Below are 57671 nucleotides of genomic sequence, written 5' to 3'. Positions count from 1 at the left end.
GCGGAACGATTCGCCTACCGGCCACTACGCGGCGCACCACGCCTCGCCCCGCTCATCACCGCCATCGGCCTCTCCATCGCACTCCAGCAAGCCGTGTGGAAGTGGTACCCCGACGCCACCAAGGACCGCTCCTTCCCCCAGTTCAGCGGCGAATCCCTCTCGTTCCTCGGCGCCGACATCAAGTCGAACGACCTCTTCACGATCATCGCCGCCCCCATCTGCATGATCGCCCTGGGCCTCTTCGTCTCCCGCACCCGCGCCGGCCGCGGCATGCAGGCCACCTCCCAGGACCCCGACACCGCCAAGCTGATGGGCATCAACACCGACCGCATCATCGTCATGGCCTTCGCCATCGGCGCCGCCTTCGCCGCCGTCGCAGCCATCGCCTACGGACTGCACAACGGCCAAGTCAGCTTCCGCATGGGCTTCATCATGGGACTCAAAGCCTTCACCGCAGCCGTACTCGGCGGCATCGGCAACATCTACGGAGCCATGCTCGGCGGCCTCGTCCTCGGCGTCGCCGAAGCCCTCGCCACCGGCTACATGGGCGACGTCCCCGGAATGGAACTCTTCGGCGGCGGCGGCTGGAAGGACGTATGGGCCTTCGCCCTCCTCATCATCGTCCTCCTCGTCCGACCCCAAGGCCTACTCGGCGAACGCGTCGCGGATCGGGCGTGATCACCATGACCCACACCACCACCCAGAACACCAGCAACACCCAGGCCACCACCACGGCCCCCGCACTGCTCCCGCTGCCCACCACAGCAGCACGCGCCACCACCACCATCGGCGCCGCAGCAGCCCTCGCCGGCACCTTCCTCGCCTGGACCTGGACCGAGGAATTCCCCGGAAACCTCACCGTCACCGGCTACCCCGGCGGCCTCCAAGTCCTCACCCTCATCAGCGCCGCCCTCACCCTGCTCTTCGCCCTCTCCGGCTACGGCATCCGAGGACTGCGCTGGCTCACCCCCGGAGGCACCAACAGCCCCACCCGCCTCCTCGCCCTCGGCACCCTCGGCGTCGCCGGCTACACCCTCGGCGCCATCGCCACCCAACTCGGCGGCGTCGTCAACCTCGAACCCGGCGCCTGGGTCACCGGCATCGGCGCACTCATCGCCACCATCGGCGCATTCGGCCTCCCCGCCGACCTACCGGCCGACGAACACGACACCGGCCTCAGGCAACGCTTCCGCCACAGCCTCACCGCACCCCACCCCGAACGCGCCAAAACACTCCCCTCCTGGGCCGAAATCCTCATCATCGCCGTCGGCTTCGGCATCGCACTCAACGTCTTCACCTACGGCATCGACACCGAATACTCCGAAGCCTTCATCGGATACCTCATCACCGTCGGCTTCGCCTTCACCGGCATCTCCCGCGCCGGCCTCGTCAACCGCCTCACCGCACTCACCACCAAACACCGCAACGTCGCCCTGGCCGCAGCCTTCGTCGCAGCCTTCTGCTTCCCCTTCACCCAGGACAACGACACCTACGCCCTCATCGGCGCGAACATCCTCATCTTCGCGACCGTCGCACTCGGCCTCAACGTCGTCGTCGGCCTCGCCGGACTCCTCGACCTCGGATACGTCGCCTTCCTCGGCGTCGGCGCCTACACCGCCGCCCTCGTATCCGGATCCCCCCAGTCCGTCATCGGCGTCCAATTCCCCTTCTGGGCCGCAGTCCTCACCGGCGCCGCCGTCTCCCTCCTCTTCGGCGTCCTCATCGGCGCCCCCACCCTGCGACTGCGCGGCGACTACCTCGCCATCGTCACCCTCGGATTCGGTGAGATCTTCCGCCTCACCATGAACAACCTCAACGGGAGCAGCGGACCCGACCTCACCAACGGATCCCAAGGCATCCCCAACATCCCCGACCTCAACCTCTTCGGATTCGACTTCGGGCTCTCCCACGACATCGGCGGCTTCACCCTCGGCAGGTCCGCCAACTACTACCTGCTGATGCTCCTCTTCACCGTCTTCGTCGTCCTCGTCTTCCGCCGCTCCGGCGAATCCCGCATCGGACGCGCCTGGGTCGCCATCCGCGAAGACGAAACCGCAGCAACCGCCATGGGCATCAACGCCTTCCGGCTCAAGCTCCTCGCCTTCGCCCTCGGCGCCACACTCGCCGGACTCGCCGGAACCGTACAAGCACACGTCACCTACAGCGTGACCCCCGAGCAATACCTCTTCACCGGCACCACACCCCCCAACTCCGCCTTCCTCCTCGCCGCAGTCATCCTCGGCGGCATGGGCACCATCAGCGGACCCCTCATCGGCGCCGCCCTCCTCTACCTCATCCCCGCCAAACTCCAATTCCTCGAGGACTACCAACTCCTCCTCTTCGGCCTCGCCCTCGTCCTCCTCATGCGCTTCCGCCCCGAAGGACTCGTAGCCGACAGCAGGAAGAAACTCGAGTTCCACGAGACCGACCAACTCGCCGTACCAGAACAACAACTGCCCGACGACGCCGAAGGCGCCAAGAAGGCGGGGGCGTAACCACCATGACAACCACCAAAACCACCAGCCCCGTCCTCGACGCCAGCGGCGTCACCATGCGCTTCGGCGGACTCACCGCCGTAAGCTCCGTCGACCTCACCGTCTCCAGCGGAGAAATCGTCGGCCTCATCGGACCCAACGGCGCCGGCAAGACAACCTTCTTCAACTGCCTCACCGGGCTCTACATCCCCACCGAAGGCAAGGTCTCCTACAAAGGCAACGTCCTGCCCCCCAAGCCCCACCTCGTCACCAAAGCAGGCATCGCCAGAACCTTCCAGAACATCCGGCTCTTCTCCAACATGACCGTCCTGGAAAACGTCCTCGTAGGACGCCACACCCGCACCAAAGAAGGCCTCTTCTCCGCCCTCCTCCGCGGCCCCGGCTTCAAAAAAGCCGAAAAAGAATCCAGCGCACGCGCGATGGAACTCCTCGAATTCACCGGCCTCGCCCACAAAGCCGAACACCTCAGCCGCAACCTCCCCTACGGCGAACAACGAAAACTCGAAATCGCCCGAGCACTCGCCAGCGACCCCGGACTCCTCCTCCTCGACGAGCCCACCGCCGGCATGAACCCCCAAGAAACCCGCGCCACCGAAGAACTCGTCTTCGCCATCCGCGACCGCGGAATCGCCGTACTCGTCATCGAGCACGACATGCGATTCATCTTCAACCTCTGCGACCGCGTCGCCGTACTCGTCCAAGGACAAAAACTCGTCGAAGGCACCTCCGACGTCGTCCAAGCCGACGAACGCGTCGTCGCCGCCTACCTCGGCACCCCCTTCGAAGGCGCACCCGGCGACGAAGAACTCGCCGAAGTCGAAGCCGCCGAAGCAGCAGCACCCAGCACCAACGCCCGCACGGAGGAAGGCCAGTGACCGCACTGCTCGAGGTCGAAGACCTCAAGGTCGCCTACGGCAAGATCGAAGCCGTCAAAGGCATCTCCTTCACCGTCGGCGAAGGCGAAGTCGTCACCCTCATCGGCACCAACGGCGCCGGAAAAACCACCACCCTGCGCACCATCTCCGGACTACTCAAACCACTCTCCGGACGCATCACCTTCAACGGAGAACCACTCAACAAATACCGCGCAGACCAAATCGTCGCCCTCGGACTCGCACACTCCCCCGAAGGCCGGCACATCTTCCCCCGCATGACCATCGAGGACAACCTCCGCCTCGGCGCCTACCTCCGAAGCGACACCGACGGCATCAACAAAGACATCCAACGCGCATACGACCTCTTCCCCATCCTCGGAGAACGCCGCAGACAAGCAGCCGGCACCCTCTCCGGCGGCGAACAACAAATGCTCGCCATGGGCCGCGCCCTCATGTCCCAGCCCAAACTCCTGATGCTCGACGAACCCTCCATGGGCCTCTCCCCCATCATGATGCAGAAGATCATGGAGACCATCGTCGAACTCAAGAACCAAGGCACCACCATCCTGCTCGTCGAACAGAACGCCCAAGCCGCGCTCTCCCTCGCCGACCAAGGACACGTCATGGAGGTCGGCAACATCGTCCTCTCCGGCACCGGCACCAACCTCCTCACCGACGAATCCGTCCGCAAGGCCTACCTCGGCGAGGACTGAACCACCCCGCACCACACACGACTGAGGCCCGCACCCCGAAACGGGATGCGGGCCTCAGCCACACCTACGACCAACCACCACTCAAGCCTTCTTCTTCTCCTCCGAGTCCTCCACCACAGCCTCCGCCACCTGCTGCATCGACATCCGACGATCCATCGACGTCTTCTGAATCCACCGGAACGCCGCCGGCTCGGACAGCCCGTACTCAGTCTGCAGAACCGACTTCGCCCGGTCCACCAGCTTCCGCGTCTCCAGACGCTGCGAAAGATCCGCAACCTCCTTCTCCAACGCCTTCAGCTCCGTGTACCGCGACACCGCCATCTCGATCGCCGGCACCACATCGCCCTTGCTGAACGGCTTCACCAGATACGCCATCGCACCGGCGTCCCGCGCCCGCTCCACCAGATCCCGCTGCGAGAACGCGGTCAGCATCAACACCGGCGCGATGCTCTCCTCAGTGATCTTCTCCGCCGCCGAGATCCCGTCCAGGACGGGCATCTTCACGTCCAGGATCACCAGGTCGGGGTTGTGCTCACGCGCCAGCTCGATCGCCCGCTGACCGTCCCCCGCCTCACCGACGACGGAGTACCCCTCCTCCTCGAGCATCTCCTTCAGATCCAGCCGGATCAGCGCCTCGTCCTCCGCGATGACGACCCTGGTCGTCAGCGGAGGCACATGAGACTGTTCGTCATCAGCTACGGGCTGGGGTGACTCGGGGGTGGTCACGGGGGCTCCTAGTTCGGGCCGGGCAAGTGCTGCTGCTTTGCAGCCTACCTAGAGGCGGAGCCACGTACCGACCCGGTACACTTCCGTGCAGCGCACCAAGCCGGGTTGGTGGAACGGTATACACGGAGGTCTCAAACACCTCTGCCTGAGAAGGCTTGCGGGTTCGAATCCCGCACCCGGTACCCATCAGATAAAGCGGATGTCCACATTCTCGTGAACATCCGCATTTTCTTACCCAGAGTCCGGACATGTCGCAGAGAATTGCGACATGAACTTTCACGGTACAGAGGTTCGCCAGAAGGCCCTGACTCTCCTTCGGGGCGGCGCCAGGAACACCGATGTGGCCCGTCGACTGAATGTCCCCAAAGGGACAATTTCCTATTGGAAGCACATGGACCAGGCAAAACGTGGTGAATCCACGCAAGTTAGACCATCTCTACTCTGCCCCCGCTGCCACGGCCGCACGCTCGACGCCGCCGCGTATGCGTACCTGCTCGGTCTCTACTTGGGTGACGGACACATCAGCCATTACGCCAAGCACCGAGTACCGAGCCTCATGATCACTCTGGACGACGCCTGGCCGGGCATCCAGGATTGCGCCGAGCAGGCATTACACGCCGTGTTCCCGCACAACGCCACGTGCCGAGTGCGCACGGCTGGCGCACACAACATCAAGGTCTACTCCAAGCACCTGCCCTGCCTCTTCCCTCAGCACGGTCCAGGCAGGAAACACGACCGCAAGATCGCGCTCGAGCCCTGGCAGCAGGAGATCATCGACGCGCACCCGTGGGAGTTCGTCCGCGGGCTCATCCACTCCGACGGGTGTCGGATCACGAACTGGACGACGCGTGTCGTCGGCGGGGTGAGGAAGCGTTACGAGTATCCGCGGTACTTCTTCACCAACGTCTCCGACGACATCCGGGAGTTGTTCACCGGCACACTCGACCGGCTCGGGGTGACGTGGACGCACTGCACTCGTAACGGAAATCCGTACAACATATCCGTCGCCCGTAAGGCGTCGGTCACGTTGATGGACGCCCACGTAGGCCCCAAATACTGACGTCGGTGCGGCAGTTGGTCAGGTCGATCACCTGAGCACTCTTCCTGCCCTGCGGCGCCAGTTGGCTGTCCAGTAGTAGGCAGCGGTGAAGAGCGCGATGCCGGGGACGAGGAGGATGGGGCTGGCGACGTTGCCTTCGGGTTGGACGAGGGCCCGGAAGCCGGTGCCGGTGGTGAAGAAGGCTACGACGACGCAGGCGTAGATCAGGAACTGTTCGACGCGGAGCGCCGGGGATGGTTTCGCGGGGGTCCGGGCGTGTGGTTGTCCAGGGAGTGGTGTGGGGTGGGTGGTGCCGTAGGGGGCGCCTGCGTACCTGGTGGTGAAAACTCCGTCGAGGCCGGGGAGCACGATGTTGCGGCCGGCTGGCTCGGCGCGGAGTTCCTGGAGGAGTTCTTCTGCGTCCTCGGGTTCGAGTGCGGCGAGGTAGCGGGCGAGTGCTTGTCGGGCCGCCGTCTCGGACAGGTACGTCTCGCCGGTGCACAGGGGTTCCGAGTCCGGGTTCTCGTGTGAGTAGTGCGCCCAGGTCCATGCAGTGTTCACGTATTGCAATGTAGTCAGGCGCCCCCTTGGGCACGAGGGTGTTGGGCCTATTTCCGCAACTTCTCCTCGTGCCTGGCGGTTACTTGGGGGTGTCGTCCTCGCCGATGTGGTGGATGCGGACGAGGTTGGTGGAGCCGGGGATTCCGGGTGGGGAGCCGGCGGTGATGACGACGATGTCGCCTTGTTCGCAGCGGCCGATCTTGAGGAGTTGTTCGTCGACCTGGGCGACCATGGCGTCGGTGGAGTCGACTTCTGGTCCGAGGAAGGTTTCGACTCCCCAGGTGAGGTTGAGTTGGGAGTGGGTTGCCTGGTCGGGGGTGAAGGCGAGGAGGGGGATGGGTGAGCGGTAGCGGGAGAGTCGTCGGACGGTGTCTCCGGACTGGGTGAAGGCGACGAGGAATTTGGCGCCGAGGAAGTCGCCCATTTCGGCGGCTGCGCGGGCGACGGCGCCGCCTTGGGTGCGGGGTTTGTTGCGTTCGGTGAGGGGTGGGAGGCCCTTGGCGAGGATGTCTTCCTCGGCGGCTTCGACGATGCGGCTCATGGTGGCGACGGTTTCGATGGGGTATTTGCCGACGCTGGTTTCGCCGGAGAGCATGACGGCGTCGGTGCCGTCGATGACGGCGTTGGCGACGTCGGAGGCTTCTGCGCGGGTGGGGCGGGAGTTGTCGATCATCGAGTCGAGCATCTGGGTGGCGACGATGACCGGTTTGGCGTTGCGCTTGGCGAGTTTGATGGCGCGCTTTTGGACGATGGGGACTTGCTCGAGGGGCATTTCGACGCCGAGGTCTCCGCGGGCGACCATGATGCCGTCGAAGGCGGCGACGATGTCGTCGATGTTGTCGACTGCCTGTGGCTTTTCGACTTTGGCGATGACGGGGAGGCGGCGGCCTTCTTCGTTCATGATGCGGTGGACGTCTTCGATGTCGCGGCCGCTGCGGACGAAGGAGAGGGCGATGATGTCGGCGCCTGTGCGCAGGGCCCAGCGGAGGTCTTCGACGTCCTTTTCGGAGAGTGCGGGGACGGAGACGGCGACGCCGGGGAGGTTGAGGCCCTTGTGGTCGGAGATCATGCCGCCTTCGATGACGGTGGTGTGGACGCGGGGGCCGTCCACTCCGGTGACTTCGAGGGTGACTTTGCCGTCGTCGACGAGGATGCGTTCGCCGGTGGTGACGTCGGTGGCGAGTCCGTCGTAGGTGGTGCCGCAGGTTTGGCGGTCGCCTTGGATGCCGTTTTCGACGGTGATGGTGAAGTCGTCGCCGCGTTCAAGGAGTACGGGGCCTTCGGTGAATCTGCCGAGGCGGATCTTCGGGCCTTGAAGGTCGGCGAGGATGCCGACGCTGTGGCCGGTTTCTTGGGCGGCTTTTCGTACGCGCTGGTAGCGCTCCTCGTGTTCGGCGTAGGTGCCGTGGCTGAGGTTGAAGCGGGCTACGTCCATTCCGGCTTCGACCAGGGCTTTGATCTGGTCGTATGTGTCGGTGGCGGGGCCTAGGGTGCAGACGATTTTTGCTCGGCGCATGGTTCGAGCCTAGGCCTTACTGGCGGGTAGAGATTTGGCTGTGGGTGACTACTCAACATCCTTTGCATGAAGGGCTATTGACAAGTGTTGAATTGTGCGCGGGGTCGCTCCGATGAGCATTTCGAGTGGGGTTTTGTGTACGGGGTGTGGTGGGTGGTGGCTGTGGGTGTTGTGCGGGGTGGGGCGGGTTCCGAGGGTGGGTTCCGGGGTGGGTTCAGAGGGTGGGGGCGATCATGGTGAAGCGGGCGTTGACGGCGGCGTGGACGGTTTGGCGTTGGGGTTCGAGGTCGAGTGCGGGTGGGGTGTCGGTGGGGGCGCCGGCGAAGGCGGCGCGGGAGGTGGGGGCCATCTGCGGGTAGGCGGTGGTGGTTTCGGCGCCGATGTCGGCGAGTTCGAGGAGGGCGTGGAGTCGGGTGTCGAGGGCGGCGGCGTATTCGCGGGCGCGTTGGACGGCTTCGTGGACGGCGAGGCGGCGGGCTTCGCTGTGGGCGGGTGAGTCGGGTGTGAGTTCCCAGTACGGGCCGGTGATGCGGGTGAGGTCTTGGTCGGCGAGGCGGGTGGTGAGTTCGCCGAGTGCGGTGAAGTCGGTGAGGTGGGCGGTGAGGTGGACGCGGCCGTGGTAGGCGCGGATGCGTTCGCCGCGGCCTCGGTGGAGTTCGGGGGTGATGGAGAGGGTGCTGGTTTCGAGTTTGTGGAGGGCGTCGGGGTAGCTCTTGATGAGTTGAGTGGTGTGGGTGTTGCGGGTGGTGAGGTCGTCGAGTGCGGTGCGTCGGTCGGTGCCGCGGGCGAGGACGGTGATTTCGAGGCGGGCGGTTTCGGGGTCGACTTCGAGGTGGGCTTCGCCGCGTACGGCTAGGCGGGGTGCGTCGGGTGTGCCGTCGGGGGTGGGGTGTGTGGTCATGGCGTCACTGTGGCATGGCGGGGGTGGGGTGGGTCGGCTGTCGGTGGGGCGGGTCAGCCGTCGAGGTGGACGAGGGTGCTGGGTTGGTCGGTGTTGCTGGGTGCGGTGGGGGTGGTGAGGCCGAAGGTGGTGAAGGCGGTGCGTTCGGGGAGGGGGTAGGGGTTGGTGCCGGTGAGGTTGTTGAGGATGGTGGCGCTGCGGTGGGCGGCGAGGCCGAGGTCGGGGGCGCCGACTCCGTGGGTGTGGCGTTCGGCGTTCTGTACGTAGATGGCGCTGCCGGTGCGGGTGATGGCGGGGTCGAGGGTGAGGCGGTAGTTGTGGTCGATGTGGGGGCGGCCGTTGTCGTCGTGGCGGAGGTGGGGGGTGAGGCCGTCGAGGAGGGGGGCGAGGGGGCGTTCGCGGTAGCCGGTGGCGAGGATGACGGCGTCGGTGGTGAGGCGGGTGCGGGTGCCTTGTTCGGCATGTTCGAGGTGGAGTTCGACTTGGCTGCCCGCGACGCGGCCTGCGGTGCGGACGTGGACGCCGGGGGTGAGGGTGGTGTCGGGCCAGGTGCCGTCGAGGGTGCGCTGGTAGAGCTCGTTGTGGATGGCGGTGATGGTGTCGGTGTCGATGCCTTTGTGGAGTTGCCATTGGGTGGGGATGAGGCGGTCGCGGGTGGGTTGGGGGAGGTTGTGGAAGTAGCGGGTGTAGTCGGGGGTGAAGTGTTCGAGGCCGAGTTTGGAGTACTCCATGGGGGCGAAGGCGGGGGTGCGGGCGAGCCAGTGGAGGCGTTCTTGGCCGTGGGGGCGGTGTTTGAGGAGGTCGAGGTAGATTTCGGCGCCGGATTGTCCTGAGCCGATGACGGTGATGTGCCCGGCGGCGAGGAGGCGTTCGCGGTGGTCGAGGTAGTCGGCGGAGTGGATGACGGGGACGGTGGGGGCGTCGGCGAGGGGGCGCAGGGGTTCGGGGATGTGGGGGGCGGTGCCGATGCCGAGGACGATGTTGCGGGTGTGGTCGCGGCCGAGTGCTTCTGCTTCGCCGTCGGGGTCGAGTTGGGTGTAGTCGACTTCGAAGAGTTCGCGGTCGGTGTTCCAGCGGATGGCGTCGATCTGGTGGCCGTAGTGGAGGGTGGTGAGGTGGTTGCTGACCCAGCGGCAGTAGGCGTCGTACTCGGTGCGTTGGATGTGGAAGCGTTCGGCGAAGTAGAAGGGGTAGAGGCGGTTTTGGGCTTTGAGGTGGTTGAGGAAGGTCCAGGGGTTGGTGGGGTCGGCGAGGGTGACGAGGTCGGCGAGGAAGGGGACTTGGAGGGTGGCGCCGTCGATGAGGAGGCCGGGGTGCCAGTGGAAGGCGGGGCGTTGTTCGTAGAAGGCGAGGTCGAGGGGTTCGGGGAGTTGGTCGGCGAGGGCCGCCAGGGAGAGGTTGAAGGGGCCGATGCCGATGCCGACGAGGTCGCGTGGGGTGTCGGGGGTGGGGTTGGGGGTGTTCATGGTGCGGTGGTTCCTTCCGCGGGTGGTTCCACCGGCGGGTGTGGGGGGTTGCCTGTGGAGGTGATGGTGGTGAGGAGGGTGGTGAGGTGGTGGGGTGTGGTGTGGGGGTTGAGGAGGGTGGCTTTGAGCCAGAGGCGGCCGTCGAGGTGGGCGCGGCCGAGGACGGCTTGTCCGGTGTGGAGCAGGTGGCGGCGGATGTCGGCGAGTTGGGTGTCGGTGGTGTGGGTGGGGCGGAAGAGGACGGTGCTGATGGTGGGGCGGTCGTAGAGCTCGAGTGCGGGGTGTTTTTGTACGGCGTCGGCGAGTTGGTCGGCGAGGGTGCAGACGGTGTCGACGAGGGTGCCGAGTCCGGTGCGGCCGAGGGCGCGGAGGGTGACGGCGGTTTTGAGGATGTCGGGGCGGCGGGTGGTGCGTAGGGAGCGGCCGAGGAGGTCGGGGAGTCCGGCGTCGGTGTCGTCGTCGGCGTTGAGGTAGTCGGCGCTGTGGGTGAGGGGGGTGGCGTCCTGGGGGTTTTGTACGGCGAGGAGTCCGGCGGCGACGGGTTGCCAGCCGAGTTTGTGGAGGTCGAGGGTGACGGTGTGGGCGCGGTGGAGGCCGGTGAGGTGGTGGCGGCGGGTGGGGCTGAAGAGGAGGGGTGCGCCGTAGGCGGCGTCGATGTGGAGGCGGGTGTGGTGGCGTTCGCAGATGTCGGCGATTTCGGGGAGTGGGTCGATGAGGCCGGCGTCGGTGGTGCCTGCGGTGGCGGCGACGAGGTGGGGGCCTGGTAGGTCGGTGAGGGCGGCGTCGAGGGTGGCGGGGTCGAGGGTGCCGGCGGGTGCGGGGAGGGTGATGGGGTCGGGGAGGCCGAGGAGCCAGGCGGCGCGGTGGAGGGAGTGGTGGGCGTTGTCTGCGATCAACAGGCGTACGGGGCCGAGTTGTTCGCGGGCGAGGAGGAGGGCGAGTTGGTTGGCTTCGGTGCCGCCGGTGGTGACGAGGGCGTCGGCGGGTGCTTGGGGGTGTGTGCCGGTCGGGGGGTAGATCTCGGCGGCGAGGGCGCGGGTGATGAGGGTTTCGAGGGTGGAGGCGGCTGGGGCTTGGTCCCAGGAGTCCATGGAGGGGTTGAGGGCGGAGGCGGCGAGGTCGGCTGCGGTGGCGAGGGCGAGGGGTGGGCAGTGGAGGTGGGCGGCGCAGTGGGGGTCGGCGGGGTCGGCTGCGCCTTGGGTGATGAGGGTGGTGAGGGTGGTGAGGGCTTCTTCGGCGCCGGTGCCGTGGTCGGGCAGGGGGTTGCCGAGGGTGTGGGTGACGTGTGCGGTGACCGCTTCGGGGCCGCCTGCGGGGAGGGGGCCGGCGCGGTGGGTGGCGCCGGTGTGGAGGGCGTCGAGGACGGTGTGGAGCAGGGGGCGCAGTGCGGTGGGGCCTGCGGTGCCTCCGGAGAGGGGCGGGGTGCGCATGCGCGGTCCTTCGGGTTGTGCGTGGAGTGGCCGGGTCGTCTGCCTCGCGCGGGTGCGCGCGGGTCGGTGACCCGGTCAGCTCAACGAGTCAACCCGAATGGGGTAACTGACCCTCGGGGCATGGTGGCCGGATTCGGGGGTTGCCTGTGCCTTGCGGCGGGGGTGTCGCCTCGTGGCCCGGTCGGTCGCCGATGTTCTTGGACGCTGGAGGTGGCCGCTGTCGCGGCGTCTTCAACATCCGTGCGGGGTGGGCGAGTTGACGGGCGGCGCGGTGGCGGAGTCCGGCTGGCGGAGGGGGGGCGGGGGCGCGTCTCTCGGTCCTGTCGCCCGGTCTTCGCGTTCCGGCCTTCGCGTTCCGGCCTGGGCGTTCCGGCTCTTCGCGTTCCGGTCTTCGCGTTCCGGTCATCGCGTTCCGGCCCTTCGCGTTCCGGCCCGGGCGTTCCGGCTCTTCGCGTTCCGGCCCTTCGCGTTCCGGCCCGGGCGTTCCGGCTCTTCGCGTTCCGGCCCTTCGCGTTCCGGCCCTTCGCGTTCCGGCCCTTCGCGTTCCGGCCCTTCGCGTTCCGTATGGCCTCGGGTGAGTTGCCCAGGTGGCCTCGGCCGTTCAGACGACCTCGAAGTTGGCCATCATCGCCATGTCCTCGTGCTCGGCGTTGTGGCAGTGGAAGAGGAATCGACCCCGGTAGCCGTCGAAGCGGGCGATCACCTCGGTGGACTCGCCGGGCCGCAGGTGGACGGTGTCCTTGACGCCGGCGTCGTGGGGGCCGGGTCGACGGCCGTTGCCGCGGGCCAGGATCTGGAAGCCGACGAGGTGCAGGTGGACGGGATGGTGGGCATCGGCGACGAACCGCCACAGCTCCACCGCGCCGAGCTGTGGCCGGGCTTCGATCCGGTCCGGTGCGAACGGTCGGCGCCCGATCAACCAGCCGGGTCGGCCGTGCACTTGACCGGCTTGGAAGGCGAACTCGCGGGTGACGGTGGCCTGGGAGCGATGCAGTGGCTCGATTTCGGCGAGCCGTCGTGGCACGTGGCTGTCGTCCGCCGCCCGGCGGGTGACGCGGAAACGCATCACCTGGCGGGTGCCGCCGGAGCCGAGTCGGTTGACCAGGGTCACGGTGCTGCCCACGGGGTAGCGGCCGAAGTCGACGACGACGTCGTGGCGTTCGGCCGGTCCGGTGGGCAGTGTGTCGTGGTCGCGGGGCGCGGCGAGCAGCCCCTGGTCGGCCCCGATCTGGCGGAACGCGCCGCCGCCGGGGGGCGGTGGGTCGAGGGCCAGGTGGTAGCGGCGGGCGTTGGAGCCGTTGAGGATGCGCAGCCTGTGGCGGGTCGCCGTGACCTCGTGTTCGGGCCAGGGGGCGCCGTTGACGAGGATGACGTCGCCGAGGACGCCGCCGGTGAACTCCTCCCGTACGCCGGGTGTGGTGTGCAGCTCCGGGTCCAGGGACGGGTAGTCGAAGGAGCCGTCCGCTGCGAAGGCCCGGTCGGCGATCATGAGGGGTAGTTCACGCTCGCCGTGCGGCAGGGGCAGGGCGTCTTCGATGTCGTCGCGGACGAGGTGGAATCCGGCGAGGCCGCGGTAGATCGCCGGGGCGGTGAAGTCCATGCGGTGGTCGTGGTACCAGAGGGTGGCCGCTGGTTGGTCGAGGGGGAAGGTGTATTCGCGGGAGCCGCGAGTGAGGTGGGCGCGGGGGTCGGGCGCGTGCGGGCCCGTTCCCTGGCCGTGTCGGTTCGGCTCGCCGCCGTGGCCTGTCTTTTGTGGGGTGCGCCCGTGGTGTTGGGCATGGGGGTCCGTGCGGCGGTGCGCGGCGTCGGGTGCGGGTAGCAGCAGGTCGGTGGGGTAGCCGTCGGAGTCGGCCGGGGTGCGGCCGCCGTGCAGGTGGACGACGGTCGGGACGGGCAGTTCGTTGCGGTGGCGTACCACGGTGGTGCGGCCGCGCCGGGAGACGATGGTCGGGCCGGGGAAGATGCCGTCGTAGCCCCAGAGGGGTGTCGTGAGCCCGTCCGGGAGCAGTTCGGCGCGGGAGGCCCGCTGGGTGATCCGGTAGCGGTCGATGCCGCCCTCGGTGCTGGTCGGGCGGAGCACGGGTGGGATCGGCAGGGGTACTTGGAACGGTTTGGGCAGCGGTGCTCTGCTGTGCAGCACCCTCCCCGTCTCGGTGGGCCGGTCGAGCAGCGACGGGAGGGTGAAGCTGGTGGCGGCGCCGGCGCCGAGTGCCAGGGAGGCGGTGAGGAGGCGGCGGCGGGACGGGGTGGAGTCAGGCATCGAGGGGCCTCGTTTCCGCGGCGTCTGTGGGTCCGGCGGGTACCGCTTCCGCGGTTTTCGTGTCGTCGGGCGTCACTGCGGTGGCCGGTTGGGGTCGGCGGGCGCCGAGTGGCCGCCACCACACGGTGAGGAAGAGCAGGCCGGCGGCGCCGACGAGTGAGACGCCGAGCGGAATGTGCAGGGCCAACAGCCCTTCTGCCCCGGCGAGATACTGTCCCGTCTCTCCGGCGACGACCGTGGTGGTGGCGGCCAGCGGCCAGCGGACGCCGCCGAGCGCTGCGAGGGTCAGGGTGAGGAGCAGTTGCAGACCGGCGAGGTACGTCGTCGCGTCGGCGCCGAGCCGGTGCAGTCCGAGGGCGTCGTAGTCACCGCCCAGGTAGAGCCCGGCGAACAGTGGTTGGCCCAGGATGGCCACGGTGTGCAGTGAGACCACTGCGCGCACTGCTGCGCCGGTCCGCCGTAGTGCGCGCGGGTGCCGAGGTGGCGTTCCCCCGGTGTCGGCTCCTGTGCGGACGTTGCGGAGTTTCATCGCCCAACACTCCTTCGCAGGCTTCGTCTTGAGCATCGGGCGTCCGCAGGTAGGCGGTGCCGTGCACACGAAGGTATGGCTGCGAAGTGATCGGATTAAAGATCAATAGAGCTATGGAGGCATGACGCGGGAGGCAAACGACCTGGCCGCAGCGTCAGAAGAAGGACCCGGGGAGCACCGGTCCCGTGGCGATCGACTCGTGCAGGGCGTGGCCGGCGGGTGAGAGGTGGGCGCCCTCGCGCCAGGAGAGGCGGAGCACCCGTTCGCAGTCCGGTGCGTCTACGGACGCCCATGTCACCGGCGCCACGATGTCGCTGCCGGAGCGCCGGGACACCTCGGGGATGAGGCCGACGCCGAGCCCGGAGCTGATCAGGGCCTGCAGCGAGGCGGCTTCGTCGCTCTCGCAGACGATGTGCGCGGTCAGGCCGCGTGCGGCGAGCAGCCGGTCGAGCAGGATGCGCAGCCAGTGCCCGGGCCGCGCGGTGACGACCGGTTCCTGGGCGATCTCCTCGGGTGTGACCTTCTCCCGGCCTGCGAGCCGGTGTCCGGCGGGCACGGCGAGGAGTACGTCTTCGCGGAGGATCTCCTGCGACCGCAGCCCGTCGCCGGTCAGTGGCTGGGAGCTGACGCAGAGGTCGACTTCGCCGGCTTCGAGCAGCCGCGTCATCTCTGCGGCGGGTGACTGCAGGAGCCGGACGGTGACGTGCGGGTGGCTGTTGCGGAAGGCGGCTATGACGCCGGTGAGGGTGAGCAGTGTCTCGGAGGCGATGCTGACGCTGCCCACGCCCTGTTCACGCGCCTCGTCCAGGGCCCTTCGTGCCGCCTCCAGTTCGCCGAGTGCCCGGTCGGTGTGGCGTTGCAGGATCAGGCCGTAGTCGTTCAGGCGCAGCCGCCCGCCCCGGTGGAACAGCGGTGTGCCCAGCTCGTGTTCGAGGCGGGCGATCACGCGGCTCACCGAGGGCTGGGCGATCCGCAGCTCCTGGGCCGCGCGGCTCAGATGCTGGTGCCGGGCGACTGCCTGGAAGATCCGCAGTGCGTGGAGGTCCATCCCCGGTTCCTCATTCCACGGACGTGGCGGAAGCGTCCCGTCGTACCTTCAAGGCCCGCTCCAGGTCGTCGAGTTGGTCGGCGAGGCGGCGGCGGAAGCCGGCGGACAGGGCGGGGTTGTCGAGGGCTCGGTGGCCGAGGTGGAGGGTGTCTTGGGTGATGGCGTAGGCGGGGAAGGCGTAGCGGCCGGCGGCGTCGCCCATGGCGGGGCCGCGTCGTTCGGCGAGGGTGGCGGCGGCCTCGAAGTAGCGGGGTACGTAGTGGCGTACGAGGTCGGCTTGTTCGGGTTGCCAGAAGCCTTGGGCGGTGGCGGTGAAGAGGTAGTTGGAGAGGGTGTCGGCCTCGAAGAGGTCGTGCCAGGCCTGTCGTTTGGCCTCGGGGTCGGGGAGTGCGGCGCGGCAGCGGGCGGCGCCTTCCTGGCCGGTGGCGCTGGGGTCGTGGAGGAGTTCGGCTTCGATGACGTCGTCGTCGGTGGCGCCGAGTACGGCGAGTCGGCCGAGGATGCGCCAGCGCAGTTCGGGGTCGAGTTCGGGTCCGCCGGGGACGCTGCCGGAGTCGAACCAGTCGCGGATGGTGTCGGGTTGGGCGGCGGCGTTGATGAAGTGGCGTACGGCGGTGAGGCGCAGGCCGGGTTGGGTGCCGTCCTCGGTGCGGCGGATGAGGTCGCGGCAGAGGTCGGTGATGGTGGCGAGGGCGGCGGGCCGGTCTTCGGGGGCGGTGTAGCGGTCGGCGACCTGGGTGGTGGCGAAGGTGAGGACGCCTTGGACGAGGGCGAGGTCGCTCTCGTGCGGGAGGTGGGCGCGGGCGGCTTCGAGGTAGGCGGCGGGCGGGAGTTCGCCGTCGCGTACCGAGTCGCGCAGGGCGTTCCAGACGACGGCGCGGGTGAGGGGTTCGGGGAGGGCGGAGAGGCCGGTTTTGAGGGTGTTCCAGGACTCGGGGTCGAAGCGGATCTTGGCGTAGGTGAGGTCGCCGTCGTTGAGGACGATGAGGGCGGGGCGGCGGCCGAGGGGGTGGGGTGCGCTCTGTGGGAGGTCGAGTTCGATGCGGTCGCGCAGGACGAGGGTGTCGCCGGCGGCGAGGTCGTGGTCGTAGAAGCCGGCGGCGATGCGGTGGGGGCGGGTGCCGTGGCGTTCGACGGTGAGGGTGGCGGTGCCGTCGGGGGCCTGGTCGATGTGCGGGCGGAGGGTGTCGACTCCGGTGGTGCGCAGCCAGGTGTCGGCCCAGGCGGGGACGTCGCGTTCGGTGGCGGAGGCGAGGTTGTCGATGAAGTCGGCGAGGGTGGCGTTGGCGAATTTGTGCCGGGCGAAGTGGGTGTTGATGCCGGTGAGGAAGTCCTTCTCGCCGAGCCAGGCGACGAGTTGGCGTAGTGCGGAGGCGCCCTTGGCGTAGGAGATCCCGTCGAAGTTGAGCATCGCGGATGCGGTGTCGGGGACGAGTTCGGGTGCGGGGGCGACGGGGTGGGTGGAGGGGCGTTGGTCGGCGTCGTAGCCCCAGCCCTTGCGGACGACTCCGAAGTCGGTCCAGGTGTCGGTGAAGCGGGTGGCCTCGGAGCAGACCTGGTAGCCCATGTACTCGGCGAAGGACTCGTTGAGCCAGATGTCGTCCCACCAGGTGAGGGTGACGAGGTTGCCGAACCACATGTGGGCCATCTCGTGGGCGATGACCATGGCGCGGGTCTGGCGTTCGGTGTCGGTGACGGCGGAGCGGTAGACGAACTCGTCGCGGAAGGTGACGAGTCCGGGGTTCTCCATGGCGCCGGCGTTGAATTCGGGGACGAAGGCCTGGTCGTAGGAGTCGAAGGGGTAGGGCTCTTCGAACTTCTCGTGGTAGCGGTCGTAGCAGGCGAGGGTGGCGGTGAGGAGTTCGTCGGCGTCGGCGTCGAGGTGGGGGGCGAGCGAGCGGCGGCAGTGCAGGGCGAAGGGCAGTCCGCGGTGTTCGGTGCGGATGGTGTGCCAGGGGCCGGCGGCGATCGCGGCGAGGTAGGTGGAGATGCGGGGGGTTTCGGCGATGGTCCAGTGGCCGTCGCCGTCGGGGTGGGCGATGCCGTTGCCGAGGACGGTCCACGCGGGGGGTGCGGTGACGGTGAAGGCGAAGGTGGCCTTGAGGTCGGGCTGGTCGAAGTTGGCGAAGACGCGCTGGGCGTCGTCCATGCAGAGCTGGGTGTAGAGGTAGGTCTCGCCGTCGGTGGGGTCGGTGAAGCGGTGCATGCCTTCGCCGGTGCGGGAGTACCGCATCTCGGTGTCGATGTGGAGTTCGTGGGGGCCTGCGGTGAGGCCGGTGAGCGGCAGGCGGTTGCCGTCGAGTGCGGTGGGGTCGAGGGGGTGTCCGTCGAGGGTCGCGGTGCGCAGGGTGGCGGGCTTGAGCTCGACGAAGGTGTCGCCGTCCGCGCGGGCCGTGAAGTGGATCACGGTGCGGGAGTCGAAGGTCTCGTCGCCGCGGGTGAGGTCGAGGCCGACCTCGTAGCGCTGGACGTCGAGGAGCCGGGCACGGATCTGCGCTTCGTCGCGCGTCAGTACGGACATGGGGACATGCTGCCCGATGTGCGCAGGTGGGCACAGAGGGGGCCCGGGGTGTGGGGCGGATGGGGTGGGGGTGCGGGGCGGCGTGTGGGGTGGTGGAGGGTGTCGAGGTGCTGACTTGGTTGTCAGTCAGTGGGGTGGCACTGGGGGCTGTTCGTGGAGTGGGACGTTCTTCAACTTGCTTGCCATTAGCAGGTTTTGAGGTTCTTCAGGGTGCCGTCGGGGCATGCTCGGGGCCGGTGACGGTGGGGGTGACCGAGCCAGGTGCGTTGCGATTATCTCAATGCTTCCGTACGGTGTCGGGCCATGGAGCAGAAGCCGAACGGCGGTGCGGTAGCCGCTCGTGTGCGGGACGTGATCGCCCGTGCCGGGTGCAGTCAGCGGGAGTTCGCGCGGCGCATCGTGATGGACCCGTCGAAGCTGTCGCGCTCGCTGGGCGGGAGCCGCCGGTTCGCCGCGGCGGAGCTGGCGCGTATCGCGGACGTGGGTGGGGTCGATGCGGGGTGGCTGCTCGGCTCGGGGTCGGAGCAGGCCACGCGTAGGGCCCCTGCGGCGGCCGCTCCCCCGGCGCCCGTGCCCGCGGCCGGCCGGCCCCTGCAGATCGTGCGGGAGACGGTGCGGCTCATCGCGGAGCACGGCTTCCATGCGGTGCGCGTCGCCGATATCGCCGCGGCCTGCGGTGCCAGCAGCGCGGCCGTGCATTACCACTTCCCGGGGCGGGCCGAGCTCCTCGAGGCCGCCGTCCGCTGGTGCATGGACGAGGACACCGCGGCGCGTGCCGCGCACCTCGCCACGGAGCAGGGGTCGGCGCAGGAGTTGCGTGGCCTGATCGCTCTGCAGACGCCGACCACCGAGCAGCAGCGGCGGCAGTGGCGTGTGTGGCTGGACCTGTGGGCGGAGGCGGCGCGTTCGACGGCTGTCGGGCGGCTGCATGTGGAGTACTACCGGCAGTGGCGCACCACGGTTGCCGACGTGATCCGGCGCGGTGTGGCTTCGGGCGCCTTCCGCCCGGAGGTCGACCCGGAGTCTGCGGCGCTGCGTCTCACGGCGCTCATCGACGGTCTGGCCTCGCAGGTCCTGGCCACGTCTCCCGACGATGCGGACGGTACGAGCCCGGAGGCGATGCATGCAGCACTGCTCGCCCACGTCGAGTCCGAACTCCTTTCTTCATAGCGGGAGTCGGCCGCACCCGGCGTAGGGCCGGTGTGCGGGCCGTCCCCGCTGCTCACCACTACGGAGGTTGTCCATGACCATGAACGACAGCGTGATCATCACCTGCGCCCTTACCGGTGCGGGCGACACCACCCGGCGCAGCCCGCACGTTCCGGTCAGCCCGGAGCAGATCGCCCAGTCGGCCGTGGAGGCGGCGGACGCGGGGGCGGCGATCGTGCACATCCACGTACGGGATCCGGAGACCGGCGCCCCGTCGCGCGACCCGAAGCTGTATGCGGAGACCGTCGACCGGATCAAGCAGACCGGCACCGACGTGGTCATCAACCTGACCGCGGGAATGGGCGGCGATCTGGTCCTGGACGCCGACGAGCCGCTGGAGAAGGGTGCGCTGCCGGGCACCGATCTGGTGGGCGGTCTGGCCAGGCTCCCGCACGTCGAGGATCTGCTGCCGGACATCTGCACGCTCGACTGCGGGTCGCTCAACTTCGGGGACAACCTGTACATCTCCACCCCCGAGATGCTCCGCAAGGGTGCCCGCCGCATTCAGGAGCTCGGTGTGCGGCCGGAGTTGGAGATCTTCGACACCGGGCAGCTGTGGTTCGCGAAGCAGCTGTACGCCGAGGGGCTGCTGGACGATCCGTCGGTGTTCCAGTTGTGCATGGGCATCCCGTGGGGTGCGCCGGCCGAGCCCGAGGTGCTGCAGTCGATGGTCAACATGCTGCCCGAGGGGGCGCAGTGGGCCAGCTTCGCCCTGGGCCGGATGCAGATGCCGTGGGTCGCGCAGTCGATTCTGCTCGGCGGGAACGTACGGGTGGGGCTCGAGGACAACCTGTATCTCAAGCGCGGGGTGAAGGCGACGAACGCGCAGCTCACGGAGCGCGCCGTGACCGTCACCGAGGCGATCGGCGCGTCGGTCGCCACGCCGGCCGAGGCGAGGGAGCGGCTCGGCCTGCGCCGCTGAACCACCCCGGGTCCGCCCGCACTCCCCCACACACCATCAAGCCCGTACCTGAAGGAGCCCGCATGCCCCGCACCCACCCCACGGACGTGACCCGAGTGACCTGTGTCGGTGCCGGAGTCATCGGCGGCGGCTGGGTCGCCCACTTCCTGGCCCGCGGATACGACGTGACCGCCTGGGACCCGGCCCCCGACGCGGAGGCGAAGCTGCGCCGCCTGGTGGACGCCGCCTGGCCCGCGCTCACCCGGCTCGGCCTCGCCGACGGTGCGGACCGCGGCCGCCTCACCGTCGCACCGACCCTCGAAGAGGCCTGCGCCCAGGCGCAGTTCGTACAGGAGAGCGCACCGGAGGAGCTGGATCTGAAGCGTGATCTGCTGACTCGTATCGACGCTGCCACCCCCGCGGACGTCGTGGTCGCCTCGTCCACGTCCGGCTATCCGATGACGGACATGGCGACCGGCGCGGCGGATCCGTCCCGCCTGGTGGTCGGGCATCCGTTCAACCCGCCGTACCTGATTCCGCTGGTGGAGGTCGTCGGCGGCGAGCGCACCGCGAAGGAGGCGGTCGCGTGGGCGTCGCAGTTCTATGAGGCGGCCGGCAAGTCCGTGATCACTATGGAGCGCGAGCTGCCCGGGTTCATCGCCAACCGTCTCCAGGAGGCGCTGTGGCGCGAGGCGCTGCACATGGTGGCGAACGGCGAGGCGACGGTGCGGGAGATCGACGACTCGATCACCGAAGGTCCCGGTCTGCGCTGGGCGTTCATGGGTCCGTGCCTGACGTTCGCGCTCGCCGGCGGTGAGGGCGGGATGGCGCACATGCTGGACCATTTCGGTCCGTCCCTGAAGTCTCCGTGGACGCGACTCGAGGCGCCGGAGCTGGACGAGAAGCTGTACGACGGCATGGTGGGGGGCTGCGCGGAGGCGGCGGCCGGCCGGTCCATCGCCGATCTGGTGGCCGAGCGCGACCAGGGTGTCATCGATGTGCTGCGCGCCACCGGGCGGCTGCCGAAGCAGGGCGGGGCGGCCGAGTGACGTTCGCACTGCCCGAGTTCGCCGAGAGCGTCCGCCCGGAGTGGATCGACTACAACGGTCATCTGAGTGAGGCGTACTACGTACTGGTCTTCGGTCATGCCACGGACGCGATGATGGCCGCCACGGGCCTGACCGACGCGTACCGCGAGGTGACCGGCTGCTCGCTGTACACGGTCGAGTCGCATGTCCGGTACCTGCTCGAGGTGAAGGAGGGGGCCGAACTCCGTATCCGTACCCGGGTGTTGGGGGTGGACGCGAAGAAGGTGCGCTTCGCTCACGAGATGTATGCGGACGCGGGGGCCGCAGGTGAGACGGGTGCGGGCGACGGCGGCATCGAGCCGGTGGCGACGACGGAGCTGCTCGGCGTCCATGTGGGCGACGGCGGCGCGCTCCCGTTCCCGGCCGGGGTCCGTGCGCGGTTCGATGAGCTGACGGAGCCGGCGCCGTGGTGGGCGGGGCGGTCGATCGGTCCCGTGCCGCGCGCCTGACGCGCCGACGGCGCACATTCTGCTCCCGACCGGCACCTGCAGGGCTCTGGCCGTCCTACTGACTCGTCAGTACGGTTGGTCAACCCCCTTTGCCCACAGGAGAGTTGGGAGCGCCGATGAAATCGGCCGCACGCAGACGACCGGTGGCCGCGGGTGCTGTGCTCGCGCTCGCGGTACTCGGATTGCCCGGGTCCGCCGCCGCGCAGCAGGCATCCGCTCCGGCGGACTCGCCCGCCGCCGCCCCTTCGACGCAGTCCGCGCCGGCGACCGCCGGGACGGCCCGTGACGACACCGACCGACACAAGCCGGGGAAGGCAGGCAAGCCCGGCGAGCGGACCGGTCCGGGCGAACTGATCGCCTCGGAGCCGTCCTCGTTCCAGTACACGCCGGGTGCACCCACGCCCACCAAGGCCTGGAAGATCACCTACCGGTCCACCTCGGCCGGTGGCAGCAGCAACGCCGTCACCGGCACCGTGATCGTCCCCGACGACGGCCGCACCGGTCCCCGTCCGCTGATCACCTACGCGGTCGGGACGGTCGGCCTCGGCGACAAGTGCGCCCCGTCCGCGGGATTCCCGGACGGTACGACGACGGAGGCACCCCTGGTCAACGCGGCACTCGTACGCGGTTACGCGGTCGTGGTCACCGACTACGAGGGGCTCGGCACGCCGGGCGACCACACCTACATGGTGGCCGAGGCACAGGGCAGCGCCGTCCTGGACGCGGCGCGAGCCGCCCAGCACCTGCCGGAGGCCTCGGGCCACGGGGTCGTGCCGGAGTCGCCGGTGGGCATCATGGGCTACTCGCAGGGCGGCGGCGCGAGCGCGAAGGCCGCCGAGATGGCCGCGTCGTACGCGCCGGAGCTGAACGTCAAGGGCACCGCGAGCGGTGGCGTTCCCGCCGACCTGACGGCGGTGGCGGACTCCCTGGACGGCGGGGACAGCGCCGGATACCTGCTGATGGCCGCGGTCGGCCAGAACGCGGCGTACCCGTCCCTGGATCTCGACAAGTACCTGAACGACGAGGGGCGCGCGCTCGCCGAGGTCGTACGCAACGAGTGTGCCGGTGCGGCGCTCGAGGCGGGCCGCGGCAAGACGATCGCGGACGTGACGACCTCGGATCCCCTGGACCAACCGGACTGGAAGTTCGCGATCTCGGCCCAACTGATCGGCACGGAACGCCCGTCGGCGCCGGTGTTCCTGTACCACGGGGACGCGGACGAGCAGATCCCGTATCCGGTCGGGCAGAAGCTGCGGGCCGACTGGTGCGCGGCGGGGCATTCCGTCGAGTGGCTGTCGCTGCCCGGTCAGTCGCATGTGGGCGCGGCGATCCAGGGCAATGGTCCGGCGCTCGAATGGCTCGGTGCGCGTTTCGCGGATCAGCCGGCCGCGGGTAACTGCGGCAGTTAGGGCGTCATCCTGTTCCCGGGGCGATCCGGGCCCCGGGAACAGGCGGGTGGCCGACGCGTGCGGACCGGTCCTGCTATTGGTCTAGGCCAGGCGCCGTCGTCCCGCTATCCTCAGCTGTGGCCAGTGGCACCATCCCCCCACCCCGGTTACCTGCCGGCTCGGGCGACGCCCACGCACCTCGGCGCCGAGCGCGGCCGGATGACCCCTCACCGCCTCCAGGAGGCCACGGTGACACTTCGCACCAGAAGCACGGCCATCATCGGCAGTATCTGCCTCGTAGCGTCCTTCGCCGTAGCCACGGCATCCGCCGACGAATCCGCCGCCCCAGGGCCTGCAGCCGCGGAGGTCGCCCTGACGGAAGTGGCCACGGCGCAGAATCCGACGGCCGGTACGGCGGGGCCCGACGACACGGTCTGGATCGCCGAACGGGCCGGGACCGTAAGGGTCCTGGACGATTCCGGGCTCGGCGAACCCGTCCTCGACATCTCCGACGAGACCACCGTCGACGGCGAACGCGGACTGCTCGGCATCGCCTTCGACCCCGACCACACGCATTTCTACATCTCGTTCACGGACCTCGAAGGCACCAGCACCGTCGACGAGTTCGCGGTGCAGGACGGCAAGCCCGACCCGGACAGCCGGCGCACCGTCCTCACCCAGACCCAGCCGTACGAGAACCACAACGGCGGCGACATCAAGTTCGGCCCCGACGGCTACCTGTACATCGGCCTCGGCGACGGCGGCGCGGGCGGCGACCCGCACGGCAACGGCCAGAAGCTCGACACCCTGCTCGGCAAGATCCTGCGTATCGACCCCGCGGGCGGCGACCCGTACGCGATCCCGTCCGACAACCCCTTCGTGGACGACCCGGAGGCGAAGGACGAGATCTGGGCGTACGGGCTGCGCAATCCGTGGCGGTTCTCCTTCGACTCGGGCACCGGCGACCTGCTGATCGGTGACGTCGGCCAGAACGCGTGGGAGGAGATCGACTGGGCCCCGGCGAGCAGCAAGGGCGGCGAGAACTACGGCTGGTCCCAGATGGAGGGCACCCACCCCTTCGAGGAGGGCACGGAGCCGGAGAACCATGTGCCGCCGGTCCACGAGTACGACCGCAGCGGCCTCGCCTGCTCCGTGACGGGCGGGTACGTCTATCGCGGCGAGGCGATCCCGGATCTCGTCGGGACCTATGTGTACAGCGACTACTGCGACGGAACGCTGCGTACGCTGCAGATCGAGAACGGTGAGGTGACCGGCGAGGGCGACCTCGGGGTCGAGGGCGGCGAGGTCGTGTCCTTCGCCGAGTCCTCCTCGGGCGACCTGTACGTCCTCGCCATCGGCGGGGCCGTCTCCCGTATCGACCCGGCGTGACCGCCTGACCGCACCGCCCGTACCACCGGCCACCGGCGGGCCGGCCGGCGCTCGGGGCCCCACCACCACGGGGCCCCGGGTTGCCGGCCGGTCCGCCGGTGGTGCGTGGTCAGGTGCGTCCGGGTGCCGTTGCGCCGTCGGCAGCGGGCTGGTCCGCGATCTGCTCGTGGTGGCGGATGACTTCCGCGATGACGAAGTTGAGGAGCTTCTCCGCGAACGCGGGGTCGAGTTTGGCGTTCTCGGCGAGGCTGCGGAGCCGGGCGATCTGCTGGGTCTCGCGGGCCGGGTCGGCCGGCGGCAGGCGGTGTTCGGCCTTGAGGTGGCCGACCTGCTGGGTGCACTTGAAGCGCTCCGCGAGCATGTGGACGACGGCGGCGTCGATGTTGTCGATGCTGTCGCGCAGGCGGGACAACTCGGCGCGCACGGCCGGGTCGACGCCGGACGCTGCGGTGCCGGGGGCGGCTGCGGTGCCGCCGGCTTCGGTGTCGCGGGAAGTCATGACGGCGAGCTTAAAGCGTGTCCCGGCAGGCGTCGCGCCCGGTCCGCGCGTGTGCCCCGCACGGGCTTGGGCGACGCGCCTCAGGGGTCCGGGGCGTCCGGTGCGGGCAGCATCGGCGGATCGTCGGGGTCGGGGACCTGCTGCGACCAGCCGCCCGGCACGGCACGGCCCTGCTGGTCACGGAAGCGGACCGGGGCGGTGCCCACGCGCCGGGTGAACAGGCGGGAGAAGTAGGCGGGATCGTCGTAGCCGACACGGCGGGCGACCGCGGCGACCGGCAGTTCGGTGGCGGCGAGGAGCTCCTTGGCGCGGCCCAGGCGGATGCCGAGCAGGTAGTCCTTCGGGCTGCAGCCGGCGCCGCGGCGGACCGCGGTGCGCAGTGCGGCAGGTGTCATACCGCCCCGGGCCGCGTGCTCGGCGACGGACAGTGGCTTGAACGCGTCCCGGGCCAGCGCCTGCAGGACGGGGTCACCGTCGGGGGTGGTGTCGGCGCGGGCCCGCCGCAGGGCGACCAGGAGTTCGTGCACGGCGGCCGCGGTCTCCACCTCGAGCAGCGGGTTGTCGCGGCGTGCGGCCCGGGCGATTCGGCTGACGGCCGCGCGGGGGCCGCCGGCGTCGGAGAGCGGCACCACCGGACGGTCCGGCTCGATGTAGCCGAGTTCGGTGTACGTGGTGGTCGCGGGGCCGGTGAAGTCGACGAAGCATTCGTCCCAGCCGGTGCCCGGGTCGGCGGCGTAGTGGTGGCTGGTGCCGGGGGTGAGCCAGATCAGGGCGGGGGCACGCACCGCCACGCGCCGCCCGTCCGCGCCGCGGAACCAGCCGCTGCCCGCGCCGATGACGACCGCGACGTGGTGGTCGAGGGTGCGGGGGCCGACGGTGGGCAGCGCACCGTGCTGCAGGCCCACGCCGAGACAGACCAGGCCGAGCCGGTGATGGACGGGGCTCGGCGTGAAGTAGCGCATCCAGGTGTGGTACATGCCCCGCTCCGCCCCTTTCGTTCCGTGCCCGGTGCCCGCGGGTGCCGGTGCCGGCCGCCTGCACCCGGCGTGCCGCGGCGGCCGCCGTTCCGTCGCCGAGCGTTGTGTCCAAACAAGGTCGATCTTTGTCCATGGACCCGTCGATGAGAAGAGGGTGAGGGTGGGCGTGCAGGTCAGGCACGAGAGAGGCGGGGACGTGGGCGAGTTCCGGATCGGCGAGGACGACTTCGAACTGGACGGGCGGCCGGTGCGGCTGCTGTCCGGTGCGCTGCACTACTTCCGGGTGCACGAGGGCCAGTGGGAGCACCGGCTCGCGATGCTGCGCGCGATGGGCCTCAACTGCGTGGAGACGTACGTCCCGTGGAATCTGCACGAGCCGCAGCCCGGCCACTACGAGGACGTGGCGGCGCTCGGCCGTTTCCTGGACGCGGCACGCGCGGCCGGACTGTGGGCGATCGTCCGGCCCGGCCCGTACATCTGCGCGGAGTGGGAGAACGGCGGTCTGCCGTACTGGCTGACCGGCCGGCTGGGACGGCGCGTCCGCACCCGTGATCCGGAGTATCTGGCCGAGGTGGAGCGCTGGTTCCGGGTGTTGCTGCCGCAGGTGGCGGCCAGGGGTTACGACCGGGGCGGTCCCGTGATCATGGTGCAGGCCGAGAACGAGTACGGCTCCTACGGCTCCGACCAGGTGTATCTGGAGCGGCTGACCGGGCTGATCCGGGAGTGCGGGATCACCGTGCCGCTGTTCACGTCGGACGGGCCCGAGGACCACATGCTGACGGGCGGCGCGATTCCCGGTGTGCTCGCCACCGTCAATTTCGGCTCGGCGGCCCGCGCCGGTTTCGAGACCCTGCGCCGGCACCGGGCCACGGGGCCGCTGATGTGTATGGAGTTCTGGTGCGGCTGGTTCGAGCACTGGGGTGCGGAGCCGGTCGTCCGGGACGCGGCGGACGCGGCCGGAGCGCTGCGGGAGATCCTCGAGTGCGGGGCGTCGGTGAATGTGTACATGGCGCACGGCGGGACGAACTTCGGGGGCTGGTCGGGGGCGAACCGGGCGGGCGAGCTGCACGAGGGCCCACTGCTCGCGGACGTCACGTCCTACGACTACGACGCACCGATCGACGAGTACGGGCGGCCGACGGACAAGTTCTGGGCCTTCCGCGAGGTCCTTGCGGCGTACGCGGACGGGCCGCTGCCCGAACTCCCGCAACAGCCACAGCAGTTGGGCGCGGTGGCCGAGACGGCGCTCGACGAGTGGGCGCCACTGGATACCGTGCTCGAGGTACTCGGTGACGCGGAGCGCGTGTGCGGGGCGCCGCCGTCGTTCGAGGAACTGGGCGTCGACCGGGGCCTCGTGCGGTACCGGTTCGAGGTGCCCGGTCCCCGGACGCCGTATGCGCTGACTGCGCGGGGGCTGCGGGACCGGGCGGTGGTGTACGTCGACGGGGCGCGGGCCGGGGTGCTGACCGAGGACGCGCCCGTACTGCCGGAGCCCGTGGCGGGACCGGCGGTCGTGGAGCTGTGGGTGGAGTCGCTCGGGCGGGTCAACTACGGGCCGCGGACGGGCGAGCACAAGGGGATCACCGAAGGGGTGCTGCATGAGCGGCAGTACCTGCACGGGGTGGCGGCCCAGGGCCTGCGGCTCGCGGCGTTCTCCGCGGAGACGGTGGGACGGGTGCCGTTCGGCTCGGCTTCAGCCGCGCCGGGTGCCGGGCTGTACCGGGGTTCCATGGCCGTGGAGCAGCCCGGGGACACGTCGCTGTCCCTGACGGGGGTCACGCGGGGGTTCGTGTGGGTGAACGGCTTCAACCTCGGGCGGTACTGGGCGGTCGGGCCGCAGCTGTCCCTGTACGTGCCGGGGCCGGTGCTACGGGACGGGGTCAACGAGGTGTGGGTGCTCGAGGTGGAGGGGGCGCAGGCAGAGGTGCGGGTGCGCCTCGGTTGAGCGGGGTTGAGCGGGCCCCCGGCCCCGCCCTCGCACCGAATCCTCCTCGAGCGCCGCACCGTTGACGCGCCCCCGGCGATCGAGGAGGCCTGTGCGCAGAAGTTTCGGGAAAGGGCGGGACCGGGCCGTCACACCTCCCGGACCTCGAACGCGTCGAGGACGAACTCCGCCTTGGGATCGTCGGCGATCTTCCGCAGGCCGACCCAGGCCTCACCCTCGGCCGGAGCGGTGAACGAATAGGACCATTCCGTCGGCGCCACGGCCACCGGCACCGGCTCGCGGGACAACTCCCGCACCTCACCGCCCTGGTCGACGGCCGTCACCCACGCGTACTGCCCCGCGGTCTCGCACTCGTAGCGGAAGGAGACCCGGTACCGCTTCCCCGCGGTGAACCGCACCGTGTGCGGCACGGTCCGGTGGACGAGGCCCTCGTTCTCGCCGCGTGACTTCAGGGACTGGGAACCGTCGATGACGTCGTCGACGGCCTTGCCGTTCCAGCCTCGCTGAGTGAACGGGGCGTGCCGCTGGGCGATATGGGTGCGCGGGTCGGTCACCCCGCCGGCGTCGCCCTTGACGAACGGGCCCCAGCCCTGGGGGACGTGTTCGAAGTCCTCGAAGACGAGTGCGCGCTTCTTGGTGGACCGCTTCGCGGGAACGACGCGCAGGTTGTCGAAGCGGACCCGCGCGTCCCCGGCCTCCGCTCGCAGCGTGAGATGCACCGCGCCGCCGCCCGACGGCACGGTGAACCAGGTGAACATCCGCTGGAACCGGGTGCCGTGCTTGCGGTCGGCGGCGACATGGTTGCCTGCGGTGGAGGTGGCCGTCCAGTTGGTGGCGGTGACGCCGTCGGCGGTGCGGATCTCGAGCGCGGACCGGCGCTCCTGGCCGGCCTTGGCGCCGACCTCGACCTGGACGGACGCGGCGTACGTGCCGGGCTTGAGGCGGGTGAGGCGGCGGCCCACCGAGGCGGCGGCGCCCGCACCGATGACCAGTTCGTGGTCGCCGAGGGCGCTGCGCTCGACCGAGGCCGGTCCGGACACCTCCCAGCCGTCCAGAGACCCGGAGTTGAAGCCGGGGTCGGTCACCGGCGTGCCCCGGCCCCAGCCGGGGTCCTCGGCCGTGCGGCGGGTGCGGTGCAGGACGTAGGGCTGTCCGGCCTCGGCGTCGAGGGTGACCTCGCCGTCGCGTACGGGCACCCAGGCGGTGAACTCCCGGCCCTGGTCGGTGAGTCGGTGGACGGCGACGCGGGTCAGGCGGGCCCAGCCGCGCGGCAGCCGCCAGGTGCTGGTGCCGCCCTTGGCCGCGTAGTGGTAGAGCTTGGCCGGGTCGGTGGCCTCGCGCGGCTCCCACGGCAGGAGGTAGCGGTCGCCGTCGTGGACGACCCGCCCGTCGGTGGTGATGACCCGCTTGCCGTCCGCGTCGGAGACGGTGGTGGCGGTGGGGCCGAGGAAGGTGATCTCGTGCTCGCGCCAGGTCTTGATCGGGTACGCCTGGAGGTACTTGGCGGGCAGCGACTCGGTCCAGATCAGTGCGTGGAACTCGTTCCAGTCGGTCTTGCCGACCCAGCCCTCGTAGTTCCCGGTGCGTGGGATGGGCAGCAGGCCGGGCCACTTGTCGGCGAAGACGTCCTTCTGGTGGTTGCGGATGAACCTGATCAGGCGGGAGTTGATACCGCGTGAGGTGTCCGCGCCGTAGTCGGTCTCGGTGGCCCAGTGCGACCAGACGGCGGAGCGCTCCAGGCCGTGGCCCCATTCGGTGGTGACGGTCCAGCCCATGTCGCGCAGGGCGCGCTGCAGTCGGTCGGAGGTCCAGCCGGACTCGCGGAACACGTCGATGTAGAGGGTGTTGAGGGCCGGGTGGGTCTCGGCGCGCAGGTCCTCGAAGCGTTTGACGATGTCGCCGGAGACGAGGTCGCGGCGGGCGTCGATGCGGTACGACTGGTCGAGCCAGTCCCACTGTTCGTCTTCCTTGTCGACGAGGGTCTCGGAGAAGGAGTCGGCGACGGGGTAGGACTCGGTGGCGTTGACGTGCACGCCGAAGTCGCTGTTCCACTCGGCTCCTTCGCGGAGCAGGGTGTTGAGGTCGTCGAGGCCGCCGGCGCCGGTGTTGTAGTTGCCGGCGTAGTCGGGGTGCGCGGAGTCGTGGCCCTCCGACTGGTAGCCCTTGAGCAGGGTGTACTGCCGGAGTCCGTCGGTGGCCAGGGAGATCCGCTTGACCTCGTCGAGGGTGGCGAGGAACGGATTGGTGGCCTGCGAGGCGAAGTTGAAGGGGATGTGCGGGACGACCCGCAGGTGCTGCTCGTCCGCGCCGAGCGGGTCGACCATGATCTCGCGGAAGGCGACGGCGGCGTCCTGCCAGTCGACCTTGCCGTCGCCGCCCCGGTCCCGGGTGGCGATCACCGTGACGTACGGCAGGGGTTCGGTGGCGTCGACGGGGGAGGTGGCTGCGCGGTGGGTCCACTGGCCGCAGGACAGGCGGGCCTCGGTGCGGTCGCCGGACTTGGTGACGGTGTGCCACAGGCGGCCGTTCTCCCAGGTGGTGCCGTCGTCCGAAGTGGGCTTGTCGTAGACGGTGTTGGTCTCCAGGGCGCCGCCCAGCCGGTCGTGGGCGACGACGGCGTAGGCGCAGCCGGTCCGAGCGGCGGCCGGGGTGTCCTGGGTGAGTTCGATCAGGGTGTCGCCGCTCTTGTCCTGGTCGATGTCGACGCGGGCGGCGAGCAGCGCGGCGCCGGGCTGGTCGCTGCGGACGGTGAGGAAGTCGAGTCCGGGGATCTCCAGGGTGCCGACGCGCAGGGCTTCGGTGTCGTCGACGGCGGTGACGCGCCAGTGGACTGCGTAGTCCTCGACCTGGATCTCGGCGTCGATGGTGGTGCCGCCGGGCAGGCCGAGGCGGTAGGCGATCCGGTCCGGGGCCGCCTCGGAGGTGACCTCGGGGGTGTGGGGTGTGCCGTCGACGAGCAGTTCCGTGACCGGTTCGCCGGAGCCGTGCAGGACGGCGCCGCCGTCAAGGTCGGTGTAGTCGATGATGCGCGGGAAGTCGGTGGCGACCCGTACCTCGAGGCTGCCGGAACGCAGCGTGGCCACGGCGTCGCCCGCGCGTGCGTGAGGCGCGGCGGCCGCGGGCTCCTGGAGGCCGAGTGCGGCGGCCGCGCCGGCTGCGGCTCCGGCGGCGACCACGGTTCGACGGCTCGGGCCTGTGACGGGTGACGGCTGCACGGCGTACGCCTCCTCGGGACGGTGACTCGTGCGAGTCACCCTGGGCATACGGGGCACGTGGGGCCATGGACAAAGCGGGGGGCGGGGTTGGACTTACTGATCGTTCCCGCGGGGCGTGAGGTTCTGCGGTGGTCCGGTCACTCCTCCGCGTCGCGGACCAGGAGGGCGAGTTGAACCCGGTTGTCCACGCCCGTCTTGGCGAGCAGGCGGCCGGTGTGGGCCTTGACGGTCGCGACGCTGATGTTCAGCCGCCGGGCGATCTCCGGGTTGCCCAGTCCGTCCGCGACGGCCTGCGCCGTCTGGCGTTCGCGTTCGGTCAGTGCGGACAGCCGCTCCCGGGCGGCGTCGCGGGACGAGTTGCGTGCGTGCGAGGACTCGGGCCCGGTCGCCGCGGCGATCACCCGGGCCGCGGCCGCCGCCGACAGCGCGGGTTCGCCGTCCGCGACGGTCCGTACCGCGTCGAGGATCTGGGGTGGCGGGGTGTCCTTGAGGACGAAGCCGAGTGCGCCGGTGCGCAGGGCGCCGAGCACCAGGTCGTCGGAGTCGAAGGTGGTCAGTATCAGAACCCGCGGCGGCGCGGGCCGGGCGAGCAGTTCCCGGGTCGCGCTGAGACCGTCACGGCCGGGCATCCGTACGTCCATCAGGACGACGTCCGGCCGGTGCTCGTCCACGGCGGTGATCGCGGCGTCCCCGTCGGCGGCCTCCGCGACGACGGTCAGGTCCGGTTCGTCGTCGATGACCAGCCGCAGGGCCATCCGCACCAGATGTTCGTCGTCGACGATGACGACGCGTACCGGTTCCCGCTCGCTGTCCACTCACGTTCTCCTTTCGTGGCCGGGGTTCGGCCAGGGCAATTGTGCCGTGAGCAGGTATCCGCCGTCGGGTGTGCGGTGATGGTCGAGTTGTCCGCCCGCGAGATCGACTCGTTCGGTGAGGCCGAGCAGGCCGAATCCCGAGGACGGGGGTCTCACCGCGGGTGCGGCGGCCGACGAGCTGTGGACGCGGACGTCGAGGGTGCGGCCTGATTCGCCTCCGAGGGTGATGTGCACCTGTGCGCCGGGGGCGTGTTTGGCGGCGTTGGTGAGTCCTTCCTGGACGACCCGGTAGCAGGTGCGTCCGACCACGTCGGGCGGTGTTCCGGTCACCGTGTCGGTGAGCGTGACGTCGAGGCCGGAAGCGCGGGCGTCGGCCACCAGGTCGGGGACGCGCTCGAGGGAGGCCTGGGCCTCGGGCGGTTCCGTGCGGTGCTGGTCGGCGCGGAGGATGCCGAGCACGTCGCGCAGTTCTTCCAGGGCCTGGTGGGAGCCCTCGGCGATGCCGCGGACCAGGAGGCGGGACTCCTCGGCGCGGAGGTCGCTGCGGTGGTCGAGCACTCCGGCCTGCATGGCGACCAGGGAGATGCGGTGCGCGAGCACGTCGTGCATCTCGTGGGCGATCCGGTTGCGTTCCAGGGCGCGTGCCTGGGCCGCTCGTGCGGTCTGTTCGCGTTCCGCGCTCTCGGCCCTGTCCCGCAGGGACCGCACCTCGACGCGCCGCGCACCGACGGCCATGCCCACGGCCACCGCGATACCCGCGATCAGCGCCGGTACCAGGAGCTGGAACCACAGCAGGCCGCTCGTCTCCTGCACCGGATAGAAGCCGACGGCGACCTGCGACGCGGCCACGTAGGCCAGGACGACGGCCGCGATCTCCACCGGCCGGCGGCGGGTGGCGATGGAAGCGAACGCCACGAGTACGGTGCCGCCGGCGAAGGCGGACCAGCCGGAGGCGATCGCCACGATCAGGGCGACCGCGAGCGGGAAGCGGCGCCGCCACAGCAGCGCCGTCAGGCAGCCGAGCGCCACCAGCGGATCGCCGACGAGGAACCAGGTGCCCGGGCCGTCGCCGGGCCCCTTCGACATCAGCACGCCGGAGGAGAGCCAGGCCAACAGGCCGATGGCGGCGGCGGCCGTGAGGCGCCAGGCCTGCTGCCACCACGTCAGCCGCGGCGATGCGTCCATGTCCACCTGGCCAGTATCCCGGGGCTCGGCGGCCGGTGGGTCAGACCACAGGGGGATGGCCCTTGGACCGAAGTCGAACCGCTGCCTCGCCCGCGGGCGCAGCCGTATCGGACCGGCAGGGCGATGTGCCGGCCGCGCCGCGCGGCCAGACTCGACGTGTTCCTGCCCGGCTCCCGCACCCCCCACGGCACACACCCGAGGCGCGTACGGCGCGGCCTTCCGCGCCGCGTCCCGGCGTCGTGTGCCCCACAAGGAGGACACCCGATGCGCAGATCCCTGTCTCTCGCCCTCGCCACCACCGCTGTCGCGGCGACCTTGATCCCGGGTACCACGGCCGCCGCGAAACCGGACACCGTGCGATGGGGCGCGTGCCCCGAGGACGTCGCCTCACCCGGTCTGCAGTGCTCGACGCTCGAGGTCCCGCTCGACTACCGGGACCCGGACGGCCGCCAGATCGAGATCTCGGTCTCCCGGCTCGCGAGCAAGGACCCGTCGCAGCGCCGCGGCGTACTCCTGACCAATCCGGGCGGGCCCGGCGCCGGCGGACTCGACTACCCGGCGATCCTGGCGAAATCCGGGCTGCCGAAGAAGGTCCTCGACTCCTACGACGTGATCGGCTTCGACCCGCGCGGAGTCGGCCGCAGCTCGCCGGTGACCTGCGATCTGACGCCCGAGCAGCAGGCCCGCGGCAACTTCCCGCCGTACGCGCACACCCCGGGTGACGTCGCACGGGAGGCGGGCAACGCGCGGACCGTCGCCGAGCAGTGCGCCGGCTCACGGACCGGCTGGATGCTGCCGCACACCACCACCGCCAACACCGCGCGCGACATGGACCGGATCCGCACGGCCCTCGGCGAGCCGAAGCTGTCGTATCTCGGTGCGTCGTACGGCAGTTACCTCGGTGCGGTGTACACGACGCTGTTCCCGGAGCGCAGCGACCGGATCGTGCTCGACAGCAATCTGGGCCCCGGCGGCTACGACGTGTCGGCGATGCGGTTGTTCGCCCGTGGACTCGAGGACCGCTTCCCGGACTTCGCGGCGTACGCGGCGAAGCATCCCGAGTACGGCCTGGGCACCACACCGAAGCAGGTGACCGCGAAGTTCTACGAGCTGGTGCAGCGGCTGGACGCGAAGCCGGCGCAGGGGGTCGACGGGACGATGTTCCGCGGGCTGACGTTCGAGTACCTCTACAGCGACGCGATGATTCCGCTGCTGGCCAAGAGCTGGCAGGCCCTCGATACGGACAGTGCGCTGCCGCCCGGCCCGCCGGCGGGGAACCTGGAGAAGCTCATGTCCGGCCGGTTCGCCGTGGTGTGCGGGGACTCGCGCTGGCCGGGGACGGTCCGGGACTACCAGCGCAACGTCGCGGTCGACCGGCTGAAGTACCCGATGCTCGGCGGAACCACGGCGAACATCGGCCCCTGCGCGTACTGGCCGGACGAGCGGGTCGAGCCGCCGGTGCGCATCACGGACCGGGGCCCGTCGAACGTCCTCCTGGCGCAGAACGAGCGCGACCCGGGCACCCCGCTGGCCGGCGCCCGCGAGCTGCGTCGGGCGCTGGGCGACCGGGCCAGGATGGTGACGGCCGACCAGGGTGGCCACGGTGTCTACCCGTTCGGCCCCAACACCTGCGCGAACGACACGGTGACGTCCTTCCTGACCACCGGGCAGCGCCCGCGGCAGGACCTCGCCTGCGCGGCACAGCCGGGCAAGTGACACGGACGGGAAGGGCGACGGGGACATGATCAAGGAGTGGCGGCGTCGACGGGCCGTGCAGCGGGTCAAGCCCGGGGACGGGCGGGAGTTGAGGCGGTTCCGCTGGTGGCAGATGACGTTCCGGTCCCTGTTCTACCTGCGGCTGACGAACGACGACGGCCGGCAGTCGGTCTACGCCGTCGACGTCAGGCACGGGCAGGACGCGTCGTCCGGCGGGGTCACGGCCGACCTGTATCTGGACGGCAGGCAGCACGCCGTGTGCAGGCTCCCTGCAGCCTTTCCCGTCCCCGGCGGCATCGTCGAAGTGGGCAGGAGCGGCTTCGGGCTGAAGCGCTGTCACTACGTCACCGACAAGGGTGCCGAGTACCCGCTGGTCCCGGACCGGTACTCCGGCGAGGGGCGCCGCGCGCACTTCGACCGTGCGCATCCCGCCACGAGCCGCTGCATCAGCTCCCTGTCGGTGGTCGTGCTGGTCGTCGCGCTCGCGCTGCTGGTCTACCAGGTCTTCGGTGCGGTTTCCGAAGTGCCGCCCGTTGTCGAGCACTTCGGTGACGTCGATCTGCCCGTGCGTCCGCCGTCCTGGTTCAACATCGCGGTCGGGGCGTGCGCCGCGGCGGCCAGCGTGGAGCGGGCGATGCGGTTGCGTTTCAGCCGACTGCTCGACGGCAGCGCAGGGTGAGGCACGGCAGGCCGCAGGGCCGGAGCGTGGTGCGTGCTCCGGCCCTGCGGCGAGAGGGGTCGGGCGGTGGCCTCAGAGCTCGGCGGCCGCCTTGGAGATGTCGTCGGCGAAGGCCGACACCTCGGTGTAGACGCCGGGGTAGCCGGGCTGCGCGCAGCCCTGGCCCCAGCTGACGATGCCGACCTGGACCCACTGGTCGGAGTCGTCCTTGCGGAACATGGGTCCGCCGGAGTCGCCCTGGCAGGAGTCGGTGCCGCCCTCCTCGAGACCGGCGCAGATCTCTTCACCGGGGACGAGGTTGCTGTACGCCTCGCCGCACTTGGCGTCGTCGACGAACGGGACGGTGGCCTTGAGGAGGTAGCGCTGCTGGTCGCCGCCCTCCTTGTCGGCACCCCAGCCGGCGACGGTGAAGTCGCCCTCGTTGTAGGCGTCGGTGTCCGCGATGTTCAGGGTGGGGATGTCGAGGGCCTTGTCGAGCTTGATCAGCGCCCAGTCCTTGCCGGTGCCGTCGTAGCCGGGGGCCTGCAGGACCTCGGTGGACTTGGCCGTGACGACGTCGGGGCTCTCCAGGTCCACGGAGCCGGCGGTCGCCGTGATCGAGGTGTCGGAACCCGAGCCGTCCACACAGTGTGCGGCGGTCAGGACGACGTCCTCGGCGTACATGGAACCGCCACAGCCCATGGACAGGCGGACCATGAACGGGAATTCGCCCTCTTCGGCGGGGGTGCCGCCGACGATGGCCGGCGAAGGCGTGGGGTCCTGCGCGACGGCGGTGGAGACGGGCTGCAGGCTGACGGCGGCCAACGTGACGGCGCCGAGTGCGGCTGCTCTTTTGACGGAACCGAACGGGTTCTTCAACGGTCTTCCTCTCGTGGGGGGTTGAACGCGCGCGGCGAACCCACAACCTGGCACTGTCATGCGCCCGCCAAACGTTCGCCCTGGATTATGAAGAGCCGAACGCTCGGTCGGCAAGGGTCGGTTTCCGGCCAGTTGAATTCGCCCCGTGGCGCGGCCCGTCTCCCAACACCTCGCGGGGCAGCCTGTGTCGGGACCGCCTCGGAGGCATCGCACCGGACCCGTCACGCGGAGGAAGCCGCTGTCACCGGAGGACTCCGCGGTCACCGCCTACAGTGAGGTGCGGCGATCCTTCTGGGGGTGCGGAAGTGGCTGACGGCGGACCGGTCGAGCACGGATATCCGCATCTGCAGACGGTGCGGGAGTCGATCACGGCGCTGTACAAGCGCCTCTCGTACGACACGATCCACAGCTTCGACACCAGCGTGCTGCCCGCGGACGTGGCCTTCGCGGACGACGACGACCTCCACCTGGGCGTGCAGCGGGTGGCGCGCACGATGGTCCAGCACCTGCGGCTCCCGGAGGCCCGGATCATCGTCAGCTTCCGGACGATGCAGCATGCCGCGAGCGTCGAACTCGCCGCCGGACCCGAGTACTTCATCGAACTCAACGACCGTTTCCGCAGCCACCGCCGCGACATCGGCGCCGCCCTGGCGCACGAGGTGATGCACGTCTACCTGCACCGCCTCGGCCTGGCCTTCGACGGCACCCGGGACAACGAGATCCTCACCGACACCGCCGCGGTCTACCTCGGCGCGGGCTGGCTGCTTCTGGACGCCTTCCGCGAGGACGGCGCCTCCTCGCAGAAGCTGGGCTATCTCACGCCCGAGGAGTTCGGGTACGTCCTGGCCAAGCGCGCGGCCGAGTTCGGCGAGGACCCTGCGGTGTGGTTCACGAGCGCTCAGGCGTACACCGCGTACACCGAGGGCCGGTCGGTGGCACGCCTGGACGAGCAGCAGCCGCCGCTCACCGCGGCGGGCTGGAGCGGGCGCCGGCGGTACGCGAAGGACCGCAAGCAGTCGCAGGAGCAGCACAGGGCGGGTCCCGGCACCGGGCCGTACGCCTTCGACGGCGGCTCGCCGCTGCGGGTCATGTTCGACTGCCCGACCTGCCGTCAGCGGATCCGGGTACCGGTGCGGGGGCGGGTCCGGGTCCGGTGCGGTCTGTGCAGGAGCGTCCTGGAGTGCGACACCTGAGCTTCGATGCCCCGGCGCTCCCCCGGTACGACGTAACGGCTATTTCCCCACCTCTCCCCCACTGTCCGACATAAGGGTTTGCGTCGGGCCGTCCCTCGGGGCGAGGCTCGAAGGATGAGCACGGAGCCGGTGGGTGAACTGTTCGCGGCGGTCTACGGAGGTGACGAGGACGCGGTCGTACGGCTGTTGCGGTCGGGCGTCGACGGCGCAGCGGCCGGGGACGACGGCGAGACCGCCCTGTACGTCGCGTCGGTGACCGACCGAGCCGGCATCGTGCGCCTGCTGCTCGCGGCAGGTGCGGAGCCCGACCGGCTGAGTTCCGGCACCGATCTGCCGCTGTGCGGGGCCGCGTGCGGCGGCCACACCGACGTCGTCGGGGCGCTGCTCGCGGCAGGCGCCGGGGTGGACCGGCCGGAGGCCTTCGGGTTCACGGCGCTGTCCTGGGCCACTCAGCTCGGTCATGCGGCTGTCGCCGAGCGGCTGTTGGGCGGCGGCGCGGATCCCGGGCGGCCCGGGCCCGACGGCCTGCTGCCGCTGGTCGCCGCGGCACGGCGCGGTTCGCTCGACACGGTGCGCACGCTGCTGCGGCACGGGGCTGCGGGGCAGCGGGCCGCCCTGGACGAGGCGCGGCGGTGGCCGGCCGTCGGGGTGGCGGCGCGTCTGCGGGAGCAGGTCGGTGAGCGGGACGTGCCGGTCGAGTCGTACGCCCTGCCGGAAGGTTCCGGCGTGGTCGTGGTGGCGGAGGCCGTACGCCCCGACGGGTCGGCCGCCGGCGCGGAGCGGCAGACCGGGCACGGGGCGATCGCGACGCTCCTGGAACAGGCGCTCGGCATCCGGTCGCCGTTCGGTGAACTCCTGGACCGGGCAAGGCCGTTCAAGGATCCGGAGAACGAGAACTGGACGGAGTCGATCGCCGAACTGCGTGGCAGGAACGACGAGATCACCTACCGGGCCGCCGCTGCGCTGAGCCGCTCCCCGGACCCATGGCGCAGGGTCTTCGCGGTGGACGTCCTGGGAGGTCTCGACGACTCCTTCGCGCCGCGCGTACGGCCGCTGCTGCGCGCGCTCGCGGAGGAGCCGGATGTACCGGCACCGGTGTCGGGCGGCCCGGAAGAGCCCTTCGGCGGAGGGCACGGCGGGCACGGCGTGGACGGCGGGGACTCGCGCCCGCCCGGTGTCGGCGCGGGCTCGCGGGAGGACGTCGTACCGCTCGCCGGGCCCGGCCGGGACGCCCCCACGGAACTCGTGCGCTCCCTCGTACTGGCCCTGGCCGGGCAGGGCGGGCCGAGCGCGGTCGAGGACGTGCTGCGGTTCGCGGGACATCCCGATGCCGCGGTCCGGCGGGCGGTCGCCTTCGCCCTGCACGAGCACCTGGCCGGCGGCGAGTCCCCCGGGATCCCTGCCCTGGTGCGCCTGACCACCGACCCGGACACCGAGGTGCGGGAGTGGTCCGTCACCGCGCTCGGGAGGCTCGGCGGCGACGGGCCCGGCGTACGGACCGCGCTCGCCGCCCGACGCGCGGACGCCGATCCGGCGACCGCCGCCGAGGCCGCGCACGGCCTTGCCCTGCGCGGGGACCCGCGGGCGGCGGACGCGTTGCTGCGCCTGCTGAGCACCGAGGCCCCCGGCGGCTACGCGCACACGACAGCGCGCGCGGCTGCCGCACAGATCGCGGACGAACAACTGCGCCGCCGCCTCCTGCACACGGTGTCCCGCCACCGGGGTTGATCCGAAGGGCCGCTCGGTCCGGGGCCAGATACGGCCGGTCCGGATGATGATTCCGGACACGAGGATCGTTTCGATCGCATGCGATCGATAGGGTGATCGGGACAGTGCCCGGGCGCGGTCACGGCCCGTGCGGCGCCGTCCCCGGCGACGTACGGCAGATCTGGGGGCAGCATGCGAGTCCATGTGGACCAGAGGCACGAGCAGTTGCTCGCACTCGTCCGGCAGCACGGCAGTGTGCGGGTCGCCGAACTGGCGGAGGCGCTCGGCGTCTCCCGGGTCACGCTGCGCCGGGACGTGGAGGCGCTCGCCGCCGAGGGCCGGGTGCGCCGGATGCACGGGGCGGTGATCTGGCCGGGCGAGGGGGCGACGCCTGCCGCCGCACGGTCGCCGCAGTCGGCGGGCGGACTCGTCGTCGGGATGGTCGTACCGACCACGGACTATTACTACGCGGACGTGGTGCGCGGCGCCCGGGAGGCCGTCGAGGCGCAGGGGGCCCGGCTCGCCATCGGGATCTCCCAGTACCTGCCGGACGAGGACGCGGCGCAGGTCGATCGCCTGGTCGCCGCGGGCATCGACGGCCTGCTGCTCACGCCGAGTTGGGACACCGGCGCGCCGCGCGAGGACGAGGGGAGCTGGGTGGCCGGTGTGACGGTGCCGACCGTGCTGGTGGAGCGCTGGGCACCGCCAGGACATCCGGCGGACGCCCTGGACCGGGTGCGCTCCGACCACGGGCACGGCGCCGCGGACGCGGTGCGCCACCTCGCCGCGCTCGGGCACCGCAAGGTGGCCCTGGCCATCCAGGAGTCGCCCACCGGCCGCGATCTGCGCCTCGGGTTCGAATCGGCGGTGGCGGCGCTCGGCCTGGAGCGCGCGCCGGCGTCGCCGCTGGACGCGGAGCCCTCGTCGGGCGAGGCGGACCGCTTCGACCGCACTCTGGAGTATCTGTGCGAGGTGGTCCAACAGGACAGTGTCACCGCGGCGTTGGTGCACAGCGATGCCGATGCGATCGTGCTCGTACCCCGTCTGCGGGCGCGCGGGGTGCGGGTTCCGGAGGATCTGGCGGTGGTCGCGTATCTGGACGAGGTCGCTTCGCTGTCGGACCTGCCGTTGACGGCGGTCGCGCCGGCCACGCGGGCGGTGGGTGCGAAGGCCGCCGACATCCTCCTCGCCGCGCTGGCCGATTCGCGCGCGGCCGCCGGAACGGGAGCGGGTTCGGCAGGTACGGCGGGTTCGGCAGGCGCGGCGGCGGCCGACGGCAGCCGCGGCGGGCATCGCACGGTTCGCCAACACACCGATCTGCTACCGGAGTTGAGGGTCCGCGCGTCCTGCGGCGCGCTCCGGCGGCAGTGACGGCGCGGGGGCGCCCGGCGGACGGGAGCCCCCTCCGCAAGTAGCGGTCCGGCCGCGGGTGTTCCCCCCTCCACGAACGATCGTTTTGATTGAGTTGGTCATTCGCTCTTGACCGCGATCGGTTTGGCGCAAAGGATGGCGGCGTTCGCTCACCTCTCGACGACCTGCCCCGTGCAGACCGAGGTCCAGTAGGAGCCGTGCCATGCCGCGTACTTCCCGCACCTCCCGTGCCGCCCTGCCCGCGTCCCTCGCTGTCCTGGCCGTACTCGCCACGGCCTGCGGAGGCGGCGGTGACGACCCCGCAGCGGCGGGGTCCGAGGGCGATCCGGTCACCCTCACCTACTGGTCGGCGACCGCCGGGGCCAAGGAGACGGTCCAGGCGTTCAACAAGACGCACAAGAACATCAAGGTCAAGTTCTCCCTGGTGCCGGCGGGCCCGGACGGCGTCGCCAAGCTGACCAACGCGGTCAAGGGCAAGAACGCCCCGGACGTCGCCACCATGGACTATTCGCAACTGCCCGAGTTCGCCAGCGACGGCAACCTCACCGATCTGACCGAGGTCGCCGGGGACAGCGTGAAGAAGGACTTTCCCTCGTCGATCGGCTCGCTGGTCAACCTGGGCGGTCGCACCTGGGCAGTCCCCTTCGACGTGACGCCCATCCAACTCTTCTACCGCAAGGACCTGTTCAAGAAGTTCGACGTCGCGGTGCCCAAGACCTGGGACGACTACCGCAAGGCCGCCGAGAAGATCAACAAGGCGGATCCGGATGTGCGGATCACCAATTTCGGCGGCGGTGACCCGGCCCTGCTCGCCGGCCTCGCCTGGCAGGCCGGCGCCCGCTGGTACGGCACCGAGGGCGACGCCTGGAAGGTCGACATCGACAGTCCCGCCTCGAAGAAGGTCGCGAAGTACTGGGACGGCCTGCTCGGCGACGGTCTCGCCTCGAAGACTCCGCTGTGGGGCGAGGGCGAGAACAAGGAACGCGCCACCGGCAAGGTCGCCACCGTCATCGGCGCCTCCTGGAGCGCGAGCGCCTTCGGCCCCAGCTACCCGAAGCTGAAGGGCAAGTGGGGCATCGCCCCGCTGCCCACGTGGGACGGAAAGCCCGCCACGGGCATGTACGGCGGCACCGCGTTCATCGCTCCCAAGCAGGAGTCCGACGCCAAGTCCGAGGCCGCGGCCGAGTTCATCCGCTGGGCCACCACCGACCCCGCGTCGATGAAGGCGCGGCTCAGCGCGCAGAAGGACCCGAGCAGCGCCCTGCCGGCGAACGAGGGCATGCGCAAGGTGGCGGCGAAGGAGTTCGACGGCTCGTACTGGGACGGCCAGGACGTGTACGAGCTCTCCGGCGCGGCGGCCGACACCATCGTCCCCGGCTGGACCTGGGGCCCGGTCCACCAGCAGGTCACCAGCGCTCAGATGACCACCGGCGCGGCCCAGTCGAAGGCCCTGACCGCGGGCCAGTCCAAGGCGGAGAAGGCCGTGAAGGACCGCGGCCTCAAGCTGTCCGACTAGCCGTCGAGGGCCGCCGTCGCCCTGCGGCCCGAAACCGGCCGGCCGACGGCCTGTCCGCTGCCTGTCTGCCGGCACGCGCGGACGACGCGCTCCCCCAGGAGCGCCTCGTCCGCACCCGATCCGGGGCCGAGGTGCCGACGCCGCACCCGGACCCCGAGGGGCCGACGGGTCCGGGCTCTGTGGGGGAGCTCCGCGACCCGTCGGCACCGGCCCCTCCCCCGTCACCGCCCGACCGACCCGAAGGAGTCCGCGCGTGGCAGCACCCTCGCTCCGGTCCCGGAAACCCGCGGGCGCCAGGAGCACCTCCGGGGCCCGGCGCCAGCAGCGCGGCGCCGCAGCCCTCTTCATGGCGCCGTTCTTCGTCCTGTTCGCCGCGGCCACGGTGGCGCCGGTCGCGTACGCCGCCTATATGAGCCTGTACGAGAAGAGGGCCTCGGGGCTCGGGTTCGGCGGCGCGGAGCGGGCGTTCGCCGGGATCGGCAACTACACCAAGGCACTGACCGATCCGGCGTTCCTGCACTCCTTCGCAAACATCGCCGTCTACTGCGTGGTCTACATCCCCGTGATGATCGGCGGCGCTCTGACCCTCGCGCTGTGCGTGGACTCCGCGCTCGCTCGGGCCAGGCGGTTCTTCCAGATCGCGTACTTCCTGCCGCACGCCGTGCCGGCGATCATCGCCTCGCTGATCTGGCTCTACCTGTACACCCCGGGCCTGAGCCCGATCACCGATCTGCTCGACGGCGTGGGCCTGCACTGGGACTTCCTCGGCTCCGACGAGACGCTCCTGTCGATCGTCAACATCTCGGCCTGGCAGTGGATCGGCTACAACATGATCATTTTCTACGCCGCCCTGCAGGCCATCCCGCGCGAGACCCTGGAGGCCGCCCGGGTGGACGGAGCAGGCGAGCTGCGTACGGCGCTGCGTATCAAGATCCCGATGATCAGCTCCACCGTCGTCCTGACCCTGCTCTTCACCTGTGTGGGCGCGATCCAGCTCTTCGACTCGCCGAAGATCGTGCAACTGCGGGCGGACGGGATGTCGGAGGAGTGGTCGCCGACGATGTTCATCTACAACGCCGCGTTCAAGGGGTACGACTACGGCCTCGCCGCCGCGGCCTCCCTGCTGCTCGCGCTCGTCGCGGGAGTCCTGTCGTTCGTCGTCACCAAGCTCGGCAATCGGTGGAGGCAGTCATGAGCACCCGCACCCGGCTTCCGGCTCCCGTCAGGACCGGTCCACCGCCACCCACCGCACCCGCGGCGCCGGCCGAACGACGCCGCGACCGCCCGCGGTTGACCGCGAAGCCTGTGGTCAACGCCGTGCTCGTCGTCTTCGCCCTCTACACCCTGATGCCGCTGACGTGGCTGCTGATCGCTTCGACGAAGAACCAGGAGGACCTGTTCGCCACCGACCCGTTCGGCCTCGGCGCCTTCCACTTCTTCACCAACCTCGGGGACCTGTTCACCCAGAACGACGGGATCTTCCTGCGCTGGATGGCCAACACCCTGCTCTACACGGTGGTCGGCGCGTTCCTCACCACACTGGTCTCGGTCGCCTGCGGATACGCCTTCGACAAGTACGACTTCCCGGGAAAGGAGAAGCTGTTCGGCGTCGTCCTGGTGGGCATCCTGGTGCCGTCCACGGTGCTCGCGCTGCCGCTGTACCTGATGGCGTCCGAGCTCGACCTGGTCAACACGTACTGGGCCGTCCTGATCCCCAGCCTGGTCAACCCGTTCGCGGTCTATCTGGCGCGGGTGTTCTCGGAGGGGTACGTGCCGGGTGAGGCGCTCGAGGCCGCGCGGATGGACGGTGCGGGCGAGGTGCGGATCTTCGCACGGGTCTCGCTGCCGATGCTGGCGCCCGGGTTCGTCACGATCTTCCTGTTCACCTTCACCGCCGCCTGGAACAGCTTCTACAGCTCGTTGATGATGCTCAATGACGAGAAGCTGTATCCGGTCACTCTCGGTCTGTACACCTGGTACCAGAGCGTCCAGCAGCAGCCCGAGTACTACACGCTGGTCATCGTCGGCTCGCTCGTCTCCGTCGTCCCGCTGATCGTGGCCTTCCTCTGCCTGCAGCGCTTCTGGCGCTCCGGACTCACCGCGGGAGCCGTCAAGTGAACCGTCCCTCCACCATCACCGCCACCCGCCCCCGCGCGGTGCTCGCGATGAGCCCGGAGACCCGGGACGCGGTCTTCGGCGGCGAGTCCCTGGCACGGATCGCCGCCCTGGCCGAGGTCGACACCGACGTGCTGGTCACCGACTTCGGTGCGCCCGATCCCGTGCTGCGGCGGATGCTCGCGGAGGCCGAGGTGCTGGTCACGGGCTGGGGCTGCCCACCGCTTGACCGGGCCGCGCTACGCCGGATGCCGCGGCTCGAGGCCGTCGTGCATGCGGCCGGGAGCGTCAAGCACCACATCACGGGGGCCTGTTGGGAGCGGGACATCCAGGTCAGCACAGCGGCTGCGGCGAACGCGCTGCCAGTCGCCGAGTACACCGTGGCGGCGATCCTCTTCGCCAACAAGCGGGTGCTCGAGGGGGCGCACGCCTACCGCCGGTCGCGGCAGCGCGTGAACCTGCTCGACGGATTCCCCACCGTCGGCAACTTCCGCCGCACGGTGGGCCTGGTCGGCGCCTCCCGTATCGGCCGCCGGGTGATCGAGCTGCTGCGGCCCTTCGACGTACGGATCCTGGTGCACGATCCGTATCTGTCCGCTCGGGATGCCCGCGAGCTGGGCGTGGAGCAGTCCGGTCTCGACTCGCTCGTCTCGCGCAGCGACGTGGTGTCCCTGCATGCGCCCGAACTCCCCGCCACCCGGCGCATGTTCGACGCCGCGCGGCTGTCCCTGATGCCCGACGGAGCCACACTGATCAACACCGCGCGGGGTTCGCTGGTCGACACCGACGCACTGACCAAGGAGGTGCGCACGGGCCGGCTGCACGCCGTCCTCGACCACACCGAGCCTGAGGTACTGCCCGCCGACTCCCCGCTCTTCGATCTGCCGAACGTCCTGCTCACGCCGCATCTGGCCGGGTCCATCGGCGGCGAGCTGCACCGCCTCGCCGATTCCGCGGCCGATGAACTGGAGCGCTACACCCAGGGATTGACGTTCCGCCACCGGGTGGATCCGGACGCCCTGCACCATTCCGCGTGACGCCCGCCGCCTACGCCGACGTGCATGCCGAGGTATACGCCGGCCCGCATCCGTACGTACCGGGAGGAGCCCCACACATGCCCACTGACCACCGCACCGATTCGGGAGTCGGCGACCGGAACCGCCGCGTCCTCGTCGTCGGGATCGACGGAGTCCGGCTCGACACCCTGGACCTGGTGCCCACGCCTCACCTGGATCAGGTGGTGGCGGACGGTTTCCTCGCCCCGGTGGAGATCGCGCCGGGCACGCCCACGATGTCGGGGCCCTGCTGGGCGACGGTCGTGACGGGCGTGCGGGTGGACAAGCATGCGGTCTGGGGCAACGACCTGACCGGTCACCGTCTCGCCACCTTCCCGGACTTCACCACCCGGCTGCACCTTCAGGACGGCCGGTCAAGCTACGTCGCGGCCGGCTGGCAGCCGCTGCTCACCGTCGCGAGCGGCGGCCCGCTGTTCCGTGAGCCGTCCCGGATCAGCTACTGCGCGGCGGCCGCGGAGACCACCGAGGCCTGGGAGGAGGCCGACGAGTCGGTGACGGCCGAGGCGGTGCGCGTCCTGGCCGCGGAGGACCCGGTGGCCTCGTTCGTCTATCTCGGCGCGGTCGACGAGACGGGGCATCTGCGCGGGTGCGGCGAGGAGTACCGGCGGTCCGTCACGCGGGCGGACGAACGGCTGGGGCGGCTCCTCGCCGCGGTGCGCTCCAGGCCCTCGTACGTCACCGAGGACTGGACGGTGATCGTGGTGACCGACCACGGCCATCGCGACGAGGGCGGCCACGGGGGCCGTTCGGCGGCGGAGACCACGGCGTGGCTGGCCTGCACCGGTCCGGACGTGCCGGCAGGTGTCGCGCTCGAGGGGATACGGCACGAGGATGTCGCGGCCCACGTGTTCGCCGCGCTCGGCCGTAGCGCCGATTCGCACTGGACGCTCGACGGGCGGCCGTTCACCGACCGGTTCGCCCCGCAGGAACGGCAGGTGCCCGCCCCCGCCGGCGAGCGTGCACCTGAGCCGACCCGGGCCTGACGCCGACCGGGGCCCGAGACCGGCGGGCGCATCCGGGCGCGGTCAGACCCTACGAGCGGTCGGCCGCGATCCCCCGGAGCACCAACGCGATCACCGCTTCGAACGCCGTCTGCGCATCGGGGCGTGACCACTCGGGCGCGTACACCGGATCGTGGAAGTGGGCGGTGGCCTCGAACAGGGCGCGGGCCGTCACCGGCGGATCCGCGATCTCGAACTCGCCCTGTGCCACGCCCTCTTGCAGGATCGACAACAGTTGGGCGGTGAGTTCCTCGATGTGCGCGTCGACCACGCCGCCCTGCTCGGAGGCGAGGACTGAGTACGTGGCGAACAGTTCGGGGTCGTCGCCCGCCTTGTGCCGCTTGGCCTCGAAGAGCGCCGCGAACCAGTGCCGCAGTTTGGCGGTGGGCGCCTCGGAGCCCTGGACGACCTCGGCGAGCAGTGCGGTCGTCCGGTCGAGCCAGCGCTGGGTGACTGCCCCGCGCAGCGCGGCCTTCGTGGCGAAGTGCCGGTACACCGAGCCGTGGCTGACCCCGAGCGCGCGTGCCACGTCGACCACGTTCGCCTTGGCGGCGCCGTGCCGGCGCAGCACCTCCTCGGTCGCGGCGAGGATGCGCTCGGGGGTCAGGGGCTCGCTGGGCGGAGGCATGACAGCGACCGTACCGGGCACAGGTCACCGCTCACTGTCCAGGTGTGCCATCTGGGACTGCGGGTAGCGCTCGCCGGCTGCGGCGTCCGCGGGCACGGCTTCCTCGATGGCGGCGAGGTCGGTGTCGTCCAGGGTGACGTCGAGCGCGCCGAGCGCCTCCGTCAGGCGCTCGCGGGTACGGGCGCCGATCAGCGGCACGAGGGCGGCACCGTGCCGGGAGCCGGCCTCGAGGACCCAGGCGATCGCGATCTGGGCGACGCTGGCGCCCTTGTGTTCGGCGATCTTGCGGAGCCGGTCGACGAGGCTCAGGTTGTGCTGGAGGTTGTCGCCCTGGAAGCGGGGGCTCATGGAACGGAAGTCGCCGGCGGCGAGCTCGCGGTCCCGGGTGAAGTGGCCGGAGATGAGGCCGCGGGAGAGGACGCCGTAGGCGGTGATGCCGATGCCGAGCTCTCGGGCGGTGGGCAGGATCTCGGCCTCGGGCCCGCGGCTGATCAGCGAGTACTCGATCTGCAGGTCGCTGATGGGGGCGGTCGCGGCGGCTCGTCGCAGGGTCTGCGCACCGACCTCGGAGAGGCCGATGTGCCGCACGTGCCCCTTCTCGACGAGTTCGGCGACGGCTCCGACGGTCTCCTCGATGGGGACGTTCGGGTCGAGGCGGGCGAGCCGGTAGACGTCGATGTGGTCGACGCCGAGGCGCTGGAGGCTGTACGCGGCGAAGTTCTTCACGGCTTCCGGGCGGCCGTCGTTGCCGTTCCAGCCGCCGTCGGGGTCGCGGAGGGCGCCGAACTTGACGCTGGTGAGGGCGCGGTCGCGGGCCGCGGCGGGGGCGCTGCGGAGGGCTTCGCCGATGAGCATCTCGTTGTGCCCCATGGCGTAGAAGTCGCCGGTGTCGAGCAGGGTGACGCCGGCGTCGAGGGCGGCGTGGACGGTGGCCACGGACTCGTCGCGGTCGGCGGTGCCGTAGAGCGCGGACATGCCCATGCAGCCGAGGCCGAGGGCGGAGACGCGGGGGCCGGTGGCGCCGAGGGCGCGGGTCGGGACGGTGGCGGTCATGGAACTCCTCCGGTGGTGTCGGGCTGAGTCCACCTTGGCATGACGGATGACAGATTTCAATATCTGTCATCCGTCATGCCATTCTCCTCAGGGTGCCCCCGCACCCGAGCCACCGCACCCCCCACCTCGGGCGGAATTCGCGCCTCCCGCACAGGCCGCACGTCCCGGAACGGACAGGTCGAAGGGCCCTCCGGAAGGGGGCCCAGGTCCAGGCGATCCGGGCACTTCGCGGCCTGGAACGGCGGCCGCGGACTGGAACAGTTGCCGGTGCGGCCTGTGTCCCGCACCGACCGACCGAGGAGAGTTGCCTGTGAGCATCGCCCCCGAAGCACCTGAAGCGACCGAAGCCCCGACCACCGCTCCCGACCCGGAGGCCGTGGCGCGCCACCGTGTGCTCTTCCGCGCGGTGCACCGCAGGAAGAACCCGCGGCTGCGCCAGTCGGACATCACGGTGACCGAGGAAGCCCAGGTCAAGCGTGCGGTCAAGGCGACAGCCCTGGGCAACGCCATGGAGTGGTTCGACTTCGGCGTCTACGCCTACCTGGCCGTCACCATCGGACAGGTCTTCTTCCCGTCCGGCAACGACACGGCGCAGACCCTGTCCGCGCTGGCCACGTTCGCGGCGGCCTTCCTGGTGCGCCCGCTCGGCGGGATGTTCTTCGGACCCCTCGGCGACCGGGTCGGCCGCAAGAAGATCCTCGCCCTCACCATGATCATGATGGCCGCCGCCACCCTGGCGATCGGCCTCATACCGGGCTACGGCACGATCGGCATCTGGGCGCCGATCCTGCTGATCGTCTGCCGCATGGTGCAGGGCTTCTCCACCGGCGGCGAGTACGGCGGCGCGGCGACCTTCATCGCCGAGTACGCACCGGACCGGCGCCGCGGATTCTGGGGCTCCTTCCTGGAGTTCGGAACCCTGATCGGCTACACCGTCGCCGCGCTCCTGGTGACGGTGCTGACCATGACGCTCGGGGACGACGCGATGCTGTCCTGGGGCTGGCGCGTGCCGTTCCTCGTCGCGGGTCCGCTCGGCCTGGTCGGCCTGTATCTGCGGCTGAAGCTGGACGAGTCGCCGGCCTTCCAGAAGATGGCGGAGGACGAGGCCGCGATGGCCGGGCGCGAGCAGGCGTCGTTCAAGCAGAACTTCGTGGGTCAGTGGCCGGCGATGCTGCTGTGCATCGCGCTGGTCGCCGCGTTCAACATCACCGACTACATGCTGCTCTCGTACATGCCGACGTACCTCACCGAACTCGGCTTCGGCGAGACCGGCGGCCTGATGTCGATCGTCGTGGTGATGCTGGTCCTGATGGCCCTGGTCAACTCGGTCGGCCGGATCTCCGACCGGATCGGGCGCAAACCGGTGCTGATCGCCGGTTCCGTCGGGTTCATCGTGCTCGCCGTGCCGAGCTTCCTGCTGATCCAACAGGGCGGCACCCTGCCGGTGTTCGCCGGCCTGATGGTGCTCGGTCTCGCCCTGGTCTGCTACCTGGGCACGATGTCCGCGTCGCTGCCCGCACTGTTCCCGACCCGCGTGCGCTACGGCTCCCTGTCGATCGGCTTCAACCTGTCGGTGTCCCTGTTCGGCGGTACGACACCGCTGGTGGTCGCCGCCCTGATCAGCGCCACCGGCAACGACCTGATGCCGGCGTTCTACACCATGCTCGCCGGGCTGGTCGGCCTGGTCGCCGCCCTCGCGATGAAGGAGACGGCCTGCCGTCCGCTCGACGGCTCCCCGCCGTCGGTCGCCAGCGACGAGGAGGCGGCCGAGCTGGTCGCGGCCCAGCGAGGCTGACGGACCGCACCGCCGGCCGCGGATCCGCGGCCGGCGCAGGCATGCCGGTGCGCCGGTGTCACTTCCGGCGCGCCTGGGCAGCCGCTGTCACCGGACGTCCGCGTAGCTGGTGCCCACCCTCAGCCCGTCGATCCAGTTGATCGCGGCCTTGTCCTTCACCTCCGAGCCGTAACTGCCGAACCGGGTGTCGTTGCCCAGGTCGTCCCAGGTGCGACCGGAGAACGAGGCGACCTTCGTGCCGTTGTAGTACGCCTCCACCCAGCCGGACGAGGCGCTGCTCGAGGTGTGGATGCCGAGCACGATCCGCTTGTAGGTGCTGGTCTCCACCGGCGTGCTCCACTTCAGCGTCCACTTCTCGCCGGCCTCGATGTGGAACAGCTTGAGGACCGAGCCCTCGACCTTCATCAGGACCGGGTAGTTCTGCTGCTGCTGGTCGCCGGTGCCGTAGGACTTCCACTGGAAGATGGTCGCGGCGTCACCGGTGTTGGTCGACGTGTCCCAGCCGAGGTAGTACGTGGAGTTGTTGCGGAACGTGTAGCGCGAACCGTCGACGCTGATGCCGTGCGCCTCGCAACGGTCCAGGCCGCGCGGCTTGTTGAACTTGAAGACCTTGCCGCGCCCGTCGTTGTTGTCCTGGGCGACGACGCTGCCGGGCGAGTCGCACAGGATCGAGGAGAAGACGCCGGTTCCGCCGGATGCGTCACCGTCCCAGATCAGCGCCGCCTGCGCGGGCTGGGCAGCGACGAGACACCAGGCGAAGACGCCGGCCGTGGCGGCGAGCAGAGTTTTGCGCATGAGCGGCCTCCGGGAGTTCGGTGAGGGGTGGCAGGTGGCAGGTGGCAGGTGGCGCGGACGGTCCGTGCGGGGCCCACGCCACCGGGTCAGGCACGCCTGACGATGACCTTGTGGGTTGCGCCCTTGCTGTCGCCGAGCTTGCCGAAGGTGAGGGTGAGCGAGGAGCCCGTGGTGGCTCCGGTGACCGAAGTGGGCTTGGAGACGACGGACTTGACGCGCTGCTTCCAGCGCAGGGTGAGGTTCTCGACGGTGCGGCTCGGGTCGCTCACACAGATCACCGCGGTGCCGTCGCGCCGTTCGCGGATCTGGACGCTGACCGGTGCACTCGCGGTGACCTTGCCGACGGTGCCTGGCTGCCAGAAGTTGACTCCCGTGAAGCCGAGCGAGGGCACGCGGATCCCGTGCTGCTCGGCCCCGTCGGCCAGGATCTCCAGCCAACGGGTGTCCAACGCCCTTGCCGCGGTGCGCAGTTCACTTGCTCCGGGCATCAGGATGTACGCGTATCCGGCGCCTTCGGGGTCGGTTCCGTGGTCCTGCCACAGGGTGAGGTAGCGGCGGGTGAACTCCTTCGGCGAGCTGCCGGCGTTGATGTCCTTCCAGGCTCCGGTGCGCTCCTCGCGCAGGGCGACGAGCCTGGTCCCGCCGGGGAAGACGTAGCCCGCGTGTCCTGCGATCCTGGCCCAGCGCACCGGTTCCCGGGTGGTGCTCCAGCCCTGACGGCTGGGCTGGGGACGGCCGTTGAGGGTGAGGGCCTCGGTGCCGGACTCACCGAGGTTGCGGTTGTCGATGACCGTCTCGACCGCGGCGCCGTCGCTCGACGCGATGTCCGAGCCGAGGCACACCACACAGTCGTCCAGCCAGAACCAGGACTTGCGCGCGCGCATCGTCGAGTCGACGCCCTGCAGATGCTGGCCCGTCGTACCGAATTCGCCGTCGCCGGTGCCACCCACCCAGGAGGTGTCGGGCACGGGGTTGCCCCAGTCGCCGCCGAACCCGTCCGGCAGTTCCTTCCTGGACACGGTGATGCCGGGCAGCCGGTACGGGTCGACGGTCGGCCAGTAGGCGTCGGAGTACTGGCCGAGGCCGTGGTCGTCGCCCCACCAGGAGAGCCAGCCGGAGCCGGTGTGCCAGCCCCGGGCATGCTCCTGGTTGCCGAACTCGTAGTGGGTGATGCGCTGCGAGGCCATGCTCACCGAGGCCGCCCAGTCCCGGCGGCGGTGGGTGACGCGGTCCATCTGATGGAAGACCCGGTGTTCGGCCGGTTCGGGTGCGGCCTTGACCGTGTCGTCGTCGTACAGCGCCTTCAGGCGGGCCGTGGAGACCAGGTTCAGTTTGGGGTTCTTCAGGGCGGGGCCGTACGTGTCGCGCTGCAGCCAGCCCTTGACCATGGACTGCCAGCGCCCCAGTTCCTCCGCGCTCGCGCCCTGCCCGACCAGAAGGATCGAGGACATCACACTGTGCGCGCGGGTGTGATCGTCCTGCGCGAGTTGATACGGGTCGCTCGCGATCAGGCCGCGACTGATGCCGCGCGAGGAGACGTTGTCCATCATCAGGCCGTTGTGGATGAACGGCGCGACGGCCATCTCCACGGTGTCCAGGAAGAGTTGGCGGTCGGGCGCGTCGATCTCCCAGGTGGAGCCGCGCAACAGGGCGAACAGCCGGCCGAGTCCGTCGTGCAGGACCGATCCGTAGCCGCCGATGTAGGGGACGTTGGTGTGCTGGAGGAAGGAGCCGTCGTCGTAGAAGCCGTCGCCCTTGGTGACGTACGGGAAGACGGGAGTGAGGGCGGTGGCGCCGAGAGCGATCTTCTCCGCGCTGCCGCCGACGATGCCGCGCAGGATGAGGCCACGGCACAGGTCGACGCGGTTGGCGCCGGTGCTGGTGCCGGTGTACTCCTCGACCGCCGAGTCGGGCAGATAGGTGTCGACGGCGGCGCAGTAGCCGGCGATCTGCTCGGCGGAGAGGTCGTCGTAGAAGAGGACGGCGGTGTCGAGGAGCGCCTGGGGTGCGCCGATCTGGAAGTTGTACCAGTTGCCGAAGGGTTCACCGGACTGGTGGTAGACGTCCTCGTGGAGGTGGTCGAGCCCGGTGAGTACGGCCTCCTTGAGCGCTGCGTCGCCGGTCAGTCCGGTGCCCTGCTGGTGGTAGGCCTCGGCCATGGTGCGCAGCCTGCTGAAGCTTTCCTGCATCCGCGCCGAGTAGCCGTAGCTCTCGGTGTCCTGGTCGGGATCCGGGTCCGCGTAATCGAGGTCGGGCCACAGGGACCCCCTCTTCGGTGCGATGTCGGCGAGGAGGTCGGCGGCCTGGGTACCGAGGTCGGCGAGCTTGGTCCTGAAGGGTTCGGCGGTGGGGCTGAAGCCCTCGCCGAGTATCAAGGGCCGCCATTTCGCCCGGAGTTCGGCGAACTCGTCGTCCGCCGCGGCGTCCCGGGCGGTGTGCTGGGCGGCGTATGCGGACGTGGCGCCCGGGATTCCTGTGGCGATACCGAGGCCGACGGCGAGGGTGCCGGAGGCTGCGAGGAATCCGCGACGCGAGCAGGGGGTCGTCATGAGGGCTCCGAGGAGGGCGGGCGGGAGACGAGAACTGCCGGTTGGAGTAAGCGGTTTCTAGCACGCAGCCGCTCGAACGCTCAATACATCCAACCGAATCGATCGTTTCGATCGCAACAATCGACGCGACCGCCCTCTCTCGCCCGCCCCTCGGGGGCAACGCACCGGAGCGGCGGGCCACGACAGCCCGCCGCTCCCGCCGCCCCCGCCTATCCGGGCCGCACCGGATCGCTCTCGGCGCTCCGCGGCCCGCGCCCCGCCATGCTCTCGGCGGTGACGGTGAAGGTGTACGGCTCACCCGCGTCGAGCCCGTTCAACTCGGCCTTCCGGGCTGCGCCGTCCACCCGTACCGGGTCGAGCGGCTTTCCGTCCCGGTACGGACGGACCAGATAGCCGGTGACCGGGGCCCCGCCGTCGAAGGCCGGCGGCTTCCACCGCACGGTCGCACCGCCCTTCTCCGCCTCGGCCCCGACGGCGACCGGCGCCTCGGGCACCGACGGCACGGCGTCCACCTCGAACTCCAGAAGCCCGTTGTTGGACCCGGTACCGCCCTCGACCTGGAAGCGCACCCGATCGAAGGTCTTTTGCGGGAACTCGACCGTCTTCGGACCCTTGGCCGGGATGTCCTCCACCTTCACCTCACTGCCGTCGGAGAAGGTCAGGACTCCGCCGTTGGCATCGTCCTGGGTCGTGCGGTCGGACAGCACGATCCGGTCGGCCGTGATCTTCTCGGGCCAGTCCAGTTGGACCCACGGGTTCAGCTCTCCGTCCGAGGCCCAGTCCGCACCGTCCGCCGCGTCGCTGCCGTCGCAGCTGTCGTGGACGTTCCCGGCGGGATAGTCGTCGCCGAACACGGACGACGCGGTGGCCTTCACTCCCGGCCAACAGGCCGCGTTACCACGCAACTCGGCCGGGTCGAGGCCGATGTCCACGAGCTTCGACGCGGTGGCGTCGCCGCTGTCGGCGGAGACCGCGGTGACCCGCACCCGCCCGTCACGGTGATTGACGGTCAGGGTTCCGTCGAGACCGATCTCGGCCTTGTCGGTGGGCGAACCGTCGGGCTCCGTCACCTTCCAGAGCACTTCCTTGAACGACGCGTCCTCAGGTGCGACGGCCGCCTTGAACCGGCTGTCACCGTACGGCTCGTCGACCTTCGCGGGCCCTTCGATCGAGATGTCGCGGACGAAGGCCGGCGTGCGCCCCTCGGACTTCGACTCGGAGGGCGGCAGTTGCTTCGTGCCCCAGTCCTTGTTCGGCTCGTCGCCCATCCACAGCTCGAGCGTCCCGCCGTCGGCGAGCTGGTCGTGCCGGAACCAGGCGTCGTCCAGCCGTCTGCCGTCCAGTTTCGCGCGCTGGATGTACTTGTTCTCGTCCGAGTTGCCGTGCGTGACGATACGGAACTGCTTGCCCTCGTTGTAGCGCGGATCGAGCTTGATGGTGATCTCGTCGAAGACCGGCGAGGTGATGTCGTACACCGGCTTCTGCAGACTGCCTCCCGTCACCTCGAACAGGCCCATGCCCATCAGGGCACTGAGCGCGCCCATCTGCCCCTGGTCCTCGTCGTGGTGCCCGTATCCGTCGTCGGTGGCGGTCGATCCGTACGTCTTCTCCTTGACCTTCCGCACCCAGTACTGGCTCAGCCAGGGCTTGCCGACGTAGTTGAAGAGGTGGGCCATCTCCAGGCCGGGCTGGTTGCCGTAGGAGACGTGCCCCTCCCCGTAGGTGCCGATGAACCTGTCCTTCTCGGCTGCTGTGAAGGCGTAGTTGAGCTTGTCCGCGTACGCCGTCTCGCCACCCGTCAGATTGGCCAGACCCATCACGTCGTGCGTGGTGAACCAGGTGGCCTGCCAGGAGTTCGCCTCGACGAAGTCGTCCGGGGCGAGCGGGTCGAAGGGGGCTCGCCACCCACCGTCGGCGTCGCGCGGGCGGATGAAGCCGGTCTCCTCGTCGTACAGGTTGCGCCAGTTGCGGGAACGGTCCTTCAGATACGCCCGGGTGTCGGTGTCGTCCCACGCCTCGATCTCGTTCAGGCCGACGTCCGTGCCCTCACCACCGGTGGCGGTGAACTTGACCGAGGTGACCTTTCGCTTGTCGAAACGGACGCTCTTGCGGGAGCCGTCGGCCGGAATGTCGTCGACCGAGACCCGCGAACCGTCGCTGAACTCCAGTGTTCCGGAACGGACGTTGCTGTCCTTGTCCGCCCGGTCGCTGAGCACCACCTGGTGCAGGGTGCGCGGCTTGTCCCAGGTCAGCTCGATCCAGGGCTGCTTCTCGCCCGCGGATGCCCATTCGACGTCGGTGGGTGCGCGCTGCGGCCGGCCGTCGATCGCGTGCCCGGCGCCGTGCTCCTTGTCCAGCTCGGAGGAGGCCGTGGCCTTCGCGTACTGGGTGGCGTTGATGCCGCGCTTGCCGAGGCGGCCGGCGAACTGCGCGAGCGAGAAGTCCTGGTTCGCGTACTCGAGGGCCTGGCCCGCGCCCTGGCCGGTGGTGCCGTCGGGGACATAGCCGAGGTCGAGGTACTCGCGGTTGCCGCCGGTGCCCCAGCCGTCGTAGTCGAACCAGGCCTTGTCGTAGAGCCCGCCGACCGACTGGGCGTCCATCATCGCCTCGTACGCCAGGTCGGTGTCGAAGTCGCGGATGCCCTTGTTGTAGGCGCCGGTGATGAACGACGTCACGGGTGAACCACTCATCACCATCGAGTAGTTGCCGGCGACCGGGCCTCTGGGCAGCAGTCCGCCGTCCTCGTACATCTGCAGCTGCGACTTGACCAGTCCGCTGTAGATCTCGGGATACGCCAGGCCTAGGACGCTGTTGAGGTTCCACTGGGTCAGCCACAGCGCGTCGTAGTTGTACATGGCGAACTCCGGCTTGCCGTCGCGGCCGGTCGGCAGGCGTCCGATGCGGTCCCTGCCCCAGGTGTTGTCCAGGTAGGCGCCGTCGGCGTCGCTGATCATGCTGCGCCCGCACAGCACGTGGAAGAGGTCCGTGTAGAACTTCTCCTGCTGCTGTGCGGAGCCGCCGCCGACGTCGATGCGGCCCAGCATCTCGTTCCACTGCGCACGGGCGTCGGCCTTGACCGCGTCGAAGTCCCAGCCGGACAGTTCGGTCTGCAGGTTCTTCTTCGCCCCCTCGGCGCCGGTCAGCGAGAGGCCCACCTTCATCTGCACCTGCTCGCCCGCCCGGAGACTGTCGTAGCGCACGGAGGCGCCCGCGTCCTTGCCGGAAACCTTGTCGACCGGCTTCCCGCCGTCGGCGAGCTCGCCGTCGGCCCAACCGCGCAGGGAGTCGAAGGGCTTGTCGAAGCGGATGTCGAAGTACAGCTTCACCTTGTGCTCGGCGTCGTCCGCGTCGAAGCCCTCGCCGTGCTGCACCACGTAGCCCGCGATCCGGCGGTCGCTGCTCCTGGTGACGTGGGCACGCTCCATGATCGCTTCGCCGAGGTGGCCACCGAGGTTGACCAGGATCTCGCTGCTGCCGCCCTTGTCGTACGTGTAGCGGTGCATGCCCACGCGGTCGGTGGAGGTGAGCTCCGCGTCGACGCCGTACCGGTCGAGATGGAGCTTGTGGTAACCGGGCTCGGCGACTTCGCCGTTGTCGTGGTCGACGTGCGACTGCCAGCCCTTGTCGCCTTCGAGTTTGGGCACGTCGCCGCCGGTGGTGGGCATCACCTGCACGCCGGACAGGCGCCAGTCGTGCAGGTGGCTGAAGCCCTTGACCTGGTTCTCGTTGTGCCGGTAGCCGGTGTCCCGGGAGGAGTGCGTGCTGGTGTCCGGACGCAGCTTGACCATCCCGAACGGCCTGCTCGCCGACTGGAAGAAGAAGTACCGGGCGATGTCGGACTCCACCCACGGGTTGACCCGATCCACGTAGTCGCCGTCCGTGGGCTCGGCCGCAGCGTCGGCCGGGTGCGCGGCGCCGGCGTTCGCGGCGCCCAGGACCAGGAGCAGGGCGCTCAGCAGAACGGTCAGGTGACGGACGATCCGGGGTCGAGCGGTCTGCCCGGTTCTGGGGCGACCTGGCATGGCAGTCTCCTTAGACAGGAAGTTATCGTTACCATTCGATCCGCGCCAGGAGCGTCCCGTGCTCGCCAGAGTCATGTCAATGACTCGGACGTGACGAGCGGACGAACAGCCCTCGAGACACACGGCGCGACGGAGGAGACACCGGGCCACCGATCCGGCCCGCGCCGACTGCCGTAATCAGACCGAAACCCGTCCAAAGCCTAGGCGGTCGCGCCCTTTTCCTGCGCAGAGGCCGAGCGCCCGAGTCGACCGCGCACGCCGCCCCACCGCCACCCGGGGCCCTCGCCGACCGCCCCGCTCGAGAGTCGACACCACCCCCCACGCGCTCGAAGAACCTTCCCTCACATCCGTTGACGCCCCCGCGACACGCAGCTAACTTCCGTGTGAACGTTAACCCACTTCCCCGGAGGCCTCCGTGTCCCAGGCAGCGATACCCGACGCGAGAAGCGTGGGCAGG

Annotated in this window: 44 protein-coding genes, 1 tRNA gene and 1 pseudogene (2 of these 46 cut by a window edge); 25 read left to right on the top strand and 21 right to left on the bottom strand. The window is 70.1% G+C overall.

Going from position 1 to position 57671, the window contains the following annotated elements; all coding sequences use genetic code 11:
* The 4 genes in view from DSC45_RS10975 to DSC45_RS10960 are tightly spaced (at most 5 nt apart) and all read left to right on the top strand, a layout consistent with a single transcriptional unit that may run on beyond the window.
* Positions 1-678 carry the 3' portion of a branched-chain amino acid ABC transporter permease gene (locus DSC45_RS10975; RefSeq protein ID WP_119289574.1) on the top strand. 252 nt of this gene lie to the left of the window's left edge, so 678 of the gene's 930 nt are visible here — the last part of the coding sequence; its start codon lies off the left edge, out of view; it ends in the stop codon at positions 676-678.
* A gap of 5 nt (positions 679-683) precedes the next feature.
* Positions 684-2495, top strand: coding sequence for a branched-chain amino acid ABC transporter permease (locus tag DSC45_RS10970; RefSeq protein ID WP_119289951.1), 1812 nt, complete (start codon positions 684-686; stop codon positions 2493-2495).
* Between the two features lie 5 nt (positions 2496-2500).
* Positions 2501-3370, top strand: a complete 870-nt coding sequence (locus tag DSC45_RS10965) for an ABC transporter ATP-binding protein (RefSeq protein ID WP_119289572.1) — start codon at positions 2501-2503, stop codon at positions 3368-3370.
* Complete coding sequence (locus tag DSC45_RS10960; protein ID WP_119289570.1) at positions 3367-4083, top strand: ABC transporter ATP-binding protein; 717 nt, start codon at positions 3367-3369, stop codon at positions 4081-4083. The genes DSC45_RS10965 and DSC45_RS10960 overlap by 4 nt, the downstream gene beginning before the upstream one ends.
* Positions 4084-4164: 81 nt before the next feature.
* On the opposite strand, the gene DSC45_RS10955 is transcribed toward DSC45_RS10960, so the two are convergent.
* Positions 4165-4809, bottom strand: a complete 645-nt coding sequence (locus DSC45_RS10955; protein ID WP_119289568.1) for an ANTAR domain-containing response regulator — start codon at positions 4807-4809, stop codon at positions 4165-4167.
* A gap of 99 nt (positions 4810-4908) precedes the next feature.
* Here DSC45_RS10955 and DSC45_RS10950 point away from each other — a divergent pair.
* A tRNA-Leu gene (locus DSC45_RS10950) sits at positions 4909-4991 on the top strand.
* An 86-nt stretch (positions 4992-5077) separates the two neighbouring features.
* The gene (locus tag DSC45_RS10945; protein ID WP_119289566.1) at positions 5078-5869 is read left to right on the top strand and encodes a helix-turn-helix domain-containing protein; all 792 of its coding nucleotides are present in this window, start codon (positions 5078-5080) and stop codon (positions 5867-5869) included.
* Positions 5870-5896: 27 nt separating this feature from the next.
* On the opposite strand, the gene DSC45_RS10940 is transcribed toward DSC45_RS10945, so the two are convergent.
* From DSC45_RS10940 to pepN, 9 genes are all read right to left on the bottom strand, one after another.
* Positions 5897-6409, bottom strand: coding sequence for a hypothetical protein (locus tag DSC45_RS10940; RefSeq protein ID WP_119289564.1), 513 nt, complete (start codon positions 6407-6409; stop codon positions 5897-5899).
* Positions 6410-6488: 79 nt separating this feature from the next.
* Positions 6489-7925 carry a pyruvate kinase gene (gene pyk / locus DSC45_RS10935; protein ID WP_119289563.1) on the bottom strand — a complete coding sequence of 479 codons (1437 nt, stop codon included), beginning with the start codon at positions 7923-7925 and terminating at the stop codon, positions 6489-6491.
* A 214-nt stretch (positions 7926-8139) separates the two neighbouring features.
* The gene (locus DSC45_RS10930) at positions 8140-8826 is read right to left on the bottom strand and encodes an SIMPL domain-containing protein (RefSeq protein WP_119289561.1); all 687 of its coding nucleotides are present in this window, start codon (positions 8824-8826) and stop codon (positions 8140-8142) included.
* 53 nt (positions 8827-8879) lie between these two features.
* Complete coding sequence (locus DSC45_RS10925; protein ID WP_119289559.1) at positions 8880-10292, bottom strand: lysine N(6)-hydroxylase/L-ornithine N(5)-oxygenase family protein; 1413 nt, start codon at positions 10290-10292, stop codon at positions 8880-8882.
* Complete coding sequence (locus DSC45_RS10920) at positions 10289-11722, bottom strand: pyridoxal phosphate-dependent decarboxylase family protein (RefSeq protein WP_119289557.1); 1434 nt, start codon at positions 11720-11722, stop codon at positions 10289-10291. Before DSC45_RS10920 ends, DSC45_RS10925 begins: the two co-directional genes overlap by 4 nt.
* Before the next feature lie 601 nt (positions 11723-12323).
* On the bottom strand, positions 12324-13982 hold the full coding sequence (locus DSC45_RS10915) for a multicopper oxidase family protein (RefSeq protein WP_119289555.1): 1659 nt from the start codon (positions 13980-13982) through the stop codon (positions 12324-12326).
* Positions 13975-14511: a hypothetical protein gene (locus tag DSC45_RS36080; RefSeq protein WP_205571301.1), complete on the bottom strand. Its 537-nt coding sequence runs from the start codon at positions 14509-14511 to the stop codon at positions 13975-13977. The genes DSC45_RS10915 and DSC45_RS36080 overlap by 8 nt, the downstream gene beginning before the upstream one ends.
* Before the next feature lie 154 nt (positions 14512-14665).
* Positions 14666-15559 (bottom strand): LysR family transcriptional regulator, encoded by an 894-nt coding sequence (locus DSC45_RS10905; RefSeq protein WP_119289553.1) that lies wholly within the window; start codon positions 15557-15559, stop codon positions 14666-14668.
* 10 nt (positions 15560-15569) lie between these two features.
* Positions 15570-18080, bottom strand: a complete 2511-nt coding sequence (gene pepN / locus DSC45_RS10900; protein WP_119289551.1) for an aminopeptidase N — start codon at positions 18078-18080, stop codon at positions 15570-15572.
* Positions 18081-18383: 303 nt separating this feature from the next.
* Here pepN and DSC45_RS10895 point away from each other — a divergent pair, with 303 nt between their 5' ends.
* The 6 genes from DSC45_RS10895 (at position 18384) to DSC45_RS10870 (ending at position 24504) form a co-directional block, all read left to right on the top strand.
* On the top strand, positions 18384-19250 hold the full coding sequence (locus DSC45_RS10895; protein ID WP_119289549.1) for a TetR/AcrR family transcriptional regulator: 867 nt from the start codon (positions 18384-18386) through the stop codon (positions 19248-19250).
* A 73-nt stretch (positions 19251-19323) separates the two neighbouring features.
* Complete coding sequence (locus DSC45_RS10890) at positions 19324-20211, top strand: beta-keto acid cleavage family enzyme (protein WP_119289547.1); 888 nt, start codon at positions 19324-19326, stop codon at positions 20209-20211.
* Positions 20212-20273: 62 nt separating this feature from the next.
* Complete coding sequence (locus DSC45_RS10885; RefSeq protein ID WP_119289545.1) at positions 20274-21239, top strand: 3-hydroxyacyl-CoA dehydrogenase NAD-binding domain-containing protein; 966 nt, start codon at positions 20274-20276, stop codon at positions 21237-21239.
* Entirely contained in the window at positions 21236-21727 is a 492-nt protein-coding gene (locus tag DSC45_RS10880; RefSeq protein WP_119289544.1) for a thioesterase family protein, read from the top strand. Before DSC45_RS10885 ends, DSC45_RS10880 begins: the two co-directional genes overlap by 4 nt.
* A gap of 116 nt (positions 21728-21843) precedes the next feature.
* Positions 21844-23136, top strand: a complete 1293-nt coding sequence (locus tag DSC45_RS10875; protein WP_119289542.1) for a lipase family protein — start codon at positions 21844-21846, stop codon at positions 23134-23136.
* A 228-nt stretch (positions 23137-23364) separates the two neighbouring features.
* Positions 23365-24504 carry a PQQ-dependent sugar dehydrogenase gene (locus tag DSC45_RS10870; RefSeq protein ID WP_162929187.1) on the top strand — a complete coding sequence of 380 codons (1140 nt, stop codon included), beginning with the start codon at positions 23365-23367 and terminating at the stop codon, positions 24502-24504.
* Positions 24505-24613: 109 nt separating this feature from the next.
* Here the strand turns inward: DSC45_RS10870 and DSC45_RS10865 are convergent, their stop codons facing one another.
* On the bottom strand, positions 24614-25003 hold the full coding sequence (locus tag DSC45_RS10865; protein ID WP_240434576.1) for a chorismate mutase: 390 nt from the start codon (positions 25001-25003) through the stop codon (positions 24614-24616).
* A gap of 80 nt (positions 25004-25083) precedes the next feature.
* Entirely contained in the window at positions 25084-25980 is an 897-nt protein-coding gene (locus DSC45_RS10860; RefSeq protein ID WP_119289538.1) for a helix-turn-helix domain-containing protein, read from the bottom strand.
* Positions 25981-26176: 196 nt separating this feature from the next.
* Here DSC45_RS10860 and DSC45_RS10855 point away from each other — a divergent pair, with 196 nt between their 5' ends.
* The gene (locus DSC45_RS10855) at positions 26177-27925 is read left to right on the top strand and encodes a glycoside hydrolase family 35 protein (protein WP_119289536.1); all 1749 of its coding nucleotides are present in this window, start codon (positions 26177-26179) and stop codon (positions 27923-27925) included.
* A 128-nt stretch (positions 27926-28053) separates the two neighbouring features.
* On the opposite strand, the gene DSC45_RS10850 is transcribed toward DSC45_RS10855, so the two are convergent.
* From DSC45_RS10850 to DSC45_RS10840, 3 genes are all read right to left on the bottom strand, one after another.
* A complete protein-coding gene (locus DSC45_RS10850; protein WP_119289534.1) occupies positions 28054-31188 on the bottom strand; it encodes an endo-alpha-N-acetylgalactosaminidase family protein in 3135 nt (1044 codons plus the stop codon).
* An 89-nt stretch (positions 31189-31277) separates the two neighbouring features.
* Positions 31278-31955 (bottom strand): response regulator transcription factor, encoded by a 678-nt coding sequence (locus DSC45_RS10845; RefSeq protein WP_119289532.1) that lies wholly within the window; start codon positions 31953-31955, stop codon positions 31278-31280.
* Positions 31956-33146 (bottom strand): sensor histidine kinase, encoded by a 1191-nt coding sequence (locus DSC45_RS10840; RefSeq protein WP_162929186.1) that lies wholly within the window; start codon positions 33144-33146, stop codon positions 31956-31958.
* Between the two features lie 258 nt (positions 33147-33404).
* Here DSC45_RS10840 and DSC45_RS10835 point away from each other — a divergent pair, with 258 nt between their 5' ends.
* Positions 33405-34856 (top strand): alpha/beta hydrolase, encoded by a 1452-nt coding sequence (locus DSC45_RS10835; protein WP_119289530.1) that lies wholly within the window; start codon positions 33405-33407, stop codon positions 34854-34856.
* Between the two features lie 25 nt (positions 34857-34881).
* Positions 34882-35535, top strand: a complete 654-nt coding sequence (locus tag DSC45_RS10830; RefSeq protein ID WP_119289528.1) for a hypothetical protein — start codon at positions 34882-34884, stop codon at positions 35533-35535.
* Between the two features lie 72 nt (positions 35536-35607).
* Here DSC45_RS10830 and DSC45_RS10825 read toward each other — a convergent pair whose 3' ends face one another.
* Positions 35608-36393 (bottom strand): S1 family peptidase, encoded by a 786-nt coding sequence (locus DSC45_RS10825; RefSeq protein ID WP_240434575.1) that lies wholly within the window; start codon positions 36391-36393, stop codon positions 35608-35610.
* Between the two features lie 305 nt (positions 36394-36698).
* Here DSC45_RS10825 and DSC45_RS10820 point away from each other — a divergent pair, with 305 nt between their 5' ends.
* The 8 genes and pseudogenes from DSC45_RS10820 to DSC45_RS10785 form a co-directional block, all read left to right on the top strand.
* Positions 36699-37586 carry a hypothetical protein gene (locus tag DSC45_RS10820; protein WP_119289524.1) on the top strand — a complete coding sequence of 296 codons (888 nt, stop codon included), beginning with the start codon at positions 36699-36701 and terminating at the stop codon, positions 37584-37586.
* Positions 37587-37700: 114 nt separating this feature from the next.
* Positions 37701-39314, top strand: coding sequence for a HEAT repeat domain-containing protein (locus DSC45_RS10815; protein ID WP_119289522.1), 1614 nt, complete (start codon positions 37701-37703; stop codon positions 39312-39314).
* Between the two features lie 171 nt (positions 39315-39485).
* Entirely contained in the window at positions 39486-40664 is a 1179-nt protein-coding gene (locus tag DSC45_RS10810) for a substrate-binding domain-containing protein (protein ID WP_119289520.1), read from the top strand.
* A 202-nt stretch (positions 40665-40866) separates the two neighbouring features.
* Positions 40867-42180, top strand: a complete 1314-nt coding sequence (locus DSC45_RS10805) for an ABC transporter substrate-binding protein (RefSeq protein WP_119289519.1) — start codon at positions 40867-40869, stop codon at positions 42178-42180.
* 346 nt (positions 42181-42526) lie between these two features.
* Positions 42527-43375: a carbohydrate ABC transporter permease gene (locus DSC45_RS10800; protein WP_119289945.1), complete on the top strand. Its 849-nt coding sequence runs from the start codon at positions 42527-42529 to the stop codon at positions 43373-43375.
* Positions 43376-43527: 152 nt separating this feature from the next.
* Positions 43528-44298 (top strand): carbohydrate ABC transporter permease, encoded by a 771-nt coding sequence (locus tag DSC45_RS10795; RefSeq protein ID WP_240434586.1) that lies wholly within the window; start codon positions 43528-43530, stop codon positions 44296-44298.
* Positions 44299-44345: 47 nt separating this feature from the next.
* Positions 44346-45332 (top strand): hydroxyacid dehydrogenase, encoded by a 987-nt coding sequence (locus DSC45_RS10790; protein ID WP_119289943.1) that lies wholly within the window; start codon positions 44346-44348, stop codon positions 45330-45332.
* 77 nt (positions 45333-45409) lie between these two features.
* Positions 45410-46267: pseudogene (locus DSC45_RS10785) on the top strand (alkaline phosphatase family protein); the annotation flags it as partial.
* A gap of 136 nt (positions 46268-46403) precedes the next feature.
* On the opposite strand, the gene DSC45_RS10780 reads toward DSC45_RS10785, so the two are convergent.
* A complete protein-coding gene (locus DSC45_RS10780) occupies positions 46404-47000 on the bottom strand; it encodes a TetR/AcrR family transcriptional regulator (protein WP_119289939.1) in 597 nt (198 codons plus the stop codon).
* Between the two features lie 24 nt (positions 47001-47024).
* Positions 47025-48053 (bottom strand): aldo/keto reductase, encoded by a 1029-nt coding sequence (locus tag DSC45_RS10775; RefSeq protein WP_119289515.1) that lies wholly within the window; start codon positions 48051-48053, stop codon positions 47025-47027.
* Between the two features lie 310 nt (positions 48054-48363).
* On the opposite strand from DSC45_RS10775, the gene proP reads away from it, so the two are divergent.
* Positions 48364-49848: a glycine betaine/L-proline transporter ProP gene (proP, locus tag DSC45_RS10770; RefSeq protein WP_240434574.1), complete on the top strand. Its 1485-nt coding sequence runs from the start codon at positions 48364-48366 to the stop codon at positions 49846-49848.
* An 87-nt stretch (positions 49849-49935) separates the two neighbouring features.
* On the opposite strand, the gene DSC45_RS10765 is transcribed toward proP, so the two are convergent.
* The 3 genes from DSC45_RS10765 to DSC45_RS10755 all read right to left on the bottom strand — a co-directional run bounded on the left by DSC45_RS10765 (position 49936) and on the right by DSC45_RS10755 (position 57214).
* Positions 49936-50643: a heparin lyase I family protein gene (locus tag DSC45_RS10765; protein WP_119289513.1), complete on the bottom strand. Its 708-nt coding sequence runs from the start codon at positions 50641-50643 to the stop codon at positions 49936-49938.
* 86 nt (positions 50644-50729) lie between these two features.
* The gene (locus tag DSC45_RS10760; RefSeq protein WP_119289511.1) at positions 50730-53192 is read right to left on the bottom strand and encodes a polysaccharide lyase 8 family protein; all 2463 of its coding nucleotides are present in this window, start codon (positions 53190-53192) and stop codon (positions 50730-50732) included.
* Positions 53193-53401: 209 nt separating this feature from the next.
* Positions 53402-57214: a glycoside hydrolase domain-containing protein gene (locus tag DSC45_RS10755; RefSeq protein ID WP_119289510.1), complete on the bottom strand. Its 3813-nt coding sequence runs from the start codon at positions 57212-57214 to the stop codon at positions 53402-53404.
* Between the two features lie 448 nt (positions 57215-57662).
* Between DSC45_RS10755 and DSC45_RS10750 the strand changes: the two genes are divergently transcribed.
* On the top strand, positions 57663-57671 hold the beginning of the coding sequence (locus DSC45_RS10750; protein ID WP_240434573.1) for a sugar porter family MFS transporter. Its footprint extends 1338 nt past the window's final position; only the first 9 of its 1347 coding nucleotides appear in the window; it begins with the start codon at positions 57663-57665; its stop codon lies off the right edge, out of view.

Source organism: Streptomyces sp. YIM 130001, from assembly GCF_003574445.1.
Taxonomy (GTDB): Bacteria; Actinomycetota; Actinomycetes; order Streptomycetales; family Streptomycetaceae; genus Streptomyces.
The sequence above is the reverse complement of the archived record's forward strand: the minus strand, read 5'-3'. Positions and strand labels throughout refer to the sequence as shown.

Bases quoted from the DNA above. Each gene is read 5' to 3' on its own strand.
- DSC45_RS10970 (WP_119289951.1), top strand. From the start codon at position 684: ATGACCCACACCACCACCCAGAACACCAGCAACACCCAGGCCACCACC.
- DSC45_RS10965 (WP_119289572.1), top strand. From the start codon at position 2,501: ATGACAACCACCAAAACCACCAGCCCCGTCCTCGACGCCAGCGGCGTC.
- DSC45_RS10945 (WP_119289566.1), top strand. From the start codon at position 5,078: ATGAACTTTCACGGTACAGAGGTTCGCCAGAAGGCCCTGACTCTCCTT.
- pyk (WP_119289563.1), bottom strand. From the start codon at position 7,925: ATGCGCCGAGCAAAAATCGTCTGCACCCTAGGCCCCGCCACCGACACA.
- DSC45_RS10930 (WP_119289561.1), bottom strand. From the start codon at position 8,826: ATGACCACACACCCCACCCCCGACGGCACACCCGACGCACCCCGCCTA.
- DSC45_RS10925 (WP_119289559.1), bottom strand. From the start codon at position 10,292: ATGAACACCCCCAACCCCACCCCCGACACCCCACGCGACCTCGTCGGC.
- DSC45_RS10920 (WP_119289557.1), bottom strand. From the start codon at position 11,722: ATGCGCACCCCGCCCCTCTCCGGAGGCACCGCAGGCCCCACCGCACTG.
- DSC45_RS10915 (WP_119289555.1), bottom strand. From the start codon at position 13,982: ATGCCTGACTCCACCCCGTCCCGCCGCCGCCTCCTCACCGCCTCCCTG.
- DSC45_RS36080 (WP_205571301.1), bottom strand. From the start codon at position 14,511: ATGAAACTCCGCAACGTCCGCACAGGAGCCGACACCGGGGGAACGCCA.
- DSC45_RS10905 (WP_119289553.1), bottom strand. From the start codon at position 15,559: ATGGACCTCCACGCACTGCGGATCTTCCAGGCAGTCGCCCGGCACCAG.
- pepN (WP_119289551.1), bottom strand. From the start codon at position 18,080: ATGTCCGTACTGACGCGCGACGAAGCGCAGATCCGTGCCCGGCTCCTC.
- DSC45_RS10895 (WP_119289549.1), top strand. From the start codon at position 18,384: ATGGAGCAGAAGCCGAACGGCGGTGCGGTAGCCGCTCGTGTGCGGGAC.
- DSC45_RS10890 (WP_119289547.1), top strand. From the start codon at position 19,324: ATGACCATGAACGACAGCGTGATCATCACCTGCGCCCTTACCGGTGCG.
- DSC45_RS10885 (WP_119289545.1), top strand. From the start codon at position 20,274: ATGCCCCGCACCCACCCCACGGACGTGACCCGAGTGACCTGTGTCGGT.
- DSC45_RS10875 (WP_119289542.1), top strand. From the start codon at position 21,844: ATGAAATCGGCCGCACGCAGACGACCGGTGGCCGCGGGTGCTGTGCTC.
- DSC45_RS10865 (WP_240434576.1), bottom strand. From the start codon at position 25,003: ATGACTTCCCGCGACACCGAAGCCGGCGGCACCGCAGCCGCCCCCGGC.
- DSC45_RS10860 (WP_119289538.1), bottom strand. From the start codon at position 25,980: ATGTACCACACCTGGATGCGCTACTTCACGCCGAGCCCCGTCCATCAC.
- DSC45_RS10850 (WP_119289534.1), bottom strand. From the start codon at position 31,188: ATGCCCAGGGTGACTCGCACGAGTCACCGTCCCGAGGAGGCGTACGCC.
- DSC45_RS10835 (WP_119289530.1), top strand. From the start codon at position 33,405: ATGCGCAGATCCCTGTCTCTCGCCCTCGCCACCACCGCTGTCGCGGCG.
- DSC45_RS10830 (WP_119289528.1), top strand. From the start codon at position 34,882: ATGATCAAGGAGTGGCGGCGTCGACGGGCCGTGCAGCGGGTCAAGCCC.
- DSC45_RS10815 (WP_119289522.1), top strand. From the start codon at position 37,701: ATGAGCACGGAGCCGGTGGGTGAACTGTTCGCGGCGGTCTACGGAGGT.
- DSC45_RS10810 (WP_119289520.1), top strand. From the start codon at position 39,486: ATGCGAGTCCATGTGGACCAGAGGCACGAGCAGTTGCTCGCACTCGTC.
- DSC45_RS10805 (WP_119289519.1), top strand. From the start codon at position 40,867: ATGCCGCGTACTTCCCGCACCTCCCGTGCCGCCCTGCCCGCGTCCCTC.
- DSC45_RS10800 (WP_119289945.1), top strand. From the start codon at position 42,527: ATGGCGCCGTTCTTCGTCCTGTTCGCCGCGGCCACGGTGGCGCCGGTC.
- DSC45_RS10795 (WP_240434586.1), top strand. From the start codon at position 43,528: ATGCCGCTGACGTGGCTGCTGATCGCTTCGACGAAGAACCAGGAGGAC.
- DSC45_RS10790 (WP_119289943.1), top strand. From the start codon at position 44,346: ATGAGCCCGGAGACCCGGGACGCGGTCTTCGGCGGCGAGTCCCTGGCA.
- DSC45_RS10780 (WP_119289939.1), bottom strand. From the start codon at position 47,000: ATGCCTCCGCCCAGCGAGCCCCTGACCCCCGAGCGCATCCTCGCCGCG.
- DSC45_RS10775 (WP_119289515.1), bottom strand. From the start codon at position 48,053: ATGACCGCCACCGTCCCGACCCGCGCCCTCGGCGCCACCGGCCCCCGC.
- DSC45_RS10765 (WP_119289513.1), bottom strand. From the start codon at position 50,643: ATGCGCAAAACTCTGCTCGCCGCCACGGCCGGCGTCTTCGCCTGGTGT.
- DSC45_RS10760 (WP_119289511.1), bottom strand. From the start codon at position 53,192: ATGACGACCCCCTGCTCGCGTCGCGGATTCCTCGCAGCCTCCGGCACC.
- DSC45_RS10755 (WP_119289510.1), bottom strand. From the start codon at position 57,214: ATGCCAGGTCGCCCCAGAACCGGGCAGACCGCTCGACCCCGGATCGTC.